This window comes from Chryseobacterium lathyri (assembly GCF_019970085.1).
Classification (GTDB): domain Bacteria; phylum Bacteroidota; class Bacteroidia; order Flavobacteriales; family Weeksellaceae; genus Chryseobacterium; species Chryseobacterium lathyri.
Window position 1 is genome coordinate 288,358 of the sequence record NZ_JAHXYG010000001.1, and the last position, 57,671, is coordinate 346,028.

At 38.0% G+C, this 57,671-nt stretch carries 56 protein-coding genes and 4 tRNA genes (2 of these 60 only partly in view); 29 read left to right on the top strand and 31 right to left on the bottom strand.

The features are described 5' to 3' along the window. From LC418_RS01305 to LC418_RS01335, 7 genes are all read left to right on the top strand, one after another. Nucleotides 1-859: the 3' portion of a hypothetical protein gene (locus tag LC418_RS01305; protein ID WP_223557829.1), read on the top strand. 845 nt of this gene lie to the left of the window's left edge; 859 of the gene's 1,704 nt are visible here — the last part of the coding sequence; its start codon lies off the left edge, out of view; the stop codon is at nucleotides 857-859. Between the two features lie 10 nt (nucleotides 860-869). Beyond that, the gene (locus tag LC418_RS01310) at nucleotides 870-1,043 is read left to right on the top strand and encodes a hypothetical protein (protein WP_223557830.1); all 174 of its coding nucleotides are present in this window, start codon (nucleotides 870-872) and stop codon (nucleotides 1,041-1,043) included. Beyond that, nucleotides 1,043-1,558 (top strand): hypothetical protein, encoded by a 516-nt coding sequence (locus LC418_RS01315; RefSeq protein ID WP_223557831.1) that lies wholly within the window; start codon nucleotides 1,043-1,045, stop codon nucleotides 1,556-1,558. The genes LC418_RS01310 and LC418_RS01315 overlap by 1 nt, the downstream gene beginning before the upstream one ends. 2 nt (nucleotides 1,559-1,560) lie before the next feature. Then, on the top strand, nucleotides 1,561-3,111 hold the full coding sequence (locus tag LC418_RS01320; protein ID WP_223557832.1) for an AAA family ATPase: 1,551 nt from the start codon (nucleotides 1,561-1,563) through the stop codon (nucleotides 3,109-3,111). Between the two features lie 131 nt (nucleotides 3,112-3,242). Continuing rightward, nucleotides 3,243-3,413 (top strand): hypothetical protein, encoded by a 171-nt coding sequence (locus LC418_RS01325; RefSeq protein ID WP_223557833.1) that lies wholly within the window; start codon nucleotides 3,243-3,245, stop codon nucleotides 3,411-3,413. Nucleotides 3,414-3,480: 67 nt separating this feature from the next. Beyond that, nucleotides 3,481-3,783 carry a hypothetical protein gene (locus tag LC418_RS01330; RefSeq protein ID WP_223557834.1) on the top strand — a complete coding sequence of 101 codons (303 nt, stop codon included), beginning with the start codon at nucleotides 3,481-3,483 and terminating at the stop codon, nucleotides 3,781-3,783. Nucleotides 3,784-3,801: 18 nt separating this feature from the next. Continuing rightward, nucleotides 3,802-4,416, top strand: a complete 615-nt coding sequence (locus tag LC418_RS01335; protein WP_223557835.1) for a hypothetical protein — start codon at nucleotides 3,802-3,804, stop codon at nucleotides 4,414-4,416. Between the two features lie 49 nt (nucleotides 4,417-4,465). Here the strand turns inward: LC418_RS01335 and LC418_RS01340 are convergent, their stop codons facing one another. From LC418_RS01340 to LC418_RS01350, 3 genes are all read right to left on the bottom strand, one after another. Continuing rightward, complete coding sequence (locus tag LC418_RS01340; protein WP_111953801.1) at nucleotides 4,466-4,915, bottom strand: GNAT family N-acetyltransferase; 450 nt, start codon at nucleotides 4,913-4,915, stop codon at nucleotides 4,466-4,468. After that, on the bottom strand, nucleotides 4,908-5,531 hold the full coding sequence (gene yihA / locus LC418_RS01345) for a ribosome biogenesis GTP-binding protein YihA/YsxC (RefSeq protein ID WP_111953803.1): 624 nt from the start codon (nucleotides 5,529-5,531) through the stop codon (nucleotides 4,908-4,910). Before yihA ends, LC418_RS01340 begins: the two co-directional genes overlap by 8 nt. Nucleotides 5,532-5,595: 64 nt before the next feature. Continuing rightward, complete coding sequence (locus tag LC418_RS01350) at nucleotides 5,596-6,357, bottom strand: alpha/beta fold hydrolase (protein ID WP_111953805.1); 762 nt, start codon at nucleotides 6,355-6,357, stop codon at nucleotides 5,596-5,598. 272 nt (nucleotides 6,358-6,629) lie between these two features. Between LC418_RS01350 and mraZ the strand changes: the two genes are divergently transcribed. From mraZ to LC418_RS01435, 17 genes are all read left to right on the top strand, one after another. After that, on the top strand, nucleotides 6,630-7,088 hold the full coding sequence (gene mraZ / locus LC418_RS01355) for a division/cell wall cluster transcriptional repressor MraZ (RefSeq protein ID WP_048501622.1): 459 nt from the start codon (nucleotides 6,630-6,632) through the stop codon (nucleotides 7,086-7,088). A gap of 41 nt (nucleotides 7,089-7,129) precedes the next feature. After that, complete coding sequence (gene rsmH, locus LC418_RS01360; RefSeq protein ID WP_111953807.1) at nucleotides 7,130-8,023, top strand: 16S rRNA (cytosine(1402)-N(4))-methyltransferase RsmH; 894 nt, start codon at nucleotides 7,130-7,132, stop codon at nucleotides 8,021-8,023. A gap of 113 nt (nucleotides 8,024-8,136) precedes the next feature. Then, nucleotides 8,137-8,502 (top strand): FtsL-like putative cell division protein, encoded by a 366-nt coding sequence (locus LC418_RS01365; protein ID WP_034701184.1) that lies wholly within the window; start codon nucleotides 8,137-8,139, stop codon nucleotides 8,500-8,502. Further along, nucleotides 8,486-10,477: a penicillin-binding transpeptidase domain-containing protein gene (locus LC418_RS01370; RefSeq protein WP_223557836.1), complete on the top strand. Its 1,992-nt coding sequence runs from the start codon at nucleotides 8,486-8,488 to the stop codon at nucleotides 10,475-10,477. Before LC418_RS01365 ends, LC418_RS01370 begins: the two co-directional genes overlap by 17 nt. A gap of 65 nt (nucleotides 10,478-10,542) precedes the next feature. After that, on the top strand, nucleotides 10,543-12,003 hold the full coding sequence (locus LC418_RS01375) for a UDP-N-acetylmuramoyl-L-alanyl-D-glutamate--2,6-diaminopimelate ligase (RefSeq protein ID WP_223557837.1): 1,461 nt from the start codon (nucleotides 10,543-10,545) through the stop codon (nucleotides 12,001-12,003). 46 nt (nucleotides 12,004-12,049) lie between these two features. After that, nucleotides 12,050-12,430, top strand: coding sequence for a four helix bundle protein (locus LC418_RS01380; RefSeq protein WP_223557838.1), 381 nt, complete (start codon nucleotides 12,050-12,052; stop codon nucleotides 12,428-12,430). A gap of 39 nt (nucleotides 12,431-12,469) precedes the next feature. Further along, on the top strand, nucleotides 12,470-13,711 hold the full coding sequence (gene mraY / locus LC418_RS01385) for a phospho-N-acetylmuramoyl-pentapeptide-transferase (RefSeq protein WP_111953817.1): 1,242 nt from the start codon (nucleotides 12,470-12,472) through the stop codon (nucleotides 13,709-13,711). Between the two features lie 74 nt (nucleotides 13,712-13,785). Next, entirely contained in the window at nucleotides 13,786-15,111 is a 1,326-nt protein-coding gene (gene murD, locus LC418_RS01390) for a UDP-N-acetylmuramoyl-L-alanine--D-glutamate ligase (RefSeq protein WP_111953819.1), read from the top strand. 70 nt (nucleotides 15,112-15,181) lie between these two features. Beyond that, complete coding sequence (locus tag LC418_RS01395; RefSeq protein WP_111954388.1) at nucleotides 15,182-16,420, top strand: FtsW/RodA/SpoVE family cell cycle protein; 1,239 nt, start codon at nucleotides 15,182-15,184, stop codon at nucleotides 16,418-16,420. 33 nt (nucleotides 16,421-16,453) lie between these two features. Further along, nucleotides 16,454-17,563, top strand: a complete 1,110-nt coding sequence (gene murG, locus LC418_RS01400) for an undecaprenyldiphospho-muramoylpentapeptide beta-N-acetylglucosaminyltransferase (protein WP_223557839.1) — start codon at nucleotides 16,454-16,456, stop codon at nucleotides 17,561-17,563. Between the two features lie 60 nt (nucleotides 17,564-17,623). Next, on the top strand, nucleotides 17,624-18,997 hold the full coding sequence (gene murC, locus LC418_RS01405) for a UDP-N-acetylmuramate--L-alanine ligase (RefSeq protein WP_223557840.1): 1,374 nt from the start codon (nucleotides 17,624-17,626) through the stop codon (nucleotides 18,995-18,997). 76 nt (nucleotides 18,998-19,073) lie between these two features. Next, on the top strand, nucleotides 19,074-20,039 hold the full coding sequence (locus tag LC418_RS01410) for a cell division protein FtsQ/DivIB (RefSeq protein ID WP_223557841.1): 966 nt from the start codon (nucleotides 19,074-19,076) through the stop codon (nucleotides 20,037-20,039). 89 nt (nucleotides 20,040-20,128) lie between these two features. Further along, nucleotides 20,129-21,511 (top strand): cell division protein FtsA, encoded by a 1,383-nt coding sequence (ftsA, locus tag LC418_RS01415; RefSeq protein ID WP_223557842.1) that lies wholly within the window; start codon nucleotides 20,129-20,131, stop codon nucleotides 21,509-21,511. Between the two features lie 117 nt (nucleotides 21,512-21,628). After that, complete coding sequence (gene ftsZ, locus LC418_RS01420; protein ID WP_223557843.1) at nucleotides 21,629-23,542, top strand: cell division protein FtsZ; 1,914 nt, start codon at nucleotides 21,629-21,631, stop codon at nucleotides 23,540-23,542. A gap of 112 nt (nucleotides 23,543-23,654) precedes the next feature. Then, nucleotides 23,655-24,101: a GatB/YqeY domain-containing protein gene (locus tag LC418_RS01425; protein ID WP_223557844.1), complete on the top strand. Its 447-nt coding sequence runs from the start codon at nucleotides 23,655-23,657 to the stop codon at nucleotides 24,099-24,101. A gap of 451 nt (nucleotides 24,102-24,552) precedes the next feature. Then, on the top strand, nucleotides 24,553-24,963 hold the full coding sequence (locus LC418_RS01430) for a BrxA/BrxB family bacilliredoxin (protein ID WP_034701172.1): 411 nt from the start codon (nucleotides 24,553-24,555) through the stop codon (nucleotides 24,961-24,963). Nucleotides 24,964-25,068: 105 nt separating this feature from the next. After that, entirely contained in the window at nucleotides 25,069-26,583 is a 1,515-nt protein-coding gene (locus LC418_RS01435) for a GH3 auxin-responsive promoter family protein (protein ID WP_111953833.1), read from the top strand. 74 nt (nucleotides 26,584-26,657) lie between these two features. Here LC418_RS01435 and LC418_RS01440 read toward each other — a convergent pair whose 3' ends face one another. The 17 genes from LC418_RS01440 to LC418_RS01520 all read right to left on the bottom strand — a co-directional run bounded on the left by LC418_RS01440 (nucleotide 26,658) and on the right by LC418_RS01520 (nucleotide 39,315). Then, a complete protein-coding gene (locus LC418_RS01440; RefSeq protein WP_223557845.1) occupies nucleotides 26,658-27,038 on the bottom strand; it encodes a hypothetical protein in 381 nt (126 codons plus the stop codon). A gap of 23 nt (nucleotides 27,039-27,061) precedes the next feature. Next, entirely contained in the window at nucleotides 27,062-27,424 is a 363-nt protein-coding gene (locus tag LC418_RS01445) for a hypothetical protein (protein ID WP_111953837.1), read from the bottom strand. A gap of 4 nt (nucleotides 27,425-27,428) precedes the next feature. Continuing rightward, complete coding sequence (locus LC418_RS01450) at nucleotides 27,429-28,403, bottom strand: endonuclease/exonuclease/phosphatase family protein (protein ID WP_111953839.1); 975 nt, start codon at nucleotides 28,401-28,403, stop codon at nucleotides 27,429-27,431. A 75-nt stretch (nucleotides 28,404-28,478) separates the two neighbouring features. Further along, nucleotides 28,479-29,468 carry an endonuclease/exonuclease/phosphatase family protein gene (locus tag LC418_RS01455; protein ID WP_223557846.1) on the bottom strand — a complete coding sequence of 330 codons (990 nt, stop codon included), beginning with the start codon at nucleotides 29,466-29,468 and terminating at the stop codon, nucleotides 28,479-28,481. Nucleotides 29,469-29,476: 8 nt separating this feature from the next. Next, entirely contained in the window at nucleotides 29,477-30,205 is a 729-nt protein-coding gene (locus LC418_RS01460) for a rhomboid family intramembrane serine protease (RefSeq protein ID WP_223557847.1), read from the bottom strand. Nucleotides 30,206-30,208: 3 nt separating this feature from the next. Further along, nucleotides 30,209-31,999 carry a DNA mismatch repair endonuclease MutL gene (gene mutL, locus LC418_RS01465; protein WP_111953845.1) on the bottom strand — a complete coding sequence of 597 codons (1,791 nt, stop codon included), beginning with the start codon at nucleotides 31,997-31,999 and terminating at the stop codon, nucleotides 30,209-30,211. A gap of 396 nt (nucleotides 32,000-32,395) precedes the next feature. Then, nucleotides 32,396-33,223, bottom strand: coding sequence for a YoaK family protein (locus LC418_RS01470; protein ID WP_223557848.1), 828 nt, complete (start codon nucleotides 33,221-33,223; stop codon nucleotides 32,396-32,398). Between the two features lie 35 nt (nucleotides 33,224-33,258). Further along, nucleotides 33,259-33,780, bottom strand: coding sequence for a hypothetical protein (locus LC418_RS01475; protein ID WP_223557849.1), 522 nt, complete (start codon nucleotides 33,778-33,780; stop codon nucleotides 33,259-33,261). Between the two features lie 240 nt (nucleotides 33,781-34,020). Beyond that, entirely contained in the window at nucleotides 34,021-35,376 is a 1,356-nt protein-coding gene (locus LC418_RS01480) for a HAMP domain-containing sensor histidine kinase (protein WP_223557850.1), read from the bottom strand. 51 nt (nucleotides 35,377-35,427) lie between these two features. After that, nucleotides 35,428-36,135: a response regulator transcription factor gene (locus tag LC418_RS01485; protein WP_223557851.1), complete on the bottom strand. Its 708-nt coding sequence runs from the start codon at nucleotides 36,133-36,135 to the stop codon at nucleotides 35,428-35,430. 108 nt (nucleotides 36,136-36,243) lie between these two features. Beyond that, on the bottom strand, nucleotides 36,244-36,723 hold the full coding sequence (locus LC418_RS01490) for a GNAT family N-acetyltransferase (protein ID WP_223557852.1): 480 nt from the start codon (nucleotides 36,721-36,723) through the stop codon (nucleotides 36,244-36,246). A 16-nt stretch (nucleotides 36,724-36,739) separates the two neighbouring features. After that, a complete protein-coding gene (locus LC418_RS01495; protein ID WP_223557853.1) occupies nucleotides 36,740-38,155 on the bottom strand; it encodes an aminotransferase-like domain-containing protein in 1,416 nt (471 codons plus the stop codon). Between the two features lie 41 nt (nucleotides 38,156-38,196). Beyond that, nucleotides 38,197-38,565, bottom strand: a complete 369-nt coding sequence (locus LC418_RS01500; RefSeq protein WP_223557854.1) for a hypothetical protein — start codon at nucleotides 38,563-38,565, stop codon at nucleotides 38,197-38,199. A 240-nt stretch (nucleotides 38,566-38,805) separates the two neighbouring features. Then, nucleotides 38,806-38,887: transfer RNA gene (locus tag LC418_RS01505), tRNA-Leu, on the bottom strand. A 177-nt stretch (nucleotides 38,888-39,064) separates the two neighbouring features. Then, nucleotides 39,065-39,148 (bottom strand) — tRNA-Leu (locus tag LC418_RS01510). Between the two features lie 5 nt (nucleotides 39,149-39,153). Beyond that, a tRNA-Gly gene (locus LC418_RS01515) sits at nucleotides 39,154-39,229 on the bottom strand. Between the two features lie 4 nt (nucleotides 39,230-39,233). Beyond that, a tRNA-Leu gene (locus tag LC418_RS01520) sits at nucleotides 39,234-39,315 on the bottom strand. 176 nt (nucleotides 39,316-39,491) lie between these two features. On the opposite strand from LC418_RS01520, the gene LC418_RS01525 reads away from it, so the two are divergent. Genes LC418_RS01525 through LC418_RS01535 form a run of 3 tightly spaced genes read left to right on the top strand, consistent with a single transcriptional unit; the run spans nucleotide 39,492 to nucleotide 41,460 of the window. After that, nucleotides 39,492-39,869, top strand: a complete 378-nt coding sequence (locus LC418_RS01525; RefSeq protein WP_034739828.1) for a DUF3127 domain-containing protein — start codon at nucleotides 39,492-39,494, stop codon at nucleotides 39,867-39,869. Nucleotides 39,870-39,929: 60 nt separating this feature from the next. Next, nucleotides 39,930-40,583, top strand: coding sequence for a leucyl/phenylalanyl-tRNA--protein transferase (aat, locus tag LC418_RS01530; RefSeq protein WP_111953861.1), 654 nt, complete (start codon nucleotides 39,930-39,932; stop codon nucleotides 40,581-40,583). Beyond that, nucleotides 40,570-41,460 carry a DMT family transporter gene (locus tag LC418_RS01535; protein WP_111953863.1) on the top strand — a complete coding sequence of 297 codons (891 nt, stop codon included), beginning with the start codon at nucleotides 40,570-40,572 and terminating at the stop codon, nucleotides 41,458-41,460. The genes aat and LC418_RS01535 overlap by 14 nt, the downstream gene beginning before the upstream one ends. A gap of 161 nt (nucleotides 41,461-41,621) precedes the next feature. Here LC418_RS01535 and LC418_RS01540 read toward each other — a convergent pair whose 3' ends face one another. From LC418_RS01540 to LC418_RS01565, 6 genes are all read right to left on the bottom strand, one after another. Next, nucleotides 41,622-43,004, bottom strand: a complete 1,383-nt coding sequence (locus LC418_RS01540) for a tetratricopeptide repeat protein (protein ID WP_111953865.1) — start codon at nucleotides 43,002-43,004, stop codon at nucleotides 41,622-41,624. A 352-nt stretch (nucleotides 43,005-43,356) separates the two neighbouring features. Then, entirely contained in the window at nucleotides 43,357-44,739 is a 1,383-nt protein-coding gene (glmM, locus tag LC418_RS01545) for a phosphoglucosamine mutase (protein ID WP_223557855.1), read from the bottom strand. Between the two features lie 57 nt (nucleotides 44,740-44,796). Next, on the bottom strand, nucleotides 44,797-45,825 hold the full coding sequence (locus LC418_RS01550; RefSeq protein ID WP_223557856.1) for a DUF4421 family protein: 1,029 nt from the start codon (nucleotides 45,823-45,825) through the stop codon (nucleotides 44,797-44,799). A 221-nt stretch (nucleotides 45,826-46,046) separates the two neighbouring features. After that, complete coding sequence (gene feoB / locus LC418_RS01555; RefSeq protein WP_223557857.1) at nucleotides 46,047-48,080, bottom strand: ferrous iron transport protein B; 2,034 nt, start codon at nucleotides 48,078-48,080, stop codon at nucleotides 46,047-46,049. After that, a complete protein-coding gene (locus LC418_RS01560) occupies nucleotides 48,080-48,334 on the bottom strand; it encodes a FeoA family protein (RefSeq protein ID WP_111953877.1) in 255 nt (84 codons plus the stop codon). The genes feoB and LC418_RS01560 overlap by 1 nt, the downstream gene beginning before the upstream one ends. Nucleotides 48,335-48,469: 135 nt before the next feature. Next, entirely contained in the window at nucleotides 48,470-49,387 is a 918-nt protein-coding gene (locus LC418_RS01565; RefSeq protein ID WP_111953879.1) for a GLPGLI family protein, read from the bottom strand. Nucleotides 49,388-49,635: 248 nt separating this feature from the next. On the opposite strand from LC418_RS01565, the gene LC418_RS01570 reads away from it, so the two are divergent. Next, nucleotides 49,636-50,133 (top strand): DinB family protein, encoded by a 498-nt coding sequence (locus tag LC418_RS01570; protein WP_223557858.1) that lies wholly within the window; start codon nucleotides 49,636-49,638, stop codon nucleotides 50,131-50,133. A 61-nt stretch (nucleotides 50,134-50,194) separates the two neighbouring features. On the opposite strand, the gene LC418_RS01575 is transcribed toward LC418_RS01570, so the two are convergent. Then, nucleotides 50,195-52,870 carry a carboxypeptidase-like regulatory domain-containing protein gene (locus LC418_RS01575; RefSeq protein WP_223557859.1) on the bottom strand — a complete coding sequence of 892 codons (2,676 nt, stop codon included), beginning with the start codon at nucleotides 52,868-52,870 and terminating at the stop codon, nucleotides 50,195-50,197. A 433-nt stretch (nucleotides 52,871-53,303) separates the two neighbouring features. On the opposite strand from LC418_RS01575, the gene LC418_RS01580 reads away from it, so the two are divergent. Continuing rightward, nucleotides 53,304-54,185: a cupin-like domain-containing protein gene (locus LC418_RS01580; protein ID WP_111953885.1), complete on the top strand. Its 882-nt coding sequence runs from the start codon at nucleotides 53,304-53,306 to the stop codon at nucleotides 54,183-54,185. A 35-nt stretch (nucleotides 54,186-54,220) separates the two neighbouring features. On the opposite strand, the gene LC418_RS01585 is transcribed toward LC418_RS01580, so the two are convergent. The 4 genes from LC418_RS01585 to LC418_RS01600 form a co-directional block, all read right to left on the bottom strand. After that, the gene (locus LC418_RS01585; RefSeq protein WP_223557860.1) at nucleotides 54,221-54,631 is read right to left on the bottom strand and encodes a hypothetical protein; all 411 of its coding nucleotides are present in this window, start codon (nucleotides 54,629-54,631) and stop codon (nucleotides 54,221-54,223) included. After that, nucleotides 54,621-54,902 carry a hypothetical protein gene (locus LC418_RS01590; RefSeq protein WP_111953889.1) on the bottom strand — a complete coding sequence of 94 codons (282 nt, stop codon included), beginning with the start codon at nucleotides 54,900-54,902 and terminating at the stop codon, nucleotides 54,621-54,623. Before LC418_RS01590 ends, LC418_RS01585 begins: the two co-directional genes overlap by 11 nt. A gap of 142 nt (nucleotides 54,903-55,044) precedes the next feature. Continuing rightward, nucleotides 55,045-56,769: a M14 family metallopeptidase gene (locus LC418_RS01595; RefSeq protein WP_223557861.1), complete on the bottom strand. Its 1,725-nt coding sequence runs from the start codon at nucleotides 56,767-56,769 to the stop codon at nucleotides 55,045-55,047. Between the two features lie 303 nt (nucleotides 56,770-57,072). Continuing rightward, nucleotides 57,073-57,671, bottom strand: partial view of a metallophosphoesterase family protein gene (locus LC418_RS01600; RefSeq protein ID WP_223557862.1) — the 3' portion only. 157 nt of this gene lie beyond the right edge of the window; the window shows 599 of its 756 coding nt (coding positions 158-756); the start codon falls outside the window, past its right edge — the gene reads right to left on this strand; the stop codon is at nucleotides 57,073-57,075.

Below are 57,671 nucleotides of genomic sequence, written 5' to 3' on the forward strand. Positions count from 1 at the left end.
ACTAGATATACACTTTAAAAGTATTTTCGAAACCACAACAGATTATTCTAAAGCTACAAAGATTCAGCTTGATGAAATTCTTTCTTTATTGGTGACTAATTTTGATGATGAAGAGCTTCCATTACAAAATGAAGTTAGGCTCAATCAGCTCATCATTCAGAAAGATGGAGATAAAAAAGCGGCGCAATTTTTAATGGATGATGAGAAACACATTTTTGACGAAAAAGTAGATTTCCTTCAGATGCTGACGAATGCCGCATTCGATCCAGAATTAACCGGTGCCACAAAAGTTACGCAGGCTCTTGCTGTTTCCATCAGTCAGCCCTGGATTGTAGAAGCTCATGACACTTTTACTGCAAAATACAGAAACGATATCGAGGAAAATGTTGATCTGATTATCGATGGGTTTAAGACCTCAACCCCCGATGGAAGTGACGAAACGGAACAATTACAAAAACACGAACAGTACTGGACTGATTTTCTTGAAAATGAATTAAAAAAACTGACTTTTCCATTAGCTGTAATTTCCTGCGTAGGTTTAATTTCTGTGGCAGTTTTAATAATTTTTAAATTCGAAATTATAGGAATTATAGGAGCTTTGATTGGTGGATTAATTATTTGGAGCTCTATCAGCAATTATAAAAAAGCAAAGAAAAAAACGATAGAAACCATTACAGAAAGAAAGACCAAATCCAAAGAAGTTCTACGCGGATGCATTGCTGAAACCGTAGATTACAGAAAAGAATTTACCCACGAAGATGCAAAGGCTGAGATTTTAAGACAGACCTTAATGTCTATAACTCCCGAAGATTTTTCAAGCACATCCAGAGATACAAGAACCATTTTACAACCTTCCTAATAGTCACAACATGAAAGATATTAAAAACCATTCTGAAGAAAACAAAAACCATAGCCCGCAACAGCCACCACAACCCAATTTATTCCACGGAAGAACCGAAGGTGATAAAACAAATGCAAAGTTTCCAGATTGGGATATTCTTCCTCCTAACCGGATCATTAATCCAAGAATAAAAACTCAGTAATGAAATCTCCTGTTACTTATGCTGATTGGGCTGATCTGTTTGACCGTTTCAGTAAAGGTGAAGATGTTGCATTGGATGAAATGAATTCCGGGCATTTTGATCTTGACGCCGGAACAGCTCACCGTTTTTACGCCAGAGCTGAAAAAGCCTATAAAGCCAGGAAAAAAATGTGGTTGGATCAGTATCAGAGGAGTTTTATCCTTCACAATGTGAAAACCATTGAAGAACTTGAATTTGTACTTCAGAATAATAAGAAAACAATATCAGTTTTAGCAAAATTTGCCTATTCAAAAGGTCTACCCAATGATTTGAGAGAGAGTTTTGTAAAAGATTTTACAGGTTTTGTGAATGACTTTAAAAAAAATTTAAAAGACAATACCCCAAAAGACTGTCAAGAGAGAGAGAAAATGCTGATGATAATCAATTCATTCAGCTTCTGCGAATTCCAACTAAACCAATCTTCTGAAGAGGCTCCTAATCCCAATTCTTCAACAGGAAGAAAAATTATTTTTTGAGTATGGCAAACAAAGAAGAATTTAAAAATTCTTTATCAAGGATGTTTCGTGCGAGAATCCCTTTTATCTCGATACGGAGCATAGAAAGATCAAGAGTTTTAGAAATAATACAGCACCTGTCGGAAGAAATTAATATTCCGATCTATATTCATAGCCTGTCACACGGAACCATGGATATTAAAACCAGGAAAGCAATCAATGATGACCGTTCTGTTGCCGGTGGAATCGATTTCGCCGTTCAGAATATTTCACAAAGACAAAACCTTACTTTTATTTTCACGGAAGTAAGTGATATCGAGGATGATAATATCGTATCCAGACACATTTATGATTGCGTGGTCCAGGCTATTGAGAAAGGCGGAAGCATTTGCATCATCTCTACAAAAAGCGTCTGGTCACAGTTGCAGCGTTTAGGAATGACCCTTACATTGAACCCGCCTAACGAAGAAGAAATGCTGATCGTAGTGAAAGACTGTGTGATGCCTTACAAAGGTTCTATTCCTATTGAGTGGGATGAAAATGATTTCAAAATGGCCGCAACTATTTTAGCCAATATGACCAAAATAGAAGCTGAAAATGTTCTGGCAACCCAAATGGCAAAAGGTTCTCTTACAAAAGACGACATTAAAAGCCTGAGTATGGAAAAAGATAAGCTTTTCAATGATATTTCCGGTCTCGAAAAAGTAAAAGTAGATCCATCTTTGATATCTGTTGGAGGGCTTAATGGCTTACATCAGTGGCTTGATAATCAGAAACAATTGCTAACTGCAGATTTAAAATCAAGAAAACTTCGTCCGCCGAGAGGCGTATTATTGGTGGGGGTTCCGGGTTGTGGAAAATCTTTGTCTGCAAAATTAATTGCTGCTACATGGAACCTTCCGTTGTACAGGTTAGATTTTGCATCCATACAGGGGATGTATGTGGGACAATCTGAAAACAGATTAAAAGAAGCATTTGAATCAGCAGACAATGCGGCCCCTTGCATTTTATGGATTGATGAAATTGAAAAAGGATTAGCCGCCAATGCCAACGATTCATCCGGAGTAACGACAAGAATGATTGGTCAGTTTCTTTTCTGGCTGCAGGAAAGCACCGAAAAAGTTTTTGTGGTAGCAACAGCCAATGATGTAACCAAACTGCCTCCGGAACTGCTTAGAAAAGGTAGATTTGATGAGCTTTTCTTTGTAGATCTTCCACAGGATCAGGAAAGGGCCGATATTATCAATCTTTATCTTAAAAAGAACCTTTTACCAGCGCCTTCTTCTTCAACTTTTGAAAAGCTGATAGCCATTTCGGCAGGTTTTGCCGGATCTGATCTGGAAGGAGCTGTAAGAGACGTCGCTATACAGGCAGTAATTAACGGAGATTCTTTTATCACCGACGAGCTCTATGAAAAGTGCTTCCAAAACATTGTCCCGCTAAGCAAAACCAGCCCTGAAAGAATTGAATCAATCAGAAATTGGGGTAAAGAAAGAGCCCTTCCCGCTTCAGGCTTGGCATGGAATTCATCTCCGAATGATAAAGTTTCTGCTAAACGCACCATCATTATATAACAGAGTGATCTCACAATATTCAGATACAAACCTTTCAATTTCTTTGAAAGGTTTTTTGTTTTACGGATTCCCGTAAGGATCAGATTTGTAAGCTTTATACTTTTGAAATGTTAACCAATAAAAAATTTAGCATGGCAAAAAAACCATTAGGAACAAAAGCAAGAACAGGAGAAAAATGCCCTGAATCAGGAGTATGGAAAGTTGTTGGAAATCCATCTACAACAGCACCTATTTCTGAAGGCGATACAATTCCTCCCTATAGCGGTAACGCTGTTACATGGGAGTTAATTCAGTACGCCTAAATTCTATCCAGTGATCATTAAATTGATCGCTGGATTTAAATTAACAACTTAAAAAATTATAATTATCATGAAAAAACTACTATTCACAACCCTTTTGGCTACAGGTCTGCTTCTTCCGGTCAATTTTACTGCAGCTGTAAACAACACTGCTTCCAAAACAGAATTATCATCTAAAAAACAAAAGAAAAAAACAAAGAAGAGTAAAAGTACTAGTTCCGGATCTAAAAAATCAGGATCTTTTTACTCATCAAATAAAAGTTGTACATATAACGGAAATAAGCTCTACGTAGGTAAAAGAGGCGGCTGCTATTACTATGCAGGAAGCAGGAAGCAATACGTGGACAGATCATACTGTTCAAATTGTAATTAATATTAAAACAAAATAACCATGAAACTTAGATTTTTATTAATATTTATTTCTTTGCTTTCTTCATTAACTCAAATGGATGCACAAAGAAAAACAACAAGTGTAAAAGGATACACAAGAAAAGACGGAACTTATGTAAGGCCACATACCAGAAATCATAATTCAGGAATTGGGCATTCGTCATACAATTCCGATGGAGGCTTATCTTCTTCTGATTCTAGTGAAAGCGAAACTTCCATCAATAATAAGAAAATGCAAAGTGGTCAGTATTTGAATTATACTTCTGAATACGATGGAGATAAAATTGAAAAATCAAAATTAATTTCTATTCAAAATTCTGATCCTGAAAGTAAGGATGGTAATATAATTTATTTATCTGTTTTATATTATAATGGAAATATAATAGATATATGTCCTGTTACGAAAAATATTATTAATAAATGGGATTTTGATAGTATCTACCACTCTATAGATCAGGATAAACTTACCCCTGAACACGCTTTAGACTTAATTTCAAATTATCATTGGAGTATTTATAAAGAGAAAATCACTAAAAGCTTCAAATACGTTAGTTCTTATGATAAGCCATTCCCTTCATATTTAGCAAAGTCTATTGAGTCAATAAAACTAAAATAAAAATACACTCATCATATTTCAAAAAAAGCGAAGATTTCTCTTCGCTTTTCTATTTTCTTATCATTTCCGTATGTGGAATATCATCTTCCAGGTATTTTTTCCCGGTATCTACAAATCCGAATTCGGAATAAAATCTTAATAAATAATCCTGTGCCGAGATTTTAATCTCTGAAGTATGGAAACGGTTCTCTATTGTTTCTACAGCATACTTAATCAGCTGTCGTCCAAGGTTTTTTCCTCTTGCCTGTTCCGTTGTAAGAACTCTTCCGAGAGAAGTTTCATCATACTTTATTCCTTTGTCAAAAACACGGCAGTACGCAAGAATCTGCCCATCTTCTTCAGCCCAGATATGAATTCCCTTCTGGTCGTAATTATCCAGATCAGGATAAGGACAGTTCTGCTCTATTACAAAGACATCAATACGGGCCTTTAAGACCGAGTACAGCTCAGGAACTGTAAACTCGTCGAACGTTTTAATCTTCCAGATTATATTACTCATCAAAACTTACATTATTATTTTTCAGGAATTCATTCGTTTTCTGAATAAAATCCAGGATCTCATCACCACCCGTTTTCTTTTCCGCAGAAGTTACATACAGTTCGGGCAAATCATCCCAGGTTTTGTGCAGCTCGTTTTTATAGTTTTCTACATTTTGTATTGCAACATTCGGTTTCAGCTTATCAACTTTCGTGAAAACAATTGAAAAAGGAATTCCGCTTTCCCCGCACCACTGGATAAATTCCAGATCTATCTTTTGCGGAGTATGTCGTGAATCTACCAAAACGAAAAGGTTCACCAGGTTTCTTCTGTTCAGAATATAATTGGTAATCAGCTTTTCAAAATCCTTTCTTATAGATTTTGAAACCTTTGCATATCCATAACCCGGTAAATCCGTCAGATACCAGTCTTCATTTACTAAAAAATGATTGATCAGCTGAGTTTTTCCCGGAGTTCCGGAAGTTTTTGCCAGATCCTTGTGATTCATCATCGCATTAATCAGTGATGATTTTCCGACATTAGACCTTCCGATAAAAGCATATTCAGGCATAGTAGGCTCTGGGCATTCCTGCCATTTCCCACTACTCTTTACAAAATTTGCTGTTTTAATAACCATCTCTCGAATATTTTAGAAAAACAAACCATTAAGAAAAACTCTTAATGGTTTATTATTATTTGTTTTAAACTTTGTCTTTTAACCAGCTGTAGAGAATTTCATTGAATTCGTCCGGCTTCTCCATCATCGCAGCATGTCCGCATTTCTCGATCCAGAAGAGATCTGAATTTGGAATAAACTTATGCATATCTTCAGCCACTTCAGGAGGTGTTACATTATCCTGCCTCCCCCAGATCAAACACGTAGGGGTCAAAATCTTAGGAAGGTCGTTCAGCATATTATGTTTAATAGCGCTTCTTGCCAGCATTACTGTTTTTATTCCTTTCATTCTGTCATTTACTACAGAAAAAACCTCGTCTACAAGATCTTCTGTGGCGATAGCAGGATCATAGAAAACCTCTTCCGTTTTCTTCCTTATGTAGGAACGGTCGTTTTTTCTTGGGAAACTGTCTCCGAAAGTTCTTTCATACAATCCAGAGCTTCCTGTTAATACAAGATTTTTCACCAGGTCCGGCCTTGCCAGAGTCAGAATAAGTCCCACATGTCCTCCCATAGAGTTTCCTACAATAGTAACAGGTCCGGAAATATGACTTTCTATAAACTTGATAATATATTTGGCTATAGTGGTAAGATTAGTATTGAGTACCGGTAAATCATAGATAGGCAACTGAGGAACATATACCTTGAATCCCTTTTCCGAAAAAAAATCTACCATCTTATCGAAATTACTCAAACCACCCATTAAACCGTGCAACAGCACCAATGGATGTCCTTCTCCCGCCTCTACAAAAGTATATTTCTTTTCTTTTTTTGTACTAAATATCATAAAATGCCTTAATAAAGCTCTGCAAAAATACAAATTAAACCTCAAAAAAATTTTGATTACCCTAATTTAAACTAAAAATAATATAATATCATCCTTTTTCTTTACTTTTTTCAGAACCTCTTTACTATGGCCTAAATAATACATTTTACAACAAACAACATATCAATTACTTACCCGTTTCAAATTGAATCTTTAATAAAACTTATTAACATTAAGTCAAAAAGTGGGAAAAAGTGGGAAATTTTGGAAATTATTATATAAATTTGTCCCAAATGAAAAGTTTCATTGGAACATATGAGTGTAAAATTGACGACAAAGGCCGTTTAAAAGTTCCCTCCTCCCTGATCAAACAGATGGAAAACTTCGACGATAAGGCATTTGTAGTCAAGAGATCTGTGTTCCAACCTTGCCTCGAAGTCTATCCTATGAATGCATGGGACAAACTGATGGGCAAAATTAATAAGCTAAACAGATTCATTAAAAAGAATGCTGATTTCATTCGAATGTTTACGGCAGGGGTAAAAACAGTAGAGTTGGACAATGCGGGAAGACTTCAGATCTCAAAAGATCTGGTTCATTTTGCAAACCTTCAGAAAGATACTGTCATTACCAGCGCAGGAGAGCTTTTTGAAATTTGGGATAAAGAAGCCTATGAAAAGGTGATTTCTACCAATGAAGCTGATTTTGCAAGCCTGGCCGAAGATGTAATGGGCTCTTTCGATGAAGAATAAACCACACTTGCAGTAAAAAGCAAGTAAAAACACAATTAAGTATGTACCACAACCCCGTTTTATTGAAGCAGAGCGTTGATGATTTGGTGACGAATCCTGACGGAATATACGTGGACTGCACTTTTGGAGGAGGAGGCCATTCAAGAGAAATTTTGAGCAGACTTTCAGAAAAAGGAAAACTTTTCAGTTTTGATCAGGATCTGGATGCTCTTAAAAATACAATTGACGACCCCAGGTTTACACTGGTGAATCAGAATTTCAGGTTTTTGGAAAACTCCATGCTGATGTATGGTATTTCCCAGATAGACGGAGTATTGGCAGACCTTGGTGTTTCATCCCATCAGTTTGATGAGGCAGAAAGAGGTTTTTCTACCAGAAACAACGCTCCTCTGGACATGAGAATGAACGTGATGCAGAATCTTGATGCCAAGAGAGTGATCAATGAATATGAGGAAACTGAGCTTGCCGATATTTTTTATCATTACGGTGAATTGAGAGAAGCAAGAAAGCTGGCAAGAGATATTGTTCATCACAGAAAAACGAAAACCATCACGACGACCGAAGACCTGAAAAAACTTTTCAGCTACCTTCCGCCCCATAAGGTTAATAAATTCTATGCACAGCTTTTTCAGGCAATAAGAATAGAAGTTAACCAGGAGCTTGAAGCCCTGAAAGAAATGCTTGTTCAGTCTCTGAATATTTTAAAACCCGGAGGAAGACTTGTCGTGATTTCTTACCATTCATTAGAAGACCGTCTGGTAAAAAGATTCCTTAAAAACGGAATGTTTGAAGGAGAGCAGCAGAGAGACATCTACGGAAACTATAAAAAGGTATTCGAATTGCTTAAAAGTAAAGCGATCATCCCGGATGACAAGGAGATTGAGGAAAACTCAAGAGCAAGAAGTGCAAAAATGAGAACCGGAATTAAAGTGTAAAAGTGAATGGCAAATAAGTGAATTGTCAATTGCGAAAAGTGAATAAAGATTCATAAGAAATTGACCATTGACAGGCAAAGCGGATTCACTGCAAACAAATTGACATAAACAAATTGGCAAAACGAACAACAAATCGCCCTCAGAAGAAGCTCACTTTTATAGACATTATAAAAGGAAACTTTCTGAACCGTGATGAGATCAAAACTCATTACAAGTATTTTTTGCTGTTGTTCATCCTCATGATGGCGATGATTTATAGCAATCACCTCGTCAACAAGAAGATCAAAATTGTCAATGCATTAAAAGAAGAAACTGAAGAATATAAATCAAGAAACGCTTACGCCCAGAGTAAGCTGATCAAAGTAAAAATGGAATCCCAACTGGGGAAGGAAGTAGCAAAAGACTCACTGATGACTTTGGAAAACCATCCTCATAAATTGCTAATCAAACTGGACAGTACAGATGCAAAAACAAAATGAATACGATAACAAACGTAAAAAAACGTTAAGGTGGGGCTACCTCTTCGCTGTAGGAGTCTTGTGCGTATTTGTGATGTTTCTTGCTAGGATCGTGATCCTGCAAAACACTAATGTTCAGGAAATTAAGGACGATTACATTAATAAAAATTACCGTGAAGCCACTCTTAAGGCTGCCCGCGGAAACCTGTTCGCTTCAGACGGATCCATTCTGGCAACAACCGTAATGCGCTATGATATCTATCTTGATTTTAAAACAATGAAGGATACAATCTACAGCAACAATATCGGTGCATTGACGGATTCTTTGAGCAAAATGTTCGGAAAACCCAGAGGAGAATTCAGAAAGAAATTTGACGAACAGAAAAAGAAGAAAAACCAATACTATACTTTAGTTAAAGGGCTCGACTTTGATGAATACGACAGGATCAGAAACTTCCCAATCTTCAAAAAAGGAAAAAACAAAGGCGGTTTTATCGTCGACAGAAATTATAAAAGAGAACTGGCTACATCAGAAATTGGAGCAGGAACCATCGGTATGGATAACGGCGAAGTGAAAGCCGGTCTTGAAGGCGCTTTTTCTAAATACCTTACAGGAACCGACGGAAAAAGATTGGAGCAAAGAATCAACTCATCCCAATGGAAGCCCATCGACTACTGGAAGGTAAAAGAACCGGTGGACGGTGAAGATGTTTACACCACTTTAGACCTTAGGATTCAGGATATTGCCCACTCTGCTTTAGAGAAACAGCTGATCACTTTTGAAGCCAAGCACGGAACAGTGATCGTCATGGAAACCGAAACCGGAAAAGTACGGGCTCTCGTTAACCTGAGAAGAATGGAATCGGGAGAATATGAAGATTCTTATAACTATGCTTTAAAAGACAATATCGAACCGGGATCAACCTTTAAAACCATTTCACTTTTAGCAGCGATGGACGATGGCTTCATTGATGAAAATACAACCGTAAATGTAGGAGGCGGAGTCTGGACTTATGCCAAGCAGAGAATTTCAGACGGTCATGGCGGGGGAACTTACGATATAAGTGATGTTTTAGCCAAATCAAGCAACGTGGGAACCGCAAAATTGATTACAAAATATTATGCGGAAAAACCACAGATCTTTCTTGATCACCTGAGAAGATGGAAATTATTCGACAAAATGGATATCGAGCTTCCGGGAATCACAAAACCGAAAATCGTAACTCCACAAAACAAGAGATGGAATGCCGCAACACTGGCTTCAATTTCTTACGGATATTCATCAAATATCAACCTTTTACAGCTAACAACCTTCTATAACGGGGTTGCTAACGGCGGTAAAATGCTTAAGCCTCTGTTCATCGACAAGATCATGAAAGAAGGAAAAGTAGTTTACAGTGCGAAGCCCGAAGTAATGGTGAACAAAATGGCATCAGAAAAAGCGATTAAAATGATGACCAGCGCACTTACCAAAGCCGTGGAAAAAGGAACGGGACGAAGCATCTTTACACCCAACCTGAAAATGGCAGGAAAAACAGGTACCGCAAGATTTGAATACTGGTTGCCAGGCCCAATGAAGTACCGCGCATCATTTGCCGGCTTCTACCCTGCAGACCAACCGAAATATACCTGCTATGTGATGATTAGTGAGCCCAATACCGCAAAAGGTTTTTATGGGGGATCCGTTTCAGCTCCGGTATTTAAAGAAATTGCAGGAAAAACATTCCTGAAGACCCCGCAGAATATTGAAAAAGAAATGCTGGTAGACAGAAAGGTGAATCTCAGTAAAATGGTAGAGCCTAATGTAAAGGTAGCTGTTAATAATAAACAGATGCCTAATGTAGTAGGCCTCATCGGTAAAAATGTGATCCCCCAACTGGAAAACTTAGGTTACAGAATTGATTATAAAGGTGTTGGAAGAATTAAAGAACAGTTCCCGCTGGAGGGCACAATAATCAGCAAAAACCAGAGAATTTATTTGTCTCTGCAGAATTAAAATAACAGAAACAAGTCTCAAAGGACTACTAATAAAGGATAGGAAAAATTCCTCTCAAATATAAAATGATAATAACAGAATTATTAAAAAGGATCCCAGTTTTAGAAATTCACGGCGAAGATACCCGTGAGGTTTCCAAATTGGTTTTCGACAGCAGAAAGGTTACGGAAGGCTCACTCTATGTAGCAGTGAGAGGAACCGTTGCAGACGGACACTCTTACATTGCATCATCTGTTGAAAAAGGTGCAAAAGCTATTGTATGTGAAGAGTTTCCAGAAACCATGGATGAAAGCGTTACCTACATCAAGGTGAAAGATTCATCTAAAGCATTGGGACATTTGGCATCCAATTTTTATGGAAATCCGTCACAAAAGCTTAAACTGATCGGAGTTACCGGAACCAACGGAAAAACATCTGTATCTACCCTTCTTTTTGATGTATTCAAAAACCTGGGGTACGATTCTGCACTGCTTTCTACAGTGGAAATCAGAATCGGCGAAAAAATTATCCCGGCAACGCATACAACTCCGGATGTTATTACCATTAATAAAATTTTAGCCCAGGCTGTTGAAGAAGGTTGCGAATTTGCTTTTATGGAAGTAAGTTCTCACGGAATTGCTCAAAACAGAATTGAAGGTTTACATTTTAAAGTGGCTGGTTTCACCAACCTTACTCATGATCATTTAGACTATCATAAAACGTTCGATGAATATCTGAAAACAAAGAAAAGATTTTTTGACGAACTGGAAGATACAGCCATAGCCATCACCAATGTGGATGATAAAAACGGGATGGTGATGCTTCAGAATACAAAGGCAAAGAAAAAGTCTTACGCTATGAAAACCATGGCAGATTACCACGGAAAATCTTTAGAAATAGATTTCAACGGAATGCTGCTGAACTTTAACGGAAAAGAATTCTGGACTACACTGACAGGAAAATTCAATATTTATAATCTACTGCTGGTTTTCGGAATTGCTTCCGAACTTGGTTTTGAGCAGGATGAAATTTTGCAGGCAATCAGCAAACTGAAAAGAGTTTCCGGAAGGTTTGAAACATTCAAATCAGATGGCGGAATTTTCTTCATTGTTGATTATGCGCACACGCCGGATGCATTAGAAAATATTTTGGACAGCATCAACGATATCAGAACGAAAAATGAAAGGCTGATCACCGTTTTCGGGTGTGGAGGTGATAGAGATCACTCCAAAAGGCCTGAAATGGGAAATATTGCCACTAAAAAATCAACACTGGCAATCATCACTTCAGATAATCCCAGAACCGAAGATCCCGCCCAGATCATCAAAGAAATTGAAGCAGGCGTTGAACCTCAGAACTTCAGCAAATACACTTCAATTCCGGACAGAAAAGAGGCTATAAAAATGGCAATCAGGTTCGCAGAACCAAGAGATATAGTGTTAGTAGCCGGAAAAGGGCATGAAAACTATCAGGACATTAATGGTGTGAAACATCATTTTGACGACAAAGAAACGATCAACGAACTTTGGAAGTTAATGAGCAAATAAAAATAAGATTAAAAGATTTAAATTATTTAAAGATTAAAAAATTTTGATGATGACTAAAAATTTTGAAAATTTCCCGGTTTACATCAAGAGCTTAGATTTAATTGAAAAAGTTTATTTATTTCTCAAAAGTGAAAATTTAGAAAGAGAATTTGAATTTAGTAACCAAATAAAAAGAGCCGGATTTTCAATATCCAATAATATTGCAGAAGGCTCAGAATATAACAATAACAGACAATTTATTAAGTATTTAAAAATTGCAAAAGGCAATTGTGCCGAAATTAGAAGTATGATAATTGTGAGTAAAAGATTAAAATTAGGAGATGAAAATAAAGCAGAAGAAATTATTAATCTTTCACGGGAAGTTTCTTCTAATATTTCAAACTTTATTAAGTATTTAAGTGAAAATATGGAGAGACCTCTTCCTTAAATCTTTAAATAAATTAAATTTTTAAATTAAAGAAAAGACATGCTATACTATCTATACGAATATCTAACCAGTCAGGGAATCCACATACCGGGATTGGGAATGCTGAAATACATTTCTTTCCGTGCAGGTATTGCCGTGCTATTTTCTCTCATTATTGCCTTAGTCTACGGGAAGAGAATTATCAATTATCTGAGATCAAAACAGATGGGTGAATTGGTGCGTGACCTTGGATTGGACGGACAAAAGCAGAAAGAAGGGACTCCTACTATGGGAGGACTTATTATTATCATTGCAACTATTATTCCGGTGCTGCTTTTTACGAGGATTACCAATGTGTATATTGTTCTGCTTCTTGTTTCCATGTTATGGATGGGAGCTATAGGTTTCGTAGATGATTATTTAAAAAAGATCAAAAAAAATAAAGACGGTCTGAGCGGAAAATTTAAAATTGTAGGCCAGGTCGGATTAGGGCTAATTGTCGGAATTACAATGTATTTCCACCCGGACATTACCGTCAAAAGAAAATATGCGGATGCTAAAGTAGTGAACAGAAACAATGTAGAGCAAAACTTTATGCCTACAGAAAAGATTACCGTTTCTACTGTTCCGTTTGCAAAAAACAACGAGTTCGATTACAGTGGAATACTGTTCTGGATGAATGATAAAGATGCCCATGAGTGGGCATGGATTGTCTTTATCCCAATCGTTATTTTCATTGTAACTGCCGTATCAAACGGAGCTAATATTACAGACGGAATAGACGGGCTTGCAGCAGGAACCAGTGCCATCATACTGCTCACCCTCGCGCTGTTCGCTTATCTTTCCGGGAACATTATTTTTGCAGATTACCTCAATATTATGTTCCTCCCGAATATGGGTGAAACCACCATTTTTGCAGTAGCTATGGTAGGTGCCGTAATAGGTTTCTTCTGGTACAATACCTATCCGGCACAAGTTTTTATGGGCGATACAGGAAGTCTGATGCTTGGAGGGGTAATTGCTGTTTTAGCCATTATTTTAAGAAAAGAACTCCTGATTCCGGTATTATGCGGAATCTTCCTGATTGAAAACGTGTCTGTCATGCTGCAGGTTGTTGTTTTCAAATACAGAAAAAGAAAATACGGGCTGGAATATGCCCAGAATAACAGATTTTTTAGAATGTCACCATTACATCACCATTATCAGAAAGGTGGTTTCCATGAAAGTAAGATCGTAAACAGAATGATCATCATCGGTGTAATGCTGGCTATTGTATGTCTGATCACATTAAAAATGAGATAAATTTATCAAAGTAAGAGTATTAAAAATAAAACCAAATTACATTAATACTTTTTACTTTTTACAAAAAAATAAATATGAAAATAGTTGTTTTAGGAGGTGGAGAGAGCGGGTGCGGAGCTGCTTATTTAGCGAAAAAACAAGGTCTGGAAGTTTTTCTTTCAGACAAAGGAGCTATTAAGGATAACTACAAACAGTTTTTAGCCGAAAATGAAATTGAATTTGAAGAAGGAAACCACAACGAAGATAGAATTTTAAATGCCGACTGGATCGTAAAAAGCCCGGGAATTCCCAAAAAGGCGGATATTGTTCACAAAATTCATGAAAAAGGAATAAGACTTTCCTCTGAAATTGAATTTGCTTCAGAATTTACTGATGCCAAAATCATTGCCATTACAGGAAGCAACGGAAAAACAACAACAACTTCCCTGATCTACTACATCCTGAAAAATGACGGACTGAATGTAGGGCTGGGAGGAAACATAGGATACAGCTTTGCAAAGCAGGTGGCCGATGAGAATCATGAATATTATGTTCTGGAAGTAAGTTCTTTCCAACTGGATGATATTCAGAACTTCAGACCTTATATTTCCCTGCTGTTGAACCTGTCCCAGGATCACCTGGATCAGTACAACTACAATTATGAAGAATATGCTTTAGCTAAATTCAGAATTGCTGAGAACCAGGAAAATGATAATTTCTTCATCTACAACAAAGATGACGAGATGAGCAAAAACATCCTTGAAAAGCTGGAAATAAAAGCAAAAATGATTCCCTTCTCCACAAAAGAAAAATTGTCTGAAGGAGGTTTCGTTGATGACGATCAGATCGTGATAAAAATGAAGGATGAGTTCTCAATGAAGCTTGATAAGCTTTCCCTTCTTGGAAATCACAATGTTGCCAATAGCCTGGCTGCCTCAATAGCCGGTAAAATATTGGAAATCAATAATGAAAGCATTAGAAATTCATTGATGACCTTCCAGGCAGTAGAGCACAGACTTGAATTCGTAACAGAAACCAATGGTGTAAAATACATCAACGACAGTAAGGCAACAAATGTAAACGCTACCTACTATGCTTTAGAAAGCATGAAAACTCCAACCGTTTGGATCGTAGGAGGTTTAGATAAAGGAAACGATTACTCGGAAATTGAGGATCTCGTTAAAAGAAAAGTAAAAGCAATTGTCTGCTTGGGAATAGACAATACGAAGATCATAAACTTCTTTAAAGACAAAAAAGAATTTATCTATGATACTTCAAGCATGGAAGAAGCCGTGAAAATATCAAAATCACTGGCAAAAAGCGGAGATACTGTTCTGCTTTCCCCATGCTGCGCAAGTTTTGACCTCTTCAAAAGCTATGAAGACAGAGGAAAACAGTTTAAAGAGCAGGTATTAAAGTAAATGTAAAAAGTAAAATGTAGGATGTAAAAAGTACATTGTACAACATCCATTTTACATGAATACAAAAAATATGGACGAACAGAACACAGAAAACAGAATAGAACTGCTAAAGGGCGATAAAGTACTTTGGATGGTCATCCTTGTGATCTCCATTTTCTCTATTTTCCCGGTATACTCTGCAAGTTCAAATCTGGAATATATCGTTAATAACGGGACCACTACAGGCCACGTTATTAAGCATATGTTCTTTGTAGTTCTGGGTCTGGTGATCATGAGAGTCGTTGGAATGGTAAAATATGAGTACATCGGTAAGCTCAGCAGTATCCTGCTCGGCTTAATGATTGTGCTTCTCGTTGTCACCATGTTTACAGGACAAACCATTGATGGGGCCAGTGCTTCAAGATGGCTCAAAATTCCCGGCACACCGATCTCATTCCAGCCGTCGTCATTTGCCTTTTTAATGCTCGTCATTTATCTCTGCAGGTATCTGACCAAGAAAATAACCAGGGAAAGACTTCCGATTGAGAACATTATGTACATATTCGGACCTATCCTGCTGGTATTTGTTTTAGTGGCAAAAGACAACGGTTCCACAGCATTGATGATCCTGCTGGTTTCTGTTATTGTTCTGATTATAGGACAGCTTCACTGGAAATACATTGCAGGCTTCATATCTTCCTCATTTGTAGCCATTGTTCTCTTCCTGATTATTGCATTAAATACCAACCTCATCGGCGGTAACCGTGTGCATACCTGGATGAGCCGTATCGAAACCTTTACCTCCAGCAAAGCAAAAACAGCTGATGTAGATGATGAAAGCGTAAAAGCCAAAAACTACCAGGTCATGCAGGCCAAAGCCGCTATTGTCCATGGTGGAATTACCGGAATGGGACCTGGGAAAAGTGCATTGAAGCAGATGCTTCCACAGTCCGCCTCCGACTTTATTTTTGCCGTGATTGTAGAGGAATATGGGCTTATTGGTGCCGCTTTCCTGATCTGTCTCTATCTTATTATGATGATCAGAATTGTGATGATTGCCAGCAAGATGCCCGCCTTTTTTGGCTCGCTCCTCGTGCTCAGTCTCGGGGTGATGATCTTCATACAGCTTTCTGTTAATATTGCAGTAGCCGTTAATCTGATCCCGGTAACAGGGCAGCCATTACCATTAATAAGTTATGGAGGAACCTCCATGTTGGTCACCTATCTCCAGCTTGGAATTATTTTAAATATAAGCTCAAGAATCCAGATATACGATGAAGAAGGAATGGGCAAAAAACAAAGTGTAGCAGAAATTAATGATATCGCTTAACTCAAAACAAACGGTACCAATAAGACAATAAAAATGAACAAAAAACTAAAAGTAGTATTATCCGGAGGCGGAACAGGAGGACACATCTTCCCGGCTATCGCTATTGCAGATGAAATCAGAAGAAGATTTCCTGATACGGAATTTTTGTTCATCGGAGCCAACGGAAAAATGGAAATGGAAAAAGTTCCGCAGGCAGGCTATAAAATCGAAGGCATTGATATCGCCGGAATCGACAGAGGAAATATTTTATCAAATTTAGGACTGCCTTTCAAAATTTTGAAGAGCCTATCTAAATCGAAGAAAGTCATTAAGAACTTTGCTCCCGATTTTGCGGTCGGAACTGGAGGTTTTGCAAGCGGACCAGCTTTATATGAGGCCAGTAAACTGGGAATTCCAATCTTTATTCAGGAGCAGAACGCCCATGCAGGGGTAACCAATAAAATCTTAAGTAAAAAAGCTAAAGCAGTTTTCACAGCTTATCCAAAAGTGGAAGGCTTTCCTTCTGAAAAAATAAAATTCCTGGGCAACCCTATTCGTGAGAATATCATTACAGGAATGGCAGAGACCAATTTGGCAAAAGAAAAAATGGGACTGAGCAAAGATAAGCTTACCATCCTTTCAGTAGGTGGTTCTTTAGGATCCAGAACACTGAACAATGCGTGGAGATCTCATTTAAATGAAGTAATCAAAAAAGATTATCAGCTCATCTGGCAGACAGGAAAGCTTGATTATAAAGATATTGTAGAAGAAACAAAAGGCATCGACAGCAGAAACATCCAGATCCTTGAATTCATCAAAGATATGGAGCTGGCCTACTCTGCAGCTGACATTATTGTTTCAAGGGCCGGAGCCATTGCCATTTCAGAGCTGGCAGTAGCTAAAAAGCCGGTTCTTCTGGTGCCATTTCCGTTTGCAGCGGAAGACCACCAAACCAAAAATGCCATGAATCTGGTTGAAAAAAATGCAGCAAGAATGGTAAAAGACTCTGAAATGCAGGACAAATTCTGGAATACACTGGAAGAGATCTGCAGCAGTGAAAGTATAAGAAATGAAATGTCTCACAATCTGGAATATTTTGCCAAGCCCAATGCCGCAAAAGAGATTGTAGATGAGATATTTAAAACTGTAAAAAGTACAATGTAAAATGTATTAACGACGAAACATACATGAATACATTTTACAAAATACATTAATACAAAAAGAATGAACATATTAGAAACATATCAAAATTATTACTTCGTAGGAATCGGAGGTATAGGAATGAGTGCTTTGGCACGCTATTTCAATGCTTCCGGTAAAAAAGTGCTGGGTTACGACAAAACGAATACCAAGCTTACTGACCTGTTGATGAAAGAAGGAATTGATATTGTTTTTGAAGATACCATTGACGAAAAAATAACCACACTTCAAAAAGAAAACACTCTGGTAATCTATACTCCCGCCATTAAAACATTGGGAATATTAGATTATTTCAACCAAAATCAGTTTGAAGTTTTAAAAAGGGCCAAGGTTTTAGGCCTGATCACAGAAAATACAGATTGTATTGCTGTAGCAGGAACCCACGGAAAAACAACTACTTCTACATTGGTTTCTCACCTGTGTAAAGAAGCCGATCTTCCGTTTTCATGCTTTTTAGGTGGTATTTCTGAGAATTTCAAATCAAATTTTCTGTATAATGGCACACAGTATTCTGTAGTAGAAGCAGATGAATATGACAGAAGCTTTCTAAACCTTTCCCCGGACTGGGCAGTAGTAACCTCTACCGATGCAGACCATCTGGATATTTATGGTGATAAAAGCCATATCGAAGAAGGGTTTAAACAGTTTGCTGCATTAGTTCCGAATGACAAACAGCTTTTTGTAAGAAAAGGGCTGGATATTGGCAGAGACCATAAAACCTATGCTGTCAATGAGGTGGCAGATTATTATTCCGATAATCTCCGCATGGAGCATGATAAGATCTATTTTGATTTCCATACCCCTTCTGAAACCATTAAAGATTTCGTATGGGAAATCCCTGGAATCCATAATGTGGAAAATGCTACAGCAGCATTGGCAATCCTTCACAATTTAGGCGTAGATTTTGACACGCTGAAAAGGGCTATTGCCAATTTTAAAGGAATTAAAAGAAGATATACCAAGCATATTTATCCTAACGGTAAAATTTATATCGATGATTATGCACATCACCCAACAGAAATCAATGCGGTAGTGAGCTCAATCAAAACCTTTTACCCGGATAAAAAGCTGTTGGTGGTCTTTCAGCCTCATCTTTTCAGCAGAACAAGAGATTTCGCTGACGGATTTGCAGAAAGCTTAGGGAAAGCAGACGAACTAATCCTTCTCGATATTTATCCTGCAAGAGAGCTTCAGGAGAATTTTGAAGGAATAACCTCTGACTGGCTGTTGGAAAAGGTGAATTTAGATAAAAAAGAGAAATCGGACTTGTCCGGTGCTTTTGAAAAAATAAAAGAAAAAGATTTTGATATCCTTCTCACCGTAGGTGCAGGAAATATTGATACCCTGTATGATCCTATTTGTGAATGGATAAATTCTTCTGTACAAAGTACAATGTAAAAAGTGCAGAGATCATTAATAAGGTAACTAATTAGAATACAATAGTACACTGTACTTTTTACATTGTACAAAATATATGAAAAATAAATACAGAATATTAAAAATTGCTGTCACAGTGATCATCCTCGGATTACTGCTTAGTTTCTCATTAAAGAGATTCAGCGGCCAGAAGATTACGGACAATAAGATTTCTGTAAAAATGAATGAAAAAACACCTGTATACTTCATCGATGAAAAAGATATCCGGGAAATTGTAAAAAAAGAAAACCCTTCCGGAAAAGTGGGAGATCTGAATATTCCGACACTTGAAAAGAAGATCAATTCACTTCCTGCCGTAGACAGTGCCAATGTCTATTTAAACCTGAACGGAAAATTATACCTCGATATCAAGCAGAGAGTTCCTGTTTTCAGGCTGAATAAAGACGGAAAAGACTTCTATGTAGATGAAAAAGGAACAGAATTCCCTATTTCCAAAACCTACTCGCATCCATGCATGCTGGTAACCGGAAATGTGAAACCGGATGAATATCAGAAACTGGCCGAGCTGGTTGAGAAAATTGATAAAGACGATTTCAGCAAAAAATTCTTTATCGGAATTTCAAAAAGCAAAGACGATTATAACCTCCTTACCAGTGACGGAAATTATAAAGTGGAAATAGGAGATCTGGACAATATTGAATTTAAAGTAAAAGGTCTGAAAACATTTGTGGAAAAATATCTTGTATTTCAGGATCCTCAAAAGTACAGCATGGTCTCTGTAAAATATCAGAACCAGATTGTAACCACTTTAAACCCTTATTTCAAAGAAAACGACAGTATTCTGAAAGCAGGGAATATGGAACTGGCGAAGGCCCCGGCTCTGGCAGCGGTTAAAAAGCCTGACATTCTTCCTAAATCTGCAGAAACAAAGAAAACAAAAACGTCTTCAGCTAAACCGAAAGAAAAAGCAAAGCCAAAGACTACAGTCAAACCAAAGGAAACTAAAAAAACAGAGAAAAAGCCAGCGGCCACAAAGCCTAAGGCAAAAGTAAAAATAGAATAAAAAAGTCCTGATGGACAATTAGCATAAAACCGGAATAAACCCCGGATTGAAAACAAGGAAAAGTAGAAAAAAAATCAAATCGACATAAAATGGAAAATCAAGAGTATTCAGTAGGTCTGGACATCGGGACAACGAAGATTGTCGCGATTGTCGGAAGGAGGAATGCGCACGGGAAGATAGAAGTTCTCGGGGTTGGAAAGGCCAAAAGTCTTGGAGTTCATAAAGGAATTGTGAATAATATCTCACAGACCATTAATTCAATCAAGGCCGCCGTTTCTGAAGCACAGTCCAGCGCAGGAGTTCCCATCCGTAAAGTGACAGTAGGTATTGCAGGAAAACACATCCGTTCTCTGCAGCATTCCGACTATATCATGCGTGAGCATCCGGATAAATTTATTACAGATGACGACATCGAAGCACTGAAAGATCAGGTAAAAAAGCTTGTGATGCTTCCCGGAGAAGAAATTATCCATGTTCTTCCACAGGAATATAAAGTGGATTCCGAAGGCGAAATTCAGGAGCCGGTAGGAATGCACGGAAAACGTTTAGAAGCTAATTTCCATGTAGTGGTAGGACAAATGGGCAGCATCAGAAACATCGCAAGATGTGTAAGAGAGGCCGGCCTGGAAATGGAAGCCCTTACCCTGGAACCTTTGGCGTCTTCAGAAGCCGTTTTAACCAAAGAAGAAAAAGAAGCCGGTGTTGCCATTGTAGACATCGGAGGTGGTACCACAGATATTGCCATCTTCAAAGACAATATCATCCGTCATACCTGCGTAATTCCTTACGGAGGAGGAATTATTACGGAAGATATCAAAGAAGGCTGCTCCATTATAGAAAAACATGCAGAACAATTGAAAGTAAAATTCGGTTCTGCTGTTCCGGAATTAGAAAAAGACAGTACATTTGTCACTATTCCCGGGCTTCACGGAAGACCGGATAAGGAAATCTCTCTTAAAACCCTGGCACAGATCATCAATGCCAGAGTAGAAGAGATCCTGGAAATGGTGAATACAGAATTAAAAGCTTACGGGGCATTTGAACAAAAGAAAAAGCTGATTGCAGGGATTGTCCTTACAGGAGGTGGATCCAACTTAAAGCATCTTCGTCAGCTTGCCAATTATACAACAGGTTTTGACAGCAGAATCGGTTTTGCCAACGAATATATTGCCAACGATAAAAACCAGTACCTGAAAGGCCCGGAATTTGCTACATCAATCGGCTTGCTGATGGAAAGCTTAAAGATCCGCGACAAAAAACAGGGATCAGAAACAGAAGAGCTTGTTGAAGAGGAATTGGCCAAAGCTGAAACTGTTCCTTCACAAACAGAGACAGTGCAACAGGCCCAGCCGACAGCAATAGTTCAGGAACAGTCCGTTGTTAGTGAGCAGCAGGAAAACAGAAGAGCGAAACTGACTTTCGGGCAGTCGCTTATGGAAAAAGTTAAAAAATTCTTTGAAGAAGTAGAGTAAAATATAAATGATAGAAGATCATTGATAATTGATAAATAAAATGCACAGTTTATTGCCGGCGCCATTTATCACTCATCAGTTATCATTCGTCAATCATCAATTATAAAAAGCATAGTTATGGAAAATATAGGTACACAAGGATTTTCATTTGATTTGCCAAAAGGAAATTCATCCATTATAAAAGTAATCGGTGTAGGCGGCGGCGGAAACAACGCCCTGAAGCACATGTACGAGAAAGGTATTTACGGAGTAGATTTCGTGGTCTGTAATACCGATGCCCAGACTTTAGACAATAACCCTGTTGCCAACAAAGTACAGCTGGGGACTACCATCACCGAAGGTCTTGGTGCCGGAGCAGATCCTGAAGTTGGGGAAAAATCCGCTATTGAAAGCATTGAAGAGATCAAAGCATCCATGGGCCAGAATACCAAAATGGTGTTCATTACAGCCGGAATGGGTGGCGGTACAGGTACCGGAGCCGCTCCGGTTATTGCCAAAGTAGCCAAAGATATGGGAATTCTAACGGTAGGTATCGTTACTGTTCCTTTCAGCTTTGAAGGCAAAAGAAGACTTGAGCAGGCCGAAATAGGTCTGGAAAAATTAAGAAATAATGTTGACTCACTGATTGTGATCAATAATGATAAACTAAGACAGCAATTCGGAAACCTTGGCTTCAAGCAGGGATTCTCAAAAGCCGATGAAGTTTTAACCAATGCCGCAAAAGGAATGGCAGAAGTTATTACCGGTTACTTTGATGTAAACATTGACTTTAGAGATGCTAAATCTGTCCTTCAGAACTCCGGTACGGCTTTGATGTCTACAGGAATTGCTTCAGGAGAAAACAAAGCAGAAGAAGCGGTTAAAAAAGCACTTGATTCTCCGTTGTTGAATGACAACAAGATCACAGGAGCTAAAAACGTTCTTCTACTGATCAGAAGTGGTGCAGAAGAAGTAACCATGGATGAGATCGGGGTAATTATGGACCATATCCAGAAAGAAGCTGGAAATACCGCTGATATTATCTTCGGGGTGGGTGCAGATGAGGAATTAGGAGATTCTGTAAGCGTTCTTGTTATCGCCACAGGTTTTTCAAATGACAGCAAAAGATTCGCCGGGCCTACTGAAAAAATCAGAATTAGCCTTAACGACAGTTTAGAGACTCCGAAAGCCTCTCCTTTTAAAACAAGGGAAGAAAGAGATGCTACTTCTGAAACAACTCACGATTTCGGAGGAAAACATACGTTCAGGCTGGATGACGAAGACAGTGATGCTCCACAATTCGGTATGACTTCTTCTGAAAAAAAAATGATTATTAAAGAAGAAGAAATTAAAACCGAAATAAAATTCTTTGATAAAGAGGAAGATACACAGAATAGCTGGAGAAATGAACAAGAAGCAGAGGAACAATCCTACAGCCTATTCTCTCATGATGACGAAGAAGGAGAAGATCCCAATGATCTGGAAATTGAATCTTTTAAATTTGATTTTGATGCCAGAAAAGATGAAGCTCCGTCTACACCGGCAACCCGTGCTTTCTCAGATGAAAAGCCTGTTGAATTCAGTTTCTTTGTCAATAATCAGCCTTCGTCTAATGAGCCTAAAACAGATTTCGGACAGCCAAAAGCAGAGTTTACAGCTCCAGCCAGTACAGTAACAGAAATTCCGGTTCAGGCAGTTGAAGCTATCTCCCACACAAGACAGGAAGAGCCGAAAGCTGAAACAAAACCAGCTTTTGAGGAAAAAACAGAAATTGAAACGCCAAAACCCACTGAGTCAGAATTCACGTTTGTAAATAAAGCTGTTGATCAGGAAAGAATTTCGGAGAGAAGAAATAAATTAAAAGAATTCAATTCACGCTATCAAAGCTTTGACAGCACAAGCGAATTCGAATCTGTTCCTGCTTTCAAAAGAAAAAATATTACCATTGACGGAACCAATGCATCTGACCAGAATATCAACACGTATCTGTCCGATAACAACGGATCCATGCAGGTGAGAGAAAACAGATTTTTAAATAAAGATGTTGATTAAATTAATATAACAATGTAAAAATGTACCAATGTAACAATACAACCGTCATGCTGAGTTTGTGAAGCATCTCATTGGTAAACTGTTACATTGATACATTGTTAAATTTAAAACCATGAGTTTAGAAAATACTATAAGTGAAGCGATTAAAACAGCGATGAGAGAAAAAGACAGAGTTGCTCTGGACTCTCTGAGAGCTGTAAAAGCTCAGATTTTACTTCTACAGACGGAAGCAAGAGGCGCTGAAGTTTCTGCAGAACAGGAAATTGCGATCCTTCAGAGAATGATCAAGCAGCGTAAAGATTCTTTCGAACAGTTCGCAGCACAGGGAAGAAATGACCTTGCGGAAGTGGAAGAAGCACAGATGAAAGTGATTGAGAAGTTTCTTCCTGAACAGCTTAGTCCGGAAGAGCTTGAAGCAGAAATTAAGAATATTATTGCCCAAACCGGAGCCGAGTCTGCCAAAGACTTAGGGAAGGTGATGGGAGCCGCTTCAAAAGCGTTGGCAGGTAAGTCTGACGGAAAAAGCATTTCTGAAATGGCTAAGAAGCTGCTTTCGTAAACAGGATACGTGAAACGAGGTTCGGGTATATATCATCTCAAACATGAAACACGATCCCCAAAACAGGATATCCAACCTTTGCATATCGATTTGATTAAAGAATCCCGGAACGCTGGCGTTCCGGGATTCATTTTTTTGATATTCAAATTTAATTCAGTCTGTCATCATTCAAAACTGAATAAGCTTTACTTAACTGCTGTAAATTACATCATGTTAAATAATTTGAATGCTCGAGGGAAAGCATAAATGTTTTTTTCATGGTCAGTCGTTTTCAGAATCATTTCAAATTTAATACTTAATTATCATTATTCATAACTTTATTTCATGTTTTTTGGAATATTATTGAAATATTAATATTGTATTAATTTTTTATGACTAAAGCTTTGATAGTTTTTATATATTGAACAAACGCAAAGAATTGTTTAACTTTGTATCGATAAAAACAAAATATATGTATCCAACAGATTTAGTAATGCCTATGAAGGCAGAACTTACAGATAAAGGTTTCGAAGATTTAACATCTCCAGCACAGGTAGAAGAGGCTTTAAAGCAGCCGGGAACTACTCTATTGGTTATTAATTCAGTATGCGGATGTGCAGCAGGTGCAGCAAGACCCGGAGTTGTCTATTCTTTGACAGGTGACAAAAAGCCCGATCATTTAACAACTGTTTTTGCAGGATTTGATACGGAAGCTGTAGCAGAAGCAAGAAAACATCTTGCTCCATTCCCTCCAAGCTCACCATGTGTAGCTCTTTTCAAGGATGGTGAATTAGTTCACATGCTGGAAAGACATCACATTGAAGGTAATCCTGCAGGCGCTATTGCAGCCAATCTTCAGGCAGCTTTTGATGAGTATTGCTAAGAAATAATAAATCTAAATACAGAGCCGTTACATAATTTGTAGCGGTTTTTTTATTTAACACCATAAAAATTCTCTAAAAATCCAAATATTATTATATTTGTTGGAATGGCAACAAAGGCACTTTTCAATACTGTGGTCAACTGGTTTATCCGCCAAAGGATAGATCAGATTCAGAATTTCATGGATCATCCCATTGAAACTCAGAAAGGTATACTCTTTTCCCAGCTGTTTCATGCAGAAGACACTGAATATGGCAAAACCTACGGCTTTAATTCGATTTCGAGCTATCAGGACTTCAAAAACAAGGTTCCGATCGTTACTTATGAAGATTTTGAACCTTATATTGAGAAGGCAAGGCAGGGGCAAAAAGATGTAAGCTGGCCGGGCTACATCAAACATTTTGCAAAATCATCGGGAACCACAAATGCAAAGAGCAAATTTATTCCTATTTCTGCAGAAAGCCTTGAATACTGTCATATGAAGGCAGGAAAGGACATGGTTTCCATCTACGCCAACAACCATCCTGAAAACCAGCTATTCACTAATAAAAACCTGCGTTTGGGCGGAAGCTCTGAGCTTCATGCAGATTTCAACACCAAATTCGGGGATCTTTCAGCTATTTTAATTGACAATCTTCCTTTTTGGGTGGAGATTACTACAACGCCAAGTAAAAAGGTTTCCCTGATGTCTGAATGGGAAAGCAAACTTAAAGCGATCACCTCAGAAGTAAAAAATGAAGATGTGGGAAGTATCCTTGGGGTACCCAGTTGGATGATGGTTCTGCTCCAAAGAGTTTTAAAAGAGACGGACAGCGGAAGTATTTCTGAGCTGTGGCCTAATTTAGAGGTCTTTTTTCACGGCGGAATCAGTTTTAAGCCATACAAGGACCAGTACAGGCAGATCATCGGAAAAAAGATCAATTACTATGAAATTTACAATGCTTCTGAAGGCTTCTTCGGGATACAGGACAGATCAAACAGTGATGAAATGCTGCTGATGCTGGATTATGGTATTTTTTACGAGTTCATTCCGATGGACCAGTTTCATTTTTCCAATCCGAAAGTTGTAAGCCTGGAAGATGTTGAAGTCGGGAAAAACTATGCCATGGTGATCACTACCAACGGAGGACTGTGGAGATACCTGATTGGCGATACCGTTGTGTTTACTTCGACCAATCCTTTCAGAATAAAAATTACGGGAAGAACCAAACATTATATCAACGCGTTCGGAGAAGAACTGATGATTACCAATGTAGAGTCTGCCCTTACCAAAGCCTGTGAAGTTACCGGGGCAAGCATAACCGATTTTACGGGGGCTCCTGTTTTTATGAAAGAAAATGAAAGCGGTGCCCATGAATGGATTTTCGAGTTCAGCCAGCATCCGGATGATCTGGAGCGTTTTACCGATGCTTTTGATCATCATTTAAAAACGATCAATTCAGATTATGAGGCCAAAAGATACAATAACCTGACCCTGAAAAGGCCAATTGTCCACAGTGCAAAACCTAATCTTTTTTACCACTGGCTGGAATCCAAGGGAAAACTTGGCGGCCAGAATAAAGTTCCGAGGCTAAGCAACGACAGGGAGTATATAGATCCTTTGCTGGAGCTTAACAAGTAATAACATTCCTCAAAAGATATGTAACAAAAAACGCAGTCAAAAATTTGACTGCGTTTTCTTTATTTGGTATTTCACTATTTCTTCAGATCTTCCTTCAGCTGTTTCGCTCCCTCTTCTACTTTGGCAGCTCCTTTTGCCGCAGCATCTTTTACATCCTGGCCAACTTCCTTAGCTCCGGCTTTGATATCTTTTCCGGCCTTATTAAGGTCTTCTTTAGCTTTTTGGGCTGCATCGTCTATTTTATTTCCGGCTGCATCCACTTTGGTTTTTACATTTTCTTTAGCCTTGTCTATTTTAGCGGTATCTATAACAGCAGCAGGCGTTTCTGAAACTGTAGTCGTTGTCGTTGTTACCGATCCGTCTGCGCTTTCAACCTGTTCTGTTTTAGTTGTTGATTTTGTGCATGATACAGCAAGTACTGCCACTGCAGCTGCTGCTAAAATTTGTTTTTTCATATTGTATATTTTTTTAAATGTATTTATTCTGTTTTTGTTCCGTTGGCGGGCGGGCTGTCAGCCGTTTTCTTTTTCTTCTCTGCTTCAGTCTTTTTCTTATCCTCTTCCTGCTTTTTTTTATTTTCTTTATCAAGCTCTTCTTTCAGCTTCTGTTCTTCTTTCTGAAGTTTTTCTGCCTGTTTTATAGAGTCCTGGTATTTCTGTGAAGACATCCGGATCTGGCGGACAATATCTATTGATGTTGCTCCTGCCGAAAATGAATCCACCGCTGCCGTATCATAATGAATTTTTACGTCCTGATCGGCGGCGAAACCCGGAGTTTCTTTCTTTGAGCAGGCCATTAAAAACAATGATACCATAAAAACTGCAGACAGTAAATTTTTCATGGAACTAATTTAGCAGAAATTCTGCAATTACAGGATAGTGATCCGATAATTTTACAGCATGATCCACTTTATAGCTTAAAGGAATAATGGATTTTGAGGTAAATATATAGTCGATCCTAAGCGGAACTTTATAATCATGAAAGCTGGTAGAAGCGCCATTTCCTACCGTAACAAAGGCATCCTGAAGGTCTTTTCCCAGGTTATAATATTCATAGGAATTAGGCACCGAATTAAAATCACCTGCCAGGATAACCGGATAAGGTGAGAAATCAATTACTTTTCTGATTTTTCTGATCTGATCTTCATGAGCCTTAAAGGTCGGAGTCATATGAGAAAGAAGATTGGTAATTTTCCCTCCTACCTCTGCAAGACCATCAAATTTAAGCATTGATTTGTGAAGCCTGAAAGGTTCCAGATAAACAGTAACCACCCTTATGATCTTTCCGTTGATGTCTACATCTGCATAGAAAGAGTTTCCTCTTGCCTTATCCTCAATCAGCTGTTCCTGTCTTAAGATTTTATGTTTTGTTTTCAGAATAACCGACGGATATTTTATCATATCCCGTTTTATTGCTCTGTTGGTATCTTTTTCCTGAACAAGAATAATATCTGCATTCTGATCTGTAATGTACTTTTTTACTTTGTCCCAGCCGAAATCTCCGTATTTTACATTAAATGTAAGAACTTTAATATCTCTGATCGACTTTAAATTCTCCGTTTTTGGTGAGAAGTTTACCCACCTTCTTACCGGGTTATAAAAAAGAAGGGCACCTAAAGCAAAAGCAATAGCGATTTTCTTTCTTTTAAAAATCCAGACAAGCGTCAGTAAAACATAGATTAAAATCAGATAGGGAAACCCCAGGGAAAGCAGGTTAAGACTGCCTAAAAAATTAGGCGGAATCCAGGCATTACCTAATGTGCACAGGAGCAGCACGGCAACAGCAATATGTATAAACAGCAGTAATTGACTCAGCTTCATGAAGTAACGGTCTAGGGTATATTTTTTTCATCAAAAACCTTACCAAGCCTGTTACTTTAACTAATTTTATGATTATTAGTGGCTTATTGAAAATGTGGCTACTACCGGATAGTGATCTGAAAGCTTTATAGTCCGGTCCACTTTATAGGTAATGGGTAATATACTTTTTGAGGTAAAAATATAATCTATTCTTATCGGAAATTTATAATCATGAAAGCTTGTGGCACTCCCTTTTCCCGCCTCTACAAAAGCATCCTGCAATCCATCAGATAAATGATAATATTCATAAGAATTGGGAACAGAATTAAGATCTCCCATAACCATCACGGGATAAGGTGAATTTCTAATCGCTTCTTTAATTTCATCCACCTGATCCTGATGTTTTTTAAAAACAGGAATAAGCCTTTTAACAATATTTTTCAGCTTCCTTTCATCTTCTTCTTTTACCCCATCTATTTTGATCATCCCTTTTTCAAATTTAAAGGGTTCCAGATAGATATTGATAAAACGGTATATTTTACCTCTGATTTCAATATCTGCCTGGGAAGCATAGGCATTATTACTTTCATAATCACTCTTGATGAGTTCTCTGGAGTCTATTATTTTATGTTTTGAAAAGATTTTAAGAATCCCATTCTTATTAATCACTTCCTTATCTTTAACAGAAACTTTTTTACCGGCCTCCTGCAGCATAACGACATCTGCATTGGCATTGTCCAGGTACTTTTCAATTTCAGAAGCTCCCATTAAGCCAGCTTTCACATTAAAGGTAATGACCTTCAGATTTGCTGTCTCTTTTTTATCAGAAGAAAAATTCACCCATCTTTGTATAGGGCTAAAAAAGATAAGCCCGGCCAGCATAAATACAAAACTTCTCTTTTTCCAGCTGAAAAGCCAGAAAAGCGTAAATACTGCATATATGACAATAAGGATCGGAAAACCTAAAGAAAGCAGATTGAACCACGGAAATATTTTAGGTGGAACATAGGCATTCAGAAAGGTACAAAGCAGCAGGAACAAAACGCCTACATGCAGGATTAATATAATAAGACGGAAGACTTTCACAGATGTTTCTAATTGAATCTATACAGATGTTTCTTCCAGATTCTTGCAAGAATCCAGCCAACTAATGCTCCTCCAACGTGAGCGAGATGGGCAATACCACCTCCGTTTCCGGATACTCCAAGGTATATGGAAACTACAATAACGATAGGCATCAGGTATTTTACCTTTATAGGAATAGGAATGAACATCATCATGATTTTCGAATCGGGATAAAGGGTAGCAAAAGCCGCCACTACTCCGAAAATAGCTCCGGAAGCACCAACCATAGGCGTTGCTACAATTCCCTTCAAACTCTCCAACAATTCTTTCTGCTTAAGAACTGATGCAGCATCGCCACTAAATCCTACACTTGCTCCGGATAAATAAGCATTAACATTAAATCCGAGCTGCTGCAGTTCAGTTGTAAGCTGTTGTGCCTCAACGAAATTCCATAAATTAAAAAGGAAAAAAGCTCCTAATCCACTTAAAAAATAGAGAATCAAATATTTTTTATCCCCCAACGTTTGCTCCAGGATAGGCCCGAAACTGTACAGAGTCAGCATATTAAACAGAATGTGCATAATGCTTCCATGCATAAACATGTGGGTAATGATTTGCCATGAATGGAAAAACGGAGAAAAAGGATAAAAGCCGGCAAGGTAGCCGATTACCTGATTTCCAAGAAAATAAGTCCCAATGAATACGATAACATTGATAATGATAATATTCCTGGTGATGGGCGGTATATTGTTAAACATTTTTTAAAATTTGTTTTTAAAATCATTAAACGGAACTTCATAAAAGCATCTTTTGCCATCCGGTAAAAATTCCGGGAAGCCTAATGCTGTAAAGTCTTTGATCATCTGTTCCGCATCTTTTTTATAGATGAAATCAAACCTTGATTTGGACTGCATTTTGTTCCATTGGTTGAGATAAAACTGCATAAATTCTTCTTCAGTCTTATATTCCAGGATCTCAAAAAGGTTCTCCAGGAACTTCATGGCCTGGGTTTCTTTCAATCCCTCGGGAAGCGCGTCTATTCTCAGCACGCTTTCATGTGCAATTTTCATGTCAAACCCAAGTTCAGGCAGAAATTTTTTGAAAGAATTATATTTATTCTTTTCTATTTCATTCATATGATACTCCAGAGAAAACAGAAGTGTATGGCTGTTTGGATTGATATTTGGCTTCCTGGAGGTTTTATTGTTCTCTGAAACAACCAACCTGTGCATTCTTCCAAGGTCCAGCATCAGGGTTACATCTCCTTTATTGAACAGCCAATAGCCATTGGGTAACCTCATCAGGTCCTCATCAAAATCTTCGTCTTCAAATAAATTTATCTTTGAGGGTTCTGCTGTAATATTCTGGTGGTACATTTCCGTAAGATTCTGAATTTCTTCGGGACGTACATTTCTTTCTTCAATAAAAGGGTTGTAGTCTTTGTCTACTATAATTTCCGGCATTTTGATGACTCCTCCGCCGCCATTTCCTTTGCTTGGGAAAGGCTTATTCATCATGGCGTCCATTTCCGGGTCTTTATCAAAATCAAGGCTAGGAGAAACGTTATAAATTCCCAGGGACCTTTTAATGGTGGAACGGAGAAGGGCAAAAATCAGGTGCTCATCTTCAAACTTCACTTCCGTTTTCTGGGGGTGGATATTCACATCTATTTTTTCAGGATCTAATTCAAGATAAAGGAAAAATGTAGGAACATAACCCGGTAAAAGCAATCCTTCGAAAGCTTCCTGAACTGCTTTATTGAAATACGGACTTTTGAAATACCTTCCGTTAACGAAAAAAAACTGTTCTCCTCTTGATTTTTTGGCGCCTTCAGGCTTCGCAACAAATCCGTGAAGTTTACACCAGATAATATCTTCTTTTATAGGAATCAGCTGCGGCTGCAGTTTACGTCCGAAAACATCCACAATACGCTGCATCTGGCTGCCTTTTCTCAATCTGAAAACAGCTTCATCATCATGAAACAGAGAAAATTCCAGATTTTCATGAGCTAATGCAACGCGCTGAAATTCATCAATGACATGTCTGAATTCAACATTATTATTTTTAAGAAATTTTCTTCGGGCCGGAACGTTGTAGAATAGGTTTTTCACCAGGAAATTGGATCCGTCGGCAGTCTGTATCGGGTCCTGAAACTGAAATACACCGCCTTCAATGTAGATATTGGTTCCAATTTTGGCATCATTCTGCTTCGTCCTCAGTTCAACCTGGGAAACAGCAGCAATAGAAGCCAATGCTTCACCCCGAAATCCTTTTGTAGCAATTCTGAAAATATCTTCTGTTGCTTTGATTTTTGACGTAGCATGTCTTTCAAACGCCATCCGGGCATCTGTTTCAGACATTCCTTTGCCGTCGTCCACCACCTGGATCAGGTTTTTTCCTGCATCCCTGATAATCAATTCTATCTTGGATGCACCCGCATCAATAGCATTTTCCAAAAGTTCCTTCACAATGGACGCAGGTCTCTGCACCACTTCTCCTGCCGCAATTTGGTTGGCTACATGATCCGGTAAAAGCTGAATAATATCTGACATAAAACGTATAATCAACTTACAAAAATAGGCAATGGAAACGGGAATTAAAACATTAAAACCGTGAATTAAAATTTAATTATCAACATTTTAATCACATTTTGCATCCTGTCCATTTTTTAATCTCTGCCAGAGGAAAAGAATTCTGAAAGGCTGGTATTTTTTAACGCAAAGTTTAAAGATGAGCTGCTTTACTTTTTAGTTGAGCAAAGAGACGCGGCTACGCCACTGACTAAGCATACGTTCTATCTATCTGTTTATTCTTGTCTAAAACAGGTAGCTCATTTACGCGACCAAGATTTCTGATAAAGAACACCCCTTTTTCATTATCAAAAAAGGGGTGTTTCACAGCTAGTTTACACAAAAAATAATTTGATATTTATTTTATTCCTTTATTGCTCAATCATCAAAGACAAGTTTTCTTTTTTCTTTTCTTTTTGGAATACCGTGGACTTTGTCGTATAGATAAGCCAGTACAGTGGGCTTTTTATAAATTCTGCTGTATCGGTATTTGGTATTAAAATGCCTTATATGAATCTTATAGGCATCATAACCGATCACAATCAAAAGACACAGACTGATCACATAAAATACCCTGAATTCAAGATAGTAATACGTAAGTCCAGAGAAAACAGCTCCTAAAACATAGGCTGCCATTATACTCATGAGCAGTTTTGCCCTTCCTATCAGCTCATCATTCTTTCTGTATTTTTTCTGGGTAAACATGGAAAGCAGAATTCCAAGATCGGTGGTGGTACCCGTAAGGTGGGTCGTTTTCACTGAGAAATTGGAGATGCTTGCCGTAAGCCCGTTCTGAAGTCCTGTTGCAAAAAGCATCAGCGCAACCAGATATTCTGTTTCCTCCAATGTTTTCTGATAATAAAACTGCCCATAAATTCCCACAAAAAGCAAACATATGATTTCCAGCACAATCGGCATTGCATGAGCAAAATATTTACTTTTCTTATTAAAGTTGATGACGATGAAGTTGGACAAAAAGCTTCCGAAGAAGAACAAAAAGATCCATGCCCCAACTACGACCACCTGCGTCCAGTTTCCCTTACTGATTTCCGCAGCAAGGATGGCGTAATGTCCCGTTACGTTCGATGTAAAAGAGAGAAATATTAAAAGGGAGGCAATATTTATAGTCCCTGCAGTGAATGCAGTCAGCGTCCCCAATCTGATATTGTCTCCCAACGTTCGGCTGTTACTATAATTTCTTAACATTTTTTTATTTCTTTTATATTGTGTTTATCATTTTTTTAGGCCTCAACAAATATCTCTGCCAGTTTTCCTCTTTCAGGAAGTCTTTCAGGGATTTCAATTTTAATTTCCTGAACCTTGATATCTTTGCATTTTCTGATGTAAGGAGCAATATCAAATTTTCCCTTTCCTTTACTCTTAATAGATGGAGAGTAATAAGCTTCCTCAATATTTTCCGCTTTCATATAATTATTGAATGTCCTTTGAAAGCTTCCTGTAAAAATATCGCAGACAATCTTATTTACTAAATGAGGGTATTTATTTTTGATAATTCCATAGGCATCACAGAATTCCTGCGGCCTGATCTTATTAAAAATGGTACTTTTTGTGTTGAACAGAAGGTCCCTGATGGAATCTCCACCATCATACCCTGAAACCAAAAGAATAGTATACTGATTCTGGTCTTCCGATGTTTCTTTCTCTTTCAGCACTTTTTTTAATATATTCAGTGACTCAAGAGAGTAATCCGTGGCGATTAAGATTGTTTTGGTCATATCTTTTAGATTTAGGTTTGTCGTCATATTTTGATGATACAAAACTAAAGCGGCAAGATTAGAAGCGCTTTGGAACGGAATTAAAATGTGATTAAAGAGATTAAAATGAGATTAGAATATTGTTAACAGGCGTTAATATGAGATATTTGAGATGGATACTTTAATTTTTCGGAGGAATGAAAATAAAGTACGTAGATTTCTCTCGCTGATTAAGAAATTGAGCAGATTGTTCTTTGCTTTTTGTATTTGTAGGATTGTTCTTTGCTATTAAGCTCCTTCCGGTCTCGTACTGTAGAAATTAGGAAAACGCATCTGTACGGTGGTTCCCTGGTTTTCGTGAGAACTTACGATCAGTTCGCCGTGGTGCATTCTTACGATGTTTCTGGCCAGCGGAAGTCCGATTCCGTAGCCTTCGTAGTTTTTGGTATTGGAAGCCCTGAAGAATGGGTCGTAGATTTTATTCATTTCCACCTCCGGAATACCTATTCCAAAGTCCTTTACAATGATATAAACATCTGTATCTGTAGCGCCCAGCGAGACTTTTACCTGCTGGAAATTAGAATATTTACAACCGTTATTGATGATATTGGCTACCGCAAGATGAAGCAGCTGTTCGTTGCCCTGTACTTTTAATTTTTTAGGATTATCCGGAAGCATACTGATATCCAGATAAATATTATTTCTTGAATCAATTTTTCTCAAGGTTTCAATGACATCCCAAAGCAGCTGATCGATTCTTACTTTATCCATTTTCTGGATCTTTCCATCGAAACCGGTCTGAGCAATCATGAGTAAGGCTTTGATCTTTTTATCCAGCTTTTCGGCTTCGTCAAGGATAATCTCAAGGGTTTCTTTGTATTCATCGGCTGTTCTGCCGATAGAAAGAGCGACATCCGCTTCTCCCATGATCGAGGTAAGTGGTGTTCTCAGCTCATGGGAAACATTCCCGATCAGATGGTTTTGGGTCTCAAATGAGGTTTCTATCCGGTTCAGCATTCCGTTGAAAGTATCTACCAGCTCATTAAGTTCCTTATTGTCGGGTTGCGGCTCCAGTCTCAGGTGAAGATTTTCGGAGCTGATCTCTTTTACCTTACCAGTAATTTTTAAGATGGGCCTAAATAAGGTTTTGGACAGATAAAAAGAAAAAATCATACTGAAGAACAGGGACAGTACAATACAGGTAATCAGCGTTCTCTTTAAAAATCCCAGGTAATAAATTACGTAATGGTTCTTGGCAGAAGCAATGGCAATATAATCCTTATCATCATACCTGAAGGTCTGCCCGATATAGTAAAATTCTTTGTCATTATAATTGGCCTCGCCTTTTCTGACGATACTTTTGAAAAAATAGTCCGGAATATGAACCTCCTGTGAGATCTTCCTGAAATTGGAATCCGCCGGAACCGCAAAAACATAATCTCTTTCCATGGGAAGCTCCTCATCATTGAGGCCGTTGAGGATATAGTTTTCGGGAAGGTCAAGGTGGTCTTTGCTTTTTTCGATCTGAACAATAGTTGTTGTACGGATCTTCAGCAGCTCATAAAATCTCTGGTGTGAAAAGTTGACAATAGAAAAATAAACCAACCCACTGAACAGCAGAATGATGGCAGTAAATACCAACATTAAGAGCACCATTGTTTTGGTTTGATTTGTGACAACTTTATTAAACATCCATTAAGGTTTTTTCAGTACATACCCCATCCCTATCACAGTATGAATCAGCTTATGATCATCCTGATTATCCAGTTTTTTTCTCAGATAGTTTACATAAACATCTACAACATTGGTTCCCAGCTCATAATTGACACCCCAGACTGCGTCCAGAATTTCAGCTCTGGAAATTACTTTTTCAGGATTATTCAGGAAGTAGAGCAGCAGTTTATATTCTGTAGAAGTTAAAGAAATTTCATCTCCGGCACGGGTAACTTTCTTGGTATAATCATTAACAATCAGATCTGAAAACTTGAAGACATGTTCATTATCAGGCTCCGGTTCAGCAATTTCCTGAGGACTTACTCCATTGCTTCTTCTTAATAATGATTTCACGCGGGCTACCAGCTCAATGAACTTGAATGGCTTTACAAGATAATCATCACCTCCGCTTTCCAGACCCAACACTATATTTTCAGAAGTTCCCAAAGCTGTTAAAAAAAGGATAGGAACATGCTGATTGGTTTTCCTGATTTCTTTGCAGACATCCAGTCCATTCATTTCCGGCAGCATAATATCCAGAATTACCAGATCAAAATCGTTGGCCTGCACCAACTGTACACCAGTGCGTCCGTCAAAGGCTACGGAAACTTCGTACCCATTTTCCTGAAGCCCTTTCTTTATAAAAGATACAACACTGGTTTCGTCTTCGATGAGGATAATCTTTTTCATTGAAATAAGGAATTTCACAAAAATAAGGAAAAAGAGTGAATAGGCATGAGGGAAAGCAAAACCTCATGAACAGAAAGAATCTTAGCTAAGAACAGCAATATTTCTTATTTAAAGCTCCAGCAGCATCTGTGTATCACAGCGGCAATAAGCTGAATCAGAGGCTGGCATATGTTTAAAACCAAGCTTTTCATATAATTTTATTGCAGGAACGAGCACAGAGTTGGTTTCAAGGGAAATACTTTCTGCATTTAATTCCCTGGCTTTATCTACCAAGGTCTGTCCTACCAGATATCCTATTTGCTTTCCTTGTGCTTTGGGGCTTACAGCCATCTTTGAGAGTTCAAATTTAAGTGGCTTATCGGACAATTTCACTAAAGCACATGTTCCCACTGGCTCATTATCCAGCAGAGCAAAAACAATGTATCCTCCTTTGTTTATAATGTGCTCTTCGGGATTGTCCAGCAGTTTATAATCGCCGGCCTCCATGGTGAAAAATTTTTTGATCCATTCTTCGTTTAAAGCTTTGAAAGCATCTTTATATTGAGGATCATAGGCTATAATTTTTACTTCATTATTTGTATCATTCATCGTTTATAAGGTTTAATTAAATTCTTTTTTTAACCATTTTTGCAAGCTTTTCAAGGTCACTTTCTACCCTGTCCGTCCATTCCAGGGCATAGTTAAGGCGCATACAGTTTTGATATTGATTATATTGGGAAAACATTCTTCCCGGGGCAAAGGTTATTTTCTGGCTCATGGCTTCATCATAAAGGTCTTCCGTGCATATCCTTTTATCCAGCTCCAGCCATAGCATAAAGCCTCCTTTAGGTTCCGAAACCTTTGTATTGTCCGGGAAATACTCTCCCACTGATTTCTGAATCTGAAGATAGTTTGCATACAGCTTATTCCTGAACATTCTCAGGTGGTGGTCATAGCGGCCGTGTTCAAGAAAATCCGCAATTACATCCGGATACAGGGATGGGCTGCACACAGTCTGCACCAGCTTCTGCCGGATTACCTTTTCTTTAAATTTTCCGGGAGCTACCCAACCCACGCGGTAACCTGGCGCTAGCGTTTTAGAGACCGATCCTATCCACATCACAAGCCCGGCTTCATCATAAAATTTACACGGTTTGGGTCTTTCTGATCCAAAATACAGGTTTCCGTATATATCATCTTCAATCAGAGGAACATTATATTCCGTAATCATCCTTACCAGTTCTTTTTTATTGTCATCCGGCATCTGAAAGCCTAATGGATTATTGAAATTCGTCACAAAACAACAGGCAGAAAGTGTAGGAAGCACTTTTTTCAAGGCATCCAGATCTACTCCGTAAATAGGATGGGTAGGAATTTCCACCACCTTCAGTCCCAACTGCTGGATCGCCTGAAGCACTCCAAAATAGACCGGGCTTTCCACCGCTACGGAATCTCCGGGTTTCGTCACCGCCATCAGGCAGGTATATACTGCATTCATAGCCCCGGAGGTGATGACCAGATCGTCTTCTGATATTTTTCCTTCCAACACCAGAGCCCATTTGGCGGCTTCCCGACGGAGGTATTCGCTTCCCTGTACCGGCTCATAATCTGTACCGCTGTCATTCTTTCTCTTGATCACATTGATCATGCATTTCTTGAGCTTTGCCAAAGGAAGGAAGCTTTTCCCAGGAATTCCCAAAGCAAACTGGGTAACATCTGTCCCATCAATGGTTCCGAATACTTTATCAATAAGGTCTTCCGGTGTATTTTTCTTCTCAGCTTCTTTCATTGGAGCCACCGAAGGCAATGCCAGCTTTCTTTGGGAAGTCTGGCTCACAAAATAGCCATACTTGGGACGGGATTCAACCAGAGAACGGCTTTCCAGTTCCATATAAGCCTGTTTTACAGTATTCAGACTGACATTATAGAGTTTTTGAGCACTTCTTAGTGAAGGCAGTCTGTCTCCTTGCTGCAGCGTATCGCTTTTGATCTGCTCAGTGACAGATTTTGCTATTTTAAGATAGAGAACGTCTTTTGACATAAAGCCCCGGTTTTAAGTAAATGTACAAATTTATTGACGCTTTATCCAACATTCAACCAGCTGATCATTCTATTGATACTGCTTTTCAGCTGTTCTGCATTCCGGAAATTTGCTGAATTGTTTTTATTGAAATAACGCTCTGCCTGAAGATTAAAATTCTTTTTTTCGGAGTCTGCAAGATCACTTTTCCCATAGATCTTAAATGTGATCTCCCCTTTTCCGTTAATGATCAGACTTGCAAAACCAAGAATCTCATTTCTTTTTTTAGCCAAAAGAAAGGGTACACCGAAATCCTGGCTTAATCTGGATAAATTTTGGGACTGCAGAAAGATATTTCTCAGCGACTGCATATCTGAAATATAGACGTCAGCATATTGAAGCTGCTGTTGGTTTCGAATAATAGTTTCCATAATGCTCTGTTTAGTATAACAAAATTATGGAGTATTCCATTATGGACACAGATACAGAAGTTACTATTATCTTGGATACAGATTAAATGTTTGTGGAAAATACAGATAAAGGCTAATTAAACTGACGCGGATCAATAGTTTATCAAAAAGCATTATGACTAATGCACGCCAAACACCCGTTTATGAGGGCTATAAAAACAAAAACTCCCTGTAAACAATACAGAGAGTTTTTTCGCATAGTGCGGATGAAGGGACTCGAACCCCCACGCCTCACGGCACCAGATCCTAAGTCTGGCGTGGCTACCAATTACACCACATCCGCCGGTTATTATTCTTTATTATAAAGAACTTATTCCTTTTATGGCTACAAATATAAAACATTTTGCCTTAAAATAAGAACTAAAAAAACATAAATACTTACAAACAATGATAAATAAACGATTTCTTACAAACCTTTAAAAATAAAAAAACTCTCCGTTGAGATCAACAGAGAGTTTAGTACCCCGGGCGGGACTTGAACCCGCACGTTCTTACGAACACAGGATTTTAAGTCCTGCGTGTCTACCAGTTCCACCACCAGGGCAGGTGTGGAGCGAAAAACGGGATTCGAACCCGCGACCCCAACCTTGGCAAGGTTGTGCTCTACCAGCTGAGCTATTTTCGCATAGTGCGGATGAAGGGACTCGAACCCCCACGCCTCACGGCACCAGATCCTAAGTCTGGCGTGGCTACCAATTACACCACATCCGCTGGTTTGTTTTTGCTTATTTTAAAGAGCTTGCTTCGTTTTTGTGAGTGCAAATATAGGACTTTTTCCATTGTCTCCAAACTTTTCAGAAAAAAAAATTAAAATTCTCATATTTTTTTTCAGGTCCTCCAATTATTACATTTCATTTTCTTACTTTTACAACGTTAATAATTACAATATGGAATTACAAGGAACGGTAAAGAAACTTTTTGATGCTCAGACATTTGCAAGCGGCTTTCAAAAGAGAGAAATGGTTATTTTAACCCAGGAACAGTATCCACAGCCGATAAACATAGAATTTTTGTCTGATAAGATCAGTTTATTAGATAACCTTAAGGAGGGTGAAAATGTAAAAGTGGGAATCAACATCAGAGGAAGAGAATGGGTTTCTCCTCAGGGTGAAACTAAGTATTTCAATTCTATTACAGGATGGAAAATTGAAAAAGTAATGGACAACGGATCTGAGCCTACTCAGGCCTCTCCTTCTCAATCTGCATCCCCGGTTTCCAATGAAAATCCTTTCGCTGGTGACGATGATGATGATTTACCTTTTTAATTAAAAAATAAGATCAAATATAAATCCTGCTTTATCAAGTGGGATTTTTTTTCCAAAAAAATGGTCCGATTAGACGAAAACGAGATTTCATTCCCCGATCCTGAACTTTATGACGGTCACGACGGGCTGGTTGCCTTTGGAGGAGACCTGTCTACAGAAAGGGTTTGGTTCGCCTACCAGCTGGGGATCTTTCCGTGGTACAATCCCGGAGAGGAAATATTGTGGTGGTGCCCGGATCCCAGATTTGTCCTGTTTCCTGAAGAACTAAAAGTTTCAAAATCGATGCGGAAAATACTAAACAGGGGTATTTTTACATTTTCTGAAAACAAATGCTTTAGGGAAGTGATCCAAAACTGCCAGCAAACGAGCAGAAAGGGACAGACTGGAACATGGCTTTCGGATGAACTGATGGAATCTTTTATTCAGCTTAATGAATATGGTCTTGCCAAAAGTATTGAGGTATGGCAGGATGGAGAACTGGTTGGAGGTTTTTACGGCCTTCAGATCGGAAATGTTTTCTGCGGCGAAAGTATGTTTGCGAAAGTAAGCAATGCTTCTAAAGCCGGCTTTATTCATTTTGTGGAAAACAACAAAGATAATATTGATCTCATTGACTGTCAGTCTCATACAGAGCACCTGGAAAGCTTAGGCGCAAAAATGATTCCTAAAAAAGAATTTTTAAACATCTTACACAAAAATAATGAACGCAGATAAAGAAAAATGGATCCTTCTGATTGTATTAACTGTTATCTGGGGCTCGTCTTTTATTTTGATCAAAAAGTCTCTTGAGCATTTCAGTCCCTATCAGGTAGGGGCGCTCAGGGTTCTGATCGCAGGAATTATTTTAATGCCGGTCGCGATTTCAAAATATAAACTGTTTCCCAAAAAGCATTTGAAGTGGCTTATCCTGGCTGCATTTACAGGAAATTTCATTCCTATGTTTCTATTTCCGATTGCGGAAACGGAAGTAAGCAGCAGTATCGCCGGAATTATCAATTCTATGATGCCTATCTTCGTGATTATTGTGGGAGCGCTGGTCTGGAAGTTTGACACCACTAAAAGGCAGATCGTGGGAACAATGATCAGCTTTGCCGGAGTCTGCTTATTGGCTTTTGGAGGAGATGGGGAAGGCGGAAAATTCAAGCTTATTCCGATATTATTGCTGTTACTGGCCACGCTGTGCTATGCTTTAAGCACAACAACGGTGAAATCTAAACTAATGGATGTCTCTTCCACGATTTTATCAGCATTTGTTTTTTCATTTGTTTTATTTTTCCCTTCTCTTATTGCTTTAACATTCACGGGATTCTTTTCAACATTCAGTTTTAATGAGGACAATATGCTGGGACTGATGTTTGTAAGCTTGCTGTCTATCTTTGGAACCGGGCTGGCCATGACTTTAAATTACAGGCTACTGAAGGTATCTACCCCGCTATTTGCGTCAACAGTAACCCTGCTGATGCCTATCGTTGCTATTATCTGGGGATTTCTGGATGGTGAAAAACTGAGCTTTTTACAGTTTGTTGGAGCAGGAGTTATTATCGGCGGACTGATTTTTTTAAGGTCTAAAACAGCGGTTATAAAAAAATAAACAGGTATTGATACATTAAAATTGATACATTAAAAATCCTGCATCGCTGCAGGATTTAAGTATGTATGATTGTTAATTTAAGTCATTAAGAATCTTTAAGCTGCTAAGGAGAATTAAGGCAGATCCTTCGATCTTCAGTCTAAACTTCCTTCTTCCAACTTCTAAGAATTCTTCTTTTTCACTTTGGCTTTGACTTTCTTTACCTCATCTTTGATGAAAGGATATTTTTTCTGCATATCCTGAGCAAGCGATGCGTCAATATTTAAAGCTTTCTGAAGAGATTCTGCTCCTTTTTCCGGGTTTCTCAGGTTGAAATAGCAGTTGCTGAGCTGATAGTAAAGCTCTGCCCTGTCATGTACCCTTAAGGCATTATCCAGAATAGTTACCGCCTCTTCATATTCTCCAAGAAGCATCAAAACCTCTGAATAGGCATACCAGTTATAAAACCTTGAAGGTTCCGCATCTACCAGCTTTTTCAGGCAGGCAAGACTTTCTTCAAATTTTCCGGAATCAATAAATAGAAATGCCAGTCTTTTCTGATAGTCAAGGTTACTGTCATTCAGCTGGGTAGCTTCTCTTGCAAAATGCAGGGCTTCTTTCATACCTCCCATTTCTTCATAGAGATAAGATTGTTCCATCATCGCAAGATAAAACTGTGGGTCTTCTCTCAATGATTTCTGGAATGCATTTAAGGCCATTATGGACTGTTTCTGCGCCTTATAGCACAATCCTATCTTATAAAATGTAAATGCTTTGGTATATTCAAGCTCAAGCATTTCCTCATATACCTCTACGGCCTTCTGGTACTGTCCCAGGGCTTCGTAACAGGCTGCTTTGTTTGCATATACTCCTACAGAACTTGAGTTGATGGCCAAAAGGTAATCATATCCTTTTATGGCTTCTTCGTAATTCTTTCTGTTGAAGTAAAACTGCCCGTATTCGAACCAAGCGGTTTCGGAATAGGCAAATTCATCTAAATATTCATTAAGAAAGGCAATAGCCTCCTCGCTCTTATTCAGGTCGCTGAAGCAGATCATACAGTTTTCGAGAGAATACTCATCCATAGGATCTTCTTTCAGAGCTTTTCTGTAGTGTTTAAGAGCGTTAAAAGGGTCTCCCAAGTTTACATATTCGTCCGCAATAAAGTTATGAAGGAAGTTTTCTTCTTCCTGCAGTTCTAAGGCTTTTTTGCAGATGTCAATGGCTTTTCTGGGGTTTCCCAGGTTCGAATAATACTTCGCATAGCAGACCATAAAGTCTGTGTTTTCCATGGATGAACCTTTCAGTTCGTCAATGAGTTCTTTTGCGGTATTATAATCTTCCCATTCCAAAAGAATCTCAAGCCTTTTGATCTTGATATCCAATGAATTGGGATGAAGCTTAAGGCCATAATTAACAGCATTGTCTGCGTAGTTAAAATCTCCCAGCTCCAAATAATAAACAATAATGTCTTCTAGCTCTTCGGTATCGAAGTAGAATTCATCATTATTTTCCATCATTTCCTCGAACTTTTTTACAAGTTCATTTCCAAAATACTCTTCCAATAGTGTTGTCTTTGTCGGCCCGATGTCTGAATATGCTTACAAACCTCGGCAAACTTTTAATTAATAATAACCTCTGAAACTGAAATTCAAATGTTTATGCAAAGTTGCAACTTTTTTTTGAATTATTTTTTCATAAATTTCTATATTAAAGATAGTAAAAAAAGAAAACAGATAAAAGGATTGTGGATAAAAAACGGAAATTGTGGTTAAATAGTTATAACGGTTCATTTTCAGTGAGAATCTCAAAATTCAGAACCTGTTTATTTATACGCTTTCGTTTCTTTCTTCCGGACTATTTAAAAGAACTCCGACAAAAAAAGAACGGAGCATTTCTGTTCCGTTCCTGATTTATTTAGATTAAACTTTTAATTTTAGCGATGATATCATCTCCAAGCTTATCGGCTTCTTCCTGCGTATAAGCCTCGGTATAGATCCTGATAATAGGTTCTGTATTGGATTTTCTCAGGTGCACCCAGTTGTTTTCAAAGTCGATTTTAACACCATCTACCGTAGAAACTTCTTCGTTCTGATATTCTTTTTCCATTTTGGCTAAGATATCATCTACATTAATCTCCGGAGTCAGCTCTATTTTCTTTTTGCCCATAAAGTAGCTTGGGTATCCTGCTCTTAATTCGGAAACGGATTTGTTTTCTTTTGCCAGATGGGTTAAAAACAATGCTGCTCCTACCAAAGAGTCTCTTCCGTAATGAAGGTCAGGGTAGATAATTCCTCCGTTTCCTTCGCCTCCGATTACTGCATTCTTTTCTTTCATCAGATTCACTACGTTTACTTCTCCTACAGCACTTGCAAAGTATTCTGAATCGTGGCTTCTGGCAACATCCCTCAAAGCACGGCTTGAGGAAAGGTTTGAGATAGCAGCGCCTTTCTTATGTTTCAATAAATAATCTGCAACGGCAACCAAGGTATATTCTTCCCCGAACATTTCCCCTTTCTCGTCAATTAAGGCTAATCTGTCTACATCCGGATCTACAACGATTCCTAAATCTGCATTTTCTTTTTTTACAAGCTCACAGATGTCTCCCAAGTGCTCTTTCAAAGGTTCAGGATTGTGTGGAAACTGCCCGTTTGGTTCGCAATATAATTTAATTGTTTCGCAGCCAAGCTTATCCAGAAGCATTGGAATTGCAATTCCTCCTGTAGAATTTACCGCATCGAGAACGATTTTGAATTTTTTAGCTTTAATGGCTTCAATGTCTACCATCGGAAGATCTAAAATCTGCTGAATATGAATATCAAACGCATCGTTTCTTGTTTCATATTTTCCAAGATCATCTACTTCTGCGTAATTGAAATCTTCACTTTCAGCAAGAGCGAGTACTTTTGCGCCATCATCTCCACTGATGAACTCTCCTTTACCATTCAACAGTTTAAGAGCATTCCATTGCTTTGGGTTGTGGGAAGCAGTCAGGATAATTCCTCCATCTGCATTCAGTTCAGGAACCATTATTTCCACCGTTGGTGTTGTAGAAAGTCCAAGATCCACTACATTTATTCCCAATCCCTGCAGAGTAGCTGTTACCAGCGAGGAAACCATTTCCCCGGAAATTCTGGCATCTCTTCCTATGACCAGGGTTAAATTCTTTTTATTCTGTGTATTCTGAAGCCAGGTTCCAAATGCTGATGCAAATTTCACGACATCCAGAGGAGTTAAGTTATCATTTACTTTTCCGCCGATTGTTCCCCTGATCCCGGAAATAGATTTTATTAACGACATTCTGTTTTATTTTTTTAATTGGTTTCATTAGCAAAGATACTTAAAAGACCTAATAAGTTATAAGATGGGAATCTTTTTCTGAATCTTGTCATAATTCCTTTTGATAACCTTCGGTGGCGGAAAACGGTAACCTATATACAGCAATCCATATAGATTGTTATTTTCTACATTCTGGTTATCTTTTTCATTGTAGGCATAAGCATTGACATTAAATTTTCCTCCGAACAGAAACCGGTCTGTATTATATCCTATATGAAGTCCGCTAGCAAACTTCAGGGTTAGATACTGTGTATTTTGTTTGTTAAATTTTGTCCCGTCCGCCTGAATATCCCAGCTGTTGGAAAACATTCCGCCTAATCCCAGCGAGATATGAGGAGCAATATTCACTCTTTTTTTCGCGCCAAGCACCCAATTATAAAAGTACCCCATGCTGCCCCCGAAACTGTACTGGGTTTCTTTACTTTTCTGTCCGTTTAAAATATCTCTGAATATGGAAAGGTCATAATCTACAATAGGCACCCAGCTTCCACGGCTTTCTTTCTGCCATTCGCCTTGTGTATAAATACTTTTCAGAGAGAAATTATCCTTTAGTACATAGGCTGTAGACCCTCCAAAACTCTGAACCCTAAGATCGGGAAACTGAAGGTATGGGTCTTTTCCTTCTTTCCAGTCCGGAAAAAAATCGCTCATATTTTCCATATAAAATCCTTTTACGTTTTTGTAATAAACGGTCTGGATAAATTTTTTGGGGAAAAGCCTGAATCTAAAGTCTGCATAGGAGCTGCTTCCTTTGAGCGCATCATCATTATTCCCGGGAAGAAAACTTGGTGTAAATGAAATAGTTGCACTTATAATCCTATAATCAATAGAAAAGGAAGCTCTTGTTTTATTGTTGATTGAAAAGATGGTTTCTAAAGGTTTGTCCTCAGAGCCTTCTGTAAAAACATATTTTTCAATATTGGTGTCGAGATTTACACGGACCATTACCTGATCTGCATAGGACTTGATTTTAGCAGTATCGGTCTGGGCGTTTACCCAAATGGTTAGAAGAGAGAATAACAAGACTGCTGCTGATTTTGGGCTCAAATCGAAAAGGTTTTAGTTTCAGAGAATGAAATTACTACAATTTTTTCAATTATAAGCTTAAAAACAGGATCAGGAGCAACCGCAGTCTTTATCACAGTTGGTTCTTTTGGAACTGAATTTTTTCGGTGCGAAATTCTTTCTGAGTACTTTAAATAAAGAATAACAGGCGAATGCAACGATCAGTATGATGATTACGTACTGAAAAATTAGTGAAGTATCCATTATTTTAAAATCTGATATGCTATCAACGACACAAAATATGCCAAACCGGTCATCATTACAACCTGAAAGCCGGTCCATTTCCAGCTTTTGGTTTCTCTGTAGACTACTGCAAGCGTAGAAACACACTGCATTGCGAATGCATAAAATAAAAGTACGGAAATTCCCGTTGCGAAGCTGAACACTTTTTCGCCGTCAGGTTTTACGTCTCTTCTCATTTTATCTATTACTTTCACTTCGGGGGCATCATCATCCAAACTGTAGAGTGTAGACATTGTCCCGACGAAAACTTCTCTGGCCACAAAGCTTGTCAGAATTCCCACGCCCATTTTCCAGTCGTAGCCAAGCGGTTCGATAAGAGGCTCAATCCCTTTACCCATTTTGGCCAGATAAGAATGGTCGAGTTCTACATTGGTAGCCACAAATTGATTGGGTTTCTGTTTGGGTCCAAAATAACTTAAAAACCAGACAATGATGCTTACAATAAAAATAATCTTTCCTGCTCCTGTAACGAAGTCCCAAACCTTACCCAGTACCATTTTAAGATCGTATCCGAAAAGGGGCTTTTTATAAGTTGGCAAATCCATTACAAGATAAGTCTTGTCTTTATTTTTGATAAATCTTTTCAAAACTGCTGCTGAAAACAGTGCTACAAGGAAGCCCAAAAGGTACATTCCCATCAATACCAGCGCTTTATATTTAATTCCAAGGAAAGACCCGTCAGAAATGATCAGTCCGATAATGATGCTGTATACCGGAAGCCTTGCAGAACAGGTCATAAAAGGAGTAACCAGTATGGTTAATAATCTTTCTTTTACATTTTCGATATTTCTTGTAGAAATCACAGCAGGAATGGCACAGGCCGTTCCTGATACTAAAGGAACGATACTTTTCCCATTCAGTCCGAAAGGTCTCAGCAGCCTGTCCATCAGAAATACCACTCTCGCCATATATCCTGAATCTTCCAGTAGATATAGGAAATACAATAAAATACCAATCTGTGGGGCAAATACTACAATTCCTCCGATTCCGGGAATAATTCCACTTGAAATCAGTGAATTGACAGGCCCTTCCGGCAAGTGTTCTGCAGCAAAAGCAGCCAGCCATGAGAAGGAATCATCGATCCAGTTCATCGGATATTCTGCAAGGAAGAAAACACTTTGGAAAATAATCAGCAGGATAAAAAGAAAAACAACATAGCCCCAGAATTTGTGGACCAGCACTTTATCTAATTTCTCCGTTAAAAGCTCTTTGAACTGGGCTTTTTTAGAGATTACATCTGCTAATATTTTATCTACGCTCTGATATCTTCTTACGGTCTCCTGAACCTGTAATCGTTTTGGAACCAAGCTTTTAGAATCAGGCTGGTTAAGAAGGTCTTTTATAGATTCTATTCTTCCGAGATCGGAGCCCAATGAAATACTCATCCAGGCTTTATATTCGTTGTCAAGTCCTTTATGGGCCGCAATTTTCTGAATAAAATCTTTATGCTCGTTTGGCGTTTCGAAGGTGATGGTCTCTGCTTTTTTAAATCCATCATGCAAAACAGACTCTTTAATCTTATCTATTCCAATCTGTTCTTTGGCATTGGTTTGAATAATTTTAATCCCCAGAGCATCTGAAAATTTCTGGATATCAATGCTAATGCCTCTTCTTTCTGCCTGATCAATCTGGTTGACCACCAGGATCATAGGAATACCAAGATCCTGTATCTGCTGGAAAAGAAGCAGTCCTCTTTTTAAGCTTAATGCTTCAAGAATATAGATTACACCTTCATAATTTTCCTGCTCATCAATAAGAAATTTAGAAAAAATAGCCTCGTCTTCCGAACTTGGATAAACGCTGTACGAGCCTGGCAGGTCGATCACCTCAACCTCTTCATTTTTATAGGTGTAATTTCCGGAATGGCTCGCAACGGTAACTCCTGCATAGTTTCCGGTCTTCTGTTTTTTATTGCACAGTGCATTGAAAACCGTAGACTTTCCTACATTAGGATTCCCGACTAAAAGGACCTTTTTTTTCTTATTTTCCTGCATTAATTCAATTCTTCAACAATGATATACTCTCCCTCTTCTTCACGAAGAGCGATGCGGCTTTTTTCTTCTCCAAATTCTACATACATAGGACCCTTGAAGGGCGCCTGGTACAAAATTCTGAAAATAGTCTCCGGTAAAAGTCCCATTTCTATGATCTTGTTTGGCATTTTCAGGTAATCGTTATCATACCCTAAAATTTTTCCCATTTTGTTTTTAGGGAAACCGCTTAATTTATGTAAGTCAATCTGTTTCAAAGCCGGATTTTTTGTAAGGGCAAATATACGCTATTTAAATTTAATCTAAATAACGAAAAGTATGAAAGAAATCAACCCAAACACATTGCTGTATCTGGGTTGATTTTAAAAATATAATTTAGTTGATATGAAGTCTTATTTTTTCTTTTTATCCTGCTGTGCTGATGATATTTCTATCGGATTATCATTGGCGTTGTAGAAGTCTTTGTACTGCTTCTCCTGTTTTTTCACCATATCACCCACTGTACCATCCATTCCCGGAACTGTTTTAGAAAGCATTTCCTGTGTCATCATTGGTCTTATGGATGCAAAAGGGTCTTTTTTGAAATCATTGAATGTTTTTTCAAATTTTTCTCTTGGTAATTCATTTACTTTTCCTCCTTTAGCTTGCATCAGGTTTTCGATGTAAGAGTATTCTGTATAATCCTTGACTTTTTTATTTCCCTGTAAAACCCATGAATAGTTTTTCTGATCATCTTCGATTTTAACGATCAAACCTGGAAGTCCGAAGAATTTGTAAGGTCCATCCTGAAAAGGCAATTCTGTACTGAACCATGCTGTCCATTTTCTTCCTCCGAATTCAGTAGTCGCTTTTTGAGTGTTATATTCTCCAATTTTCTGCTTATCGTTAAGGATATTCCAGTTAAATTTTAGGTCTTCGCTATATCCTATATTGCTTGGTGTAAACCCGTTTGCTATCTTATCCACATACTGTACTTTCATACCTGGATATGATTTGTATATTCTGGCTGATATTTTAGGGGTTTTAATGGTTTTCGACAAATCTTTCATCGTTCCTGCCTTCTGCATGGCTTCAATTTCAATTTTCATGATAGAATCCTGCGAAATCACTGTATAATCCTGATAAATGGATCTGTTTTTGTCTGTAATATCCAGGATCGTAATTACTTTATCCATCTTGGCAGAATCCTTTTTCGGTTTAAAAGTCAGCTCATAGAAGAAACGGTTTGCTGCCTCTTTTGATTCTTTGGCATCCTGCGCCGACGCTATGGCAAAAAGAGCAATAAAGAATACAGAAAATAGCTTTTTCATTGTAATAAAGATTTACTAATTAGTTATCAGTTTCTGAAATATGTTACAGCTTTTTTAAAGAATTTTACTTCAATTGATACATTACACTGATTATCAACAGAATACAAAACAACTATATATATTATAATTTATCAGACTTTTTAAAGGTATAACTGGTAAATCTGATCAGCCATGAGAGAAAATTATGATTTCCTTAAAACATTTTCTCTCTTAAAACTCTTATCTTTAAGTACTTAAAAACAAATATTATGGACACTTTATCACAATTTAAAGATGAACTTGAAGCAGAGTACCAGACGACCAGGAAATTTTTTGAAGTTTATCCTGAAGGAAAAAATGATTTTGCTCCTCATGAGAAAAGTATGAAAATGATGCCTCTTGCCACTCATATTTCTGAAATTTTCGGGTGGCCGGATGTGATGCTGAAAACTTCGGATCTGGATTTTGCGAAGGGAGATTTTCAGCCTAAGCATCTTTCTACAAAAGAAGATCTTCTGCAGACTCTGGACGAAAATTTCAAATCTGCGGAGAAGGCGCTTGACAAAGCTAAAGAAGAAGACCTTAATGAAACATGGGCTTTAAAAAACAATGGTCAGGAAATAGCAAAATGGACGAAATATGGCTCTATCCGTCATTCTTTAAACCAAATCACGCATCACAGGGCTCAACTGGGAGTGTATTACAGACTGAATGATATTCCGCTTCCGGGAAGCTATGGTCCGTCAGCCGATCATCATAGCTTTTAGCAATATGTATGGATATATCTCAAATAAAAAACCAATCTCAGTGAGATTGGTTTTTGTTTTTTTACTTAAAGTTGAATTTCACGGTAAACATAACCTGGCTTGGGCGAAGTTGATATCTTGTAAAAGTAATATTCGTGGTATTGATATCATATGTTTCGAATACTTTTTTGTTGGCTATATTCATCCATTTAAGTTCAAAATCAATTTTCTTTTTGGCCCAGGTAAATTGATATGAAACGTCATAGAATCCGTTGTGGTATTTTTGATCGGCTGCATTTGTATTTACCTGATCCCAGTTGAATCCGATAGTATGGTCTTCTACCGGATAGAAGAACGCTCCAAGATTATGCGTGAACCCGGTTCTGGTGGCATTGGAGTTTATATTTCCTGTACTGGTTTGCTTTGTTCTGGAAATACTTGCATTATAATCTATGCTCATCCAGCTGAAATAGGTATTATTGAATTTAATCCCGTATGACTGGCTGTTGTTGTTGTTTGTAAAAGAATTATTATTCAGGAATGCATCAGATTTTGCTGTATTGTTGCTGTAGCTGAGGGAGGCATTTGTTTTGAACTTTGGAAAGTATTTTCCCACTTCTACACTATAGCCATTATTTAATACATGATTATCCTGTTCTATATACTGCATTACGGTATAACCTGCCCCATTGATCAAAGGATTTGAAATCAGGTTTCTTTTAGCGTCTGAAAATCTGTAATTGATGTTGAAGAATAAATTATTCAAAGGGTTTCTATACTCCAGCCTTGTTCCTGCAGATTTATTATTATTCTGAGGTATCGGATTATTGATATCCATGGCACTGATTCCGCCAGGAGAGGTCATTAAGAATCCTGAATAAGCCGTATTTATTTCTCCAAAATTGTTATTAATATTAGCATTTACCGAAGCTTTCCAAAAGGAGGCAAAAGTATACTGTGCAAAAACACTAGGTTCAAAAGTCACCTTATTTACATCTTTAGCAACATTTCTTAACGGATCTTCCGCCTTAATGTTATTAGAGTTTACAGGAAAATTGGCATACAACATCCATGAATCATTTTTATAATTTACTCCCAAACTTCCGTAAGGTGTTGCCGTAGTATATCTAAGATCATTACTATAGGCTGCCGGAAGAGCTCCTGCTGTTATAATATTTGATAAATCTGAAACTAAATCTGTTGTTTTAAAGTTAAATCCAACTTCCGGAGTGAAGGTCCATCCCTTTTTAGAGAACCCGATATTGGCAGAATGATTGGCTTCAATTGTTTTAAGTCTCAGGTTTTGTTTTGCAAAATTCTTAGGTTCGGGAGTGAATCCCGGAATATCCAGATAAGAAGCCGGAAAAACTTTCAGTGTCTGTTTATCGGTCTGATAACTTATAAAAGATAAAAGATTCACCATTTTTTCTTTCCACGGAATAATGGTACTCAGGGAATTCTGGAAAGATGTTGTTGGAGACTCTATTGCTTCATCGCCGTGTCTTTTCACTCCGTTTGACGCATCTGTTCTGTCAACAATTGCCCGGTCTGCATTCCAATACTGGGAAAAACTTGTGGTGTTTTTAAAGAATCCCTTTTTTGCATTTTTTGTAAAAATTAATTCTCCTTTTGCTTTATCTGTGTAAAAATTATTAAGAATGTTTACAATATTGGAGCTTCCCCCAAAATAGTCTGTCTGGCTGTAAGATTCTCTTTCAACCGCATTATTGGTATAGTTGGCATTGGCTTTAAGCTCCCACTCTTTCTTTTTGTCGATATTGGTAAGATAGTTGGCAGACAGATAATGCACATTGTTCATCAAGTATCTTTTTACAGGAAGGTTGGGTGTACTTGCGTTTTCTACATTCAGCCAGTCATTTTGAGAAGCATTAATCCTTCTTCCTTCGAACCGGCTTCCGAAAGCTAAGATATTCCCTTCATTTTCCACCTGCTCACCCATATTGTTCGTTTTGTAATTCACCACCCACTGGCTTTTCTGTCCAAAAAACATCGGGGTAAGTTTAACATTCCATAACCACGGGTCTCCGAATCCTGTCCCGACCTCTCCTCTTCCGGTCATGGTAACAGAGTTTTTTAACTTGATATTGATCGCTGCCTGATCGGAAGGCACTTTATCCTGAAGAATTTTTACCGGCTGGTGGTTTTCAAGAACTTCTACTTTCTGCACTGCATCTTTGGGAAGAGAATTGTTGATCGTCCCATACCCGCCTTCCATCAGATCTTTTCCGTTCACATAAAATTTATTGATGGCATTTCCCTGGTAAAGAATCGTTCCGTCTTTATTGACTTCAATACCGGGAATTTTTCTCATTACATCGGCAAGTGTTCTGTCGCTTTTACTGTCAAAAGCTTTAAGGTCATAAGCAATGGTATCGCCTCTTGCCGTGATCATCTTTGTTTTCAGCTGGACTTCTTTTATTTCTGTAGCTTCAGACTGCATTTTGAAAGTCAGAGTCTGGTCGCTGTTACTGATCTGTTTGGTCAGGGTTTTTTGGTTGAATGCTTTTACTTTCAGATCCACATTAGGTTCTGCAGATGTAAACGTCACTTTATATTCTCCTTTGGAATTGGTGATTCCATATGCCAAAATAGCATCTTTGCCTGGTTCTTCTACCGTAACACTGGCACTGGGAATAGCAGATCCATCTTCATCGGTAATTTTCCCTGACACTGTTTTCTGCGCAAAGGTGAGCACGGTGAAAAAAAGCATCAGAAATAAAGAAATCTTTCCTTTCATAATTTATTATTTGCTTAATTAGTTTGTCGCTTGTGTTTTTTGTTACACTTTTATAAAGATGTATTTTAATGATAAAGGTTAAATGCTTTAACACTATAAACTTAGTGATATTTAAATTTCAACCATTTAGTAAATCATTTGAAGCAACAGGATGTAAATTTCATTTCGATAGTTTGTTTGGCTTATTAATTCTTTAAAAATCTGACTCCAAAATTTTAATTTATTTAGAATCTTATTGTTGACCGGCTGTATGTTTTTTGAATAATAATGGCTAATATTGAGAAATAGCTAAGAGTTCTTAAGAAAAAAATGATTTTTTTAATTTTTTATTTAGTCTAAATAGTTAAAAATGATTTGAATCATAGATTAAAAAATACTTAAACACTGATTCATATATATTTATTTAATAATTTTGTAACATAAAATTTATAGAATGGGAATTATTTTAAAGCCTATAGATGTTGTTGATGATATTACTCAGGAAGAGTTTACGGAAAAATATCTAAAGCCCAGAAGGCCCGTTGTCATTAAAAATATGGCAAGAAACTGGCCTGCTTACCAAAAGTGGACCATGGATTATGTAAAGGAAGCAGTAGGTGATGTAGAGGTTCCTCTTTATGATTCTAAAAAGGCCGATCCTGCCGCTCCCATCAATACGCCCACTACAAAAATGAAGTTCGCAGATTATATAGACCTCATCCAAAAAGAGCCTACCGATCTGAGAATTTTCTTTTTTGACCCTATAAAACACGCTAAAAAATTACTGGAAGATTATATTTCTCCAAAAGAACTGATGGGTGGATTCCTTGATAAATATCCGTCCATGTTTTTTGGAGGGAAAGGTTCTGTTACATTTCTTCATTTTGACATTGATATGGCGCACATTTTCCATACTCATTTCAACGGAAGAAAACATGTAAAGCTGTTTGAATACAAGTGGAAAGAAAGACTGTACCGGCTTCCTTATGCAACCTATGCACTGGAAGATTATGATATCGACAATCCTGATTTTGAAAAATATCCTGCACTGGATGGTGTAGAAGGAATTGAGTGCTTCCTTGAGCATGGTGATACTCTTTTTATGCCTACCGGATGGTGGCACTGGATGAAATACCTGGACGGAAGTTTCTCTATCTCTTTAAGAGCCTGGGACAAATCCTGGGCAGTAAAGGCTCATTCTTTATGGAATCTTACCGTACAGCGTAAATTTGATGATATCATGAAGTCCAATTTCAAAAAGAAATATATGGACTGGAAAGAAAAAGTAGCCGTTAAAAGAGCAGAAATTGCTTTAAAAAGGGGCTTACCAAAATAAAAACAAAAAAGACGTTTCAATTTGAAGCGTCTTTTTTATTCTTGCATATTTACAAGCAGTTCTTCCATATTTCGTGTCACTTCATTGCAAGAAAAGCAGGCCTCTTTTCCATCCTGAGAGAACCATCTGCACTGAGACCGGATCGGGCAAAAGACAAGCTCTGTTTCTTTATGAAAATCCAAATTCTGAACTTTCCGGGACAGGGAGCATTTAGACTCTTCTTTATTCCATTGTGCGCAGCCTTTTTCTACACATTTTCCGGTAAAACGGAATCTCTGCTCAAGATTGTTTTTATCTTTATTCTGCTGCAGAAAATCTTCTGTGACGGCGAGCGGTGTGATAAACTGGACCCTCCCCTCTTTGCTGACCACCCCGAAAAGCTGTGCCCCAACTTTTCCTAGATAACTGGGACACAGCTTTTTTGAAGTATTGGAATTAGCCTCCATAGCTTTTGATTTGAGACTGTATGTCTTTCAACTGGCTCTGAATATCAATTCCGGGTTTGAAAATAATGATTCCCCACGGAAACCAGTCTTTAATTTTCAATGGTCTTACCAATCCTTTGAAGTCTCTGTGAGCTCCGAAAGCCTGGGTATTATCAATCTTTGAAAGTTCAGAAAGAACTACGTTCTGAATTCCTCTGTCAATGTTTTTCAACTGCTCATCCGAAAGATCTACTCCTTCCAGTGAAACGAAAAAATGCTTTTTAGTTGCCATAACTATAGTTTTTATTGGTTTTATAAAGCAAATTTCGTCCGAATATGTACCAAAGTTATCAGGAAAAACACCCTTTATTCAGGCGTGAAAAACCTGTAAATTAAATTCTGATTATCAGGTTATTAAGTCAAAATATAAAAATCTATAAGATTCTATAAATCGGATATTGTCTGAATGTCTTTTCTTCGAAGTAAGGAGAATTTCTGTAGATCCAGTCGAGTTGGGCCGCTCCGTCGTCTGCAAACTTTTTATCTGATGTTTTTTTGGCCTCAAAAGCATCTTTCAGCTTTTTATCTGACTTTAGTAATTCTGAAGCGGTGTCTTCAAAAATATAGGCGGAATAATATTCTTTCTGCGCCAGGATTCCATCAAATAAATTCCAGTTAAAAAATGAGTCTAAAGCCTCAGGTTCAAGGGTTTCAACAATATATTTTACACCAGGCTGATCTGTTGGAATTAAATAATCCCCAGCTGAAAAAACCAAATTCCTTTTTGCAGTTTCCACACTGGTATCATAATGAAGATAATGTCCTTCGTATGGATTTTTAACCGTTTTAAAGTCTTTGATTTTATAAGCCTCAACCATTGCCGTGCTATCTTTTTTAAGAGCAGTCATACGGATTTTATTTCTTTTCAGCTCTTCGATCACACGGTATTGGGATTGTGGAACCACATAGTATTTAGGAATGGTGATATATCCCGTAGGAACGGCTGTCATGAAGAGCTTGATCTTCTTGGTAAAAGGTTTATTCCTATCGTAATAGAGTCTTGGCTTTCCGGAAATATCACTTGGCTTATAGCTTCCCTCGTAGCCTTTGAAATCCATTGTAGAAAACCTGGTTGAATCTATTTTCCAACGGATTCCGTACTGCATTCCGGGTTTATACTGCTTCAAATTATCAAGACGGAGCTGTTTTATTTTCCTGTAATTCTTGTCTAAATTCTGAAGATTCACGAGCATATATTTGTATGTCGCATCCACTCTTTTATCATAAGGCTTCAGCATATGCGTTTCAGGAACTGTTCCCAGCGAATTAAAGAGCGATGTGTAGCCTGTAGAATATCTCGGAGAGTCTTCAAAAGCAGCAAATCCCTCATCCGGAATATCTCCGTGAATATTAACATAAGGAGTGCTTTCATAGCCCAGTTTCTTCATATCCTCAAGGTTTTTAGCCTGATAATCATTGTAAAAGTAATTTCCCAATGTGTCTCCAAGGCGTTCCTTGAAGGTAGAAATATAAGTAAAAGTATACTGATAATCAGCTCCATTACTTACATGGTTATCAATAAAAACATCTGGCTGCAGCCACTGGTAAATTTCCTGGAAGCTTCTTGCATTTTTTGAATCTGCTTTAATGAAATCCCTGTTCAGGTCATAGTTCCTTGCATTTCCTCTGAAACCATACTGCTCGGGACCGTTCTGATTAGCTCTGGAGTGGGAGCCTCTGTTCAGCATTCCACTGACGTTATAGGCGGAAATAGCTGCTATAATAAAATTCTGTGGTGCTTTTACTTTCCCGGTTGCGAGATCCCTTATAAGCATCATTGTAGCATCTATTCCGTCCGGTTCGCCCGGGTGAATTCCGTTGTTCACAAAGATAATGGCTTTGTCTTTTCTGATTTTTTCAACATCTTTTTCGGAAAAGGGATTGTAAATCACCACATAAATGGGCCTTCCATTATCGTCCTCTCCTTTTTTAAGGTATTGGATGGTATTGAAGCTTTTAGCCAGGTTCTGATAATAGCTATTCATTTCATCATAAGTAACCGTTTGGTTTTTATTTCCTTTTTCAAAATGGGTCTGAAATGAATTTTGAGCGAAAAGCAAAGATGTAGTCAGGAAAATCAGGAGGTATCTCAGTTTCATTGAAGCAGTTTTTGAACTTCAAAATTACTTAATATGATTTGGGTGGGAAAGGGAAATTGTGGATTTATTGGTGTCTGTTTTGTGATGTTGGATTATCGCAAGGACGCTAGGGTTTTTGATCTTAGTGCTGTTTTAAGGCGCCAAAAAATCAAGAATTTTCGTTTGGTTATTCGTTATTTCAGAAAAAGATCTGTGATCTGCGGGAGAAAAAAAATTAATAGCCGGGTCGATGTTATTAATAGAAACCTTATAGGTTTTAAAAACTTATAAGGTTGGTGGATGTTGAAAATTTGGGATGCTTTTTCATAAGGTTTGCTTTCCTGCACTATCGTTATTTCTGCCTTTTTCATCCGGATATAAAGTAGGAAGCGGATCGCTTTGCCAGAATTCCTTGGTATTAACATCCATTATTGACAGTGAACCCGTGAAAGCTGCTCCGATATCCATATTCCAGACATTGGCCTTATTGACAGGATGACTGATTCCTATATCTAGTGTCGGTGTATGCCCTATAAATATCTCATTGTACAAAAGCAGTCTTTTCGGATAGAGTTCTGAATTTTTCGCTAATTCCTTATCCATTGCGACTGCCGTTTCCCACAAGGTTCTGTCCCAACGGTAATTGCTGGAATAGATTTCTTTTTCAGGTCCGTGCATAGAGGAATAGCCTGCATGAATAAACAGCCGGTTTTGATCATCTACATGATAGTTTTTCATCCTTTGAAAGAATTCCAGGTGTAAAGCCAGATCTTCCAATGAGTAGTCATTATAGCTTTCAACTGTACTTTTTCCTCCGTTGAATAACCATACATCCTGTCTTTCTCCGGTGGACATCCATTCCTCACACCAGGCATCGTGATTTCCTTTAATGAAGATGCATTCCTGCTTTTCGGAAAATTCCA

Excerpts from the sequence above, each read along its gene's own strand:
- LC418_RS01480 (WP_223557850.1), bottom strand. The coding sequence starts at position 35,376 with ATGTTGGTATTTACTGCCATCATTCTGCTGTTCAGTGGGTTGGTTTAT.
- LC418_RS01595 (WP_223557861.1), bottom strand. The coding sequence starts at position 56,769 with ATGAAACTGAGATACCTCCTGATTTTCCTGACTACATCTTTGCTTTTC.
- LC418_RS01330 (WP_223557834.1), top strand. The coding sequence starts at position 3,481 with ATGAAAAAACTACTATTCACAACCCTTTTGGCTACAGGTCTGCTTCTT.
- LC418_RS01310 (WP_223557830.1), top strand. The coding sequence starts at position 870 with ATGAAAGATATTAAAAACCATTCTGAAGAAAACAAAAACCATAGCCCG.
- LC418_RS01315 (WP_223557831.1), top strand. The coding sequence starts at position 1,043 with ATGAAATCTCCTGTTACTTATGCTGATTGGGCTGATCTGTTTGACCGT.
- LC418_RS01395 (WP_111954388.1), top strand. The coding sequence starts at position 15,182 with ATGGACGAACAGAACACAGAAAACAGAATAGAACTGCTAAAGGGCGAT.
- LC418_RS01580 (WP_111953885.1), top strand. The coding sequence starts at position 53,304 with ATGGGAATTATTTTAAAGCCTATAGATGTTGTTGATGATATTACTCAG.
- murD (WP_111953819.1), top strand. The coding sequence starts at position 13,786 with ATGAAAATAGTTGTTTTAGGAGGTGGAGAGAGCGGGTGCGGAGCTGCT.
- LC418_RS01440 (WP_223557845.1), bottom strand. The coding sequence starts at position 27,038 with ATGAAAAAACAAATTTTAGCAGCAGCTGCAGTGGCAGTACTTGCTGTA.
- ftsZ (WP_223557843.1), top strand. The coding sequence starts at position 21,629 with ATGGAAAATATAGGTACACAAGGATTTTCATTTGATTTGCCAAAAGGA.
- LC418_RS01490 (WP_223557852.1), bottom strand. The coding sequence starts at position 36,723 with ATGAATGATACAAATAATGAAGTAAAAATTATAGCCTATGATCCTCAA.
- LC418_RS01350 (WP_111953805.1), bottom strand. The coding sequence starts at position 6,357 with ATGATATTTAGTACAAAAAAAGAAAAGAAATATACTTTTGTAGAGGCG.
- LC418_RS01445 (WP_111953837.1), bottom strand. The coding sequence starts at position 27,424 with ATGAAAAATTTACTGTCTGCAGTTTTTATGGTATCATTGTTTTTAATG.
- LC418_RS01565 (WP_111953879.1), bottom strand. The coding sequence starts at position 49,387 with ATGAAAAAGCTATTTTCTGTATTCTTTATTGCTCTTTTTGCCATAGCG.
- LC418_RS01575 (WP_223557859.1), bottom strand. The coding sequence starts at position 52,870 with ATGAAAGGAAAGATTTCTTTATTTCTGATGCTTTTTTTCACCGTGCTC.
- LC418_RS01585 (WP_223557860.1), bottom strand. The coding sequence starts at position 54,631 with ATGGAGGCTAATTCCAATACTTCAAAAAAGCTGTGTCCCAGTTATCTA.
- LC418_RS01425 (WP_223557844.1), top strand. The coding sequence starts at position 23,655 with ATGAGTTTAGAAAATACTATAAGTGAAGCGATTAAAACAGCGATGAGA.
- LC418_RS01525 (WP_034739828.1), top strand. The coding sequence starts at position 39,492 with ATGGAATTACAAGGAACGGTAAAGAAACTTTTTGATGCTCAGACATTT.
- LC418_RS01535 (WP_111953863.1), top strand. The coding sequence starts at position 40,570 with ATGAACGCAGATAAAGAAAAATGGATCCTTCTGATTGTATTAACTGTT.
- LC418_RS01570 (WP_223557858.1), top strand. The coding sequence starts at position 49,636 with ATGGACACTTTATCACAATTTAAAGATGAACTTGAAGCAGAGTACCAG.
- LC418_RS01495 (WP_223557853.1), bottom strand. The coding sequence starts at position 38,155 with ATGTCAAAAGACGTTCTCTATCTTAAAATAGCAAAATCTGTCACTGAG.
- murC (WP_223557840.1), top strand. The coding sequence starts at position 17,624 with ATGAACATATTAGAAACATATCAAAATTATTACTTCGTAGGAATCGGA.
- LC418_RS01340 (WP_111953801.1), bottom strand. The coding sequence starts at position 4,915 with ATGAGTAATATAATCTGGAAGATTAAAACGTTCGACGAGTTTACAGTT.
- ftsA (WP_223557842.1), top strand. The coding sequence starts at position 20,129 with ATGGAAAATCAAGAGTATTCAGTAGGTCTGGACATCGGGACAACGAAG.
- glmM (WP_223557855.1), bottom strand. The coding sequence starts at position 44,739 with ATGTCGTTAATAAAATCTATTTCCGGGATCAGGGGAACAATCGGCGGA.
- LC418_RS01470 (WP_223557848.1), bottom strand. The coding sequence starts at position 33,223 with ATGTTAAGAAATTATAGTAACAGCCGAACGTTGGGAGACAATATCAGA.
- yihA (WP_111953803.1), bottom strand. The coding sequence starts at position 5,531 with ATGGTTATTAAAACAGCAAATTTTGTAAAGAGTAGTGGGAAATGGCAG.
- mraY (WP_111953817.1), top strand. The coding sequence starts at position 12,470 with ATGCTATACTATCTATACGAATATCTAACCAGTCAGGGAATCCACATA.
- LC418_RS01335 (WP_223557835.1), top strand. The coding sequence starts at position 3,802 with ATGAAACTTAGATTTTTATTAATATTTATTTCTTTGCTTTCTTCATTA.
- LC418_RS01590 (WP_111953889.1), bottom strand. The coding sequence starts at position 54,902 with ATGGCAACTAAAAAGCATTTTTTCGTTTCACTGGAAGGAGTAGATCTT.
- mraZ (WP_048501622.1), top strand. The coding sequence starts at position 6,630 with ATGAAAAGTTTCATTGGAACATATGAGTGTAAAATTGACGACAAAGGC.
- LC418_RS01435 (WP_111953833.1), top strand. The coding sequence starts at position 25,069 with ATGGCAACAAAGGCACTTTTCAATACTGTGGTCAACTGGTTTATCCGC.
- LC418_RS01485 (WP_223557851.1), bottom strand. The coding sequence starts at position 36,135 with ATGAAAAAGATTATCCTCATCGAAGACGAAACCAGTGTTGTATCTTTT.
- LC418_RS01430 (WP_034701172.1), top strand. The coding sequence starts at position 24,553 with ATGTATCCAACAGATTTAGTAATGCCTATGAAGGCAGAACTTACAGAT.
- LC418_RS01375 (WP_223557837.1), top strand. The coding sequence starts at position 10,543 with ATGATAATAACAGAATTATTAAAAAGGATCCCAGTTTTAGAAATTCAC.
- LC418_RS01500 (WP_223557854.1), bottom strand. The coding sequence starts at position 38,565 with ATGGAAACTATTATTCGAAACCAACAGCAGCTTCAATATGCTGACGTC.
- LC418_RS01380 (WP_223557838.1), top strand. The coding sequence starts at position 12,050 with ATGATGACTAAAAATTTTGAAAATTTCCCGGTTTACATCAAGAGCTTA.
- LC418_RS01450 (WP_111953839.1), bottom strand. The coding sequence starts at position 28,403 with ATGAAGCTGAGTCAATTACTGCTGTTTATACATATTGCTGTTGCCGTG.
- LC418_RS01460 (WP_223557847.1), bottom strand. The coding sequence starts at position 30,205 with ATGTTTAACAATATACCGCCCATCACCAGGAATATTATCATTATCAAT.
- LC418_RS01410 (WP_223557841.1), top strand. The coding sequence starts at position 19,074 with ATGAAAAATAAATACAGAATATTAAAAATTGCTGTCACAGTGATCATC.
- mutL (WP_111953845.1), bottom strand. The coding sequence starts at position 31,999 with ATGTCAGATATTATTCAGCTTTTACCGGATCATGTAGCCAACCAAATT.
- LC418_RS01325 (WP_223557833.1), top strand. The coding sequence starts at position 3,243 with ATGGCAAAAAAACCATTAGGAACAAAAGCAAGAACAGGAGAAAAATGC.
- rsmH (WP_111953807.1), top strand. The coding sequence starts at position 7,130 with ATGTACCACAACCCCGTTTTATTGAAGCAGAGCGTTGATGATTTGGTG.
- LC418_RS01475 (WP_223557849.1), bottom strand. The coding sequence starts at position 33,780 with ATGACGACAAACCTAAATCTAAAAGATATGACCAAAACAATCTTAATC.
- LC418_RS01320 (WP_223557832.1), top strand. The coding sequence starts at position 1,561 with ATGGCAAACAAAGAAGAATTTAAAAATTCTTTATCAAGGATGTTTCGT.
- LC418_RS01370 (WP_223557836.1), top strand. The coding sequence starts at position 8,486 with ATGCAAAAACAAAATGAATACGATAACAAACGTAAAAAAACGTTAAGG.
- feoB (WP_223557857.1), bottom strand. The coding sequence starts at position 48,080 with ATGCAGGAAAATAAGAAAAAAAAGGTCCTTTTAGTCGGGAATCCTAAT.
- aat (WP_111953861.1), top strand. The coding sequence starts at position 39,930 with ATGGTCCGATTAGACGAAAACGAGATTTCATTCCCCGATCCTGAACTT.
- murG (WP_223557839.1), top strand. The coding sequence starts at position 16,454 with ATGAACAAAAAACTAAAAGTAGTATTATCCGGAGGCGGAACAGGAGGA.